The 53788-nt window shown below is 70.1% G+C and carries 65 protein-coding genes and 2 pseudogenes; 19 read left to right on the top strand and 48 right to left on the bottom strand.

Translation table 11 applies throughout. From position 1 onward, the window contains the following. Nucleotides 1-419: 419 nt before the first annotated feature. On the bottom strand, nt 420-617 hold the full coding sequence (locus AB0L89_RS38245) for a hypothetical protein (protein ID WP_365152064.1): 198 nt from the start codon (nt 615-617) through the stop codon (nt 420-422). Nucleotides 618-755: 138 nt separating this feature from the next. After that, the gene (mobF, locus tag AB0L89_RS38240) at nt 756-2663 is read right to left on the bottom strand and encodes a MobF family relaxase (RefSeq protein WP_365152062.1); all 1908 of its coding nucleotides are present in this window, start codon (nt 2661-2663) and stop codon (nt 756-758) included. A 382-nt stretch (nt 2664-3045) separates the two neighbouring features. Between mobF and AB0L89_RS38235 the strand changes: the two genes are divergently transcribed. Further along, entirely contained in the window at nt 3046-3339 is a 294-nt protein-coding gene (locus AB0L89_RS38235; protein ID WP_365152060.1) for a hypothetical protein, read from the top strand. 145 nt (nt 3340-3484) lie between these two features. Here AB0L89_RS38235 and AB0L89_RS38230 read toward each other — a convergent pair whose 3' ends face one another. The 33 genes from AB0L89_RS38230 to AB0L89_RS38070 all read right to left on the bottom strand — a co-directional run bounded on the left by AB0L89_RS38230 (nt 3485) and on the right by AB0L89_RS38070 (nt 24816). Then, a complete protein-coding gene (locus AB0L89_RS38230; RefSeq protein WP_365152058.1) occupies nt 3485-4015 on the bottom strand; it encodes a hypothetical protein in 531 nt (176 codons plus the stop codon). Beyond that, nucleotides 4012-4701: a hypothetical protein gene (locus AB0L89_RS38225; protein ID WP_365152056.1), complete on the bottom strand. Its 690-nt coding sequence runs from the start codon at nt 4699-4701 to the stop codon at nt 4012-4014. Before AB0L89_RS38225 ends, AB0L89_RS38230 begins: the two co-directional genes overlap by 4 nt. After that, nucleotides 4698-5222 (bottom strand): hypothetical protein, encoded by a 525-nt coding sequence (locus AB0L89_RS38220; protein WP_365152054.1) that lies wholly within the window; start codon nt 5220-5222, stop codon nt 4698-4700. Before AB0L89_RS38220 ends, AB0L89_RS38225 begins: the two co-directional genes overlap by 4 nt. A 91-nt stretch (nt 5223-5313) precedes the next feature. Continuing rightward, nucleotides 5314-5490: a hypothetical protein gene (locus AB0L89_RS38215; protein ID WP_365152052.1), complete on the bottom strand. Its 177-nt coding sequence runs from the start codon at nt 5488-5490 to the stop codon at nt 5314-5316. Nucleotides 5491-5495: 5 nt separating this feature from the next. After that, the gene (locus AB0L89_RS38210; protein ID WP_365152050.1) at nt 5496-5966 is read right to left on the bottom strand and encodes a hypothetical protein; all 471 of its coding nucleotides are present in this window, start codon (nt 5964-5966) and stop codon (nt 5496-5498) included. After that, nucleotides 5966-6769, bottom strand: a complete 804-nt coding sequence (locus tag AB0L89_RS38205; protein WP_365152048.1) for a histone-like nucleoid-structuring protein Lsr2 — start codon at nt 6767-6769, stop codon at nt 5966-5968. Before AB0L89_RS38205 ends, AB0L89_RS38210 begins: the two co-directional genes overlap by 1 nt. A gap of 11 nt (nt 6770-6780) precedes the next feature. Continuing rightward, nucleotides 6781-6954: a hypothetical protein gene (locus AB0L89_RS38200; RefSeq protein WP_365152046.1), complete on the bottom strand. Its 174-nt coding sequence runs from the start codon at nt 6952-6954 to the stop codon at nt 6781-6783. Between the two features lie 25 nt (nt 6955-6979). After that, nucleotides 6980-7243 (bottom strand): hypothetical protein, encoded by a 264-nt coding sequence (locus AB0L89_RS38195; RefSeq protein ID WP_365152045.1) that lies wholly within the window; start codon nt 7241-7243, stop codon nt 6980-6982. Then, nucleotides 7240-7680: a hypothetical protein gene (locus tag AB0L89_RS38190; RefSeq protein ID WP_365152043.1), complete on the bottom strand. Its 441-nt coding sequence runs from the start codon at nt 7678-7680 to the stop codon at nt 7240-7242. The genes AB0L89_RS38195 and AB0L89_RS38190 overlap by 4 nt, the downstream gene beginning before the upstream one ends. Further along, nucleotides 7677-8351, bottom strand: a complete 675-nt coding sequence (locus tag AB0L89_RS38185) for a GGDEF domain-containing protein (RefSeq protein WP_365152041.1) — start codon at nt 8349-8351, stop codon at nt 7677-7679. Before AB0L89_RS38185 ends, AB0L89_RS38190 begins: the two co-directional genes overlap by 4 nt. Nucleotides 8352-8441: 90 nt before the next feature. Next, nucleotides 8442-8747: a hypothetical protein gene (locus AB0L89_RS38180; protein WP_365152039.1), complete on the bottom strand. Its 306-nt coding sequence runs from the start codon at nt 8745-8747 to the stop codon at nt 8442-8444. A 222-nt stretch (nt 8748-8969) separates the two neighbouring features. Further along, nucleotides 8970-9950, bottom strand: a complete 981-nt coding sequence (locus AB0L89_RS38175; RefSeq protein WP_365152037.1) for an ATP-binding protein — start codon at nt 9948-9950, stop codon at nt 8970-8972. Next, entirely contained in the window at nt 9947-10297 is a 351-nt protein-coding gene (locus AB0L89_RS38170) for a hypothetical protein (protein WP_365152132.1), read from the bottom strand. The genes AB0L89_RS38175 and AB0L89_RS38170 overlap by 4 nt, the downstream gene beginning before the upstream one ends. Before the next feature lie 8 nt (nt 10298-10305). Then, on the bottom strand, nt 10306-10767 hold the full coding sequence (locus AB0L89_RS38165; RefSeq protein ID WP_365152035.1) for a Pycsar system effector family protein: 462 nt from the start codon (nt 10765-10767) through the stop codon (nt 10306-10308). A gap of 57 nt (nt 10768-10824) precedes the next feature. Further along, nucleotides 10825-11109: a hypothetical protein gene (locus AB0L89_RS38160; RefSeq protein ID WP_365152033.1), complete on the bottom strand. Its 285-nt coding sequence runs from the start codon at nt 11107-11109 to the stop codon at nt 10825-10827. Nucleotides 11110-11111: 2 nt separating this feature from the next. Further along, nucleotides 11112-11642, bottom strand: a complete 531-nt coding sequence (locus AB0L89_RS38155) for a hypothetical protein (RefSeq protein WP_365152031.1) — start codon at nt 11640-11642, stop codon at nt 11112-11114. Nucleotides 11643-11670: 28 nt separating this feature from the next. Beyond that, complete coding sequence (locus AB0L89_RS38150; protein WP_365152029.1) at nt 11671-12132, bottom strand: RRQRL motif-containing zinc-binding protein; 462 nt, start codon at nt 12130-12132, stop codon at nt 11671-11673. 199 nt (nt 12133-12331) lie between these two features. After that, a complete protein-coding gene (locus AB0L89_RS38145; RefSeq protein ID WP_365152027.1) occupies nt 12332-12565 on the bottom strand; it encodes a hypothetical protein in 234 nt (77 codons plus the stop codon). 120 nt (nt 12566-12685) lie between these two features. After that, complete coding sequence (locus AB0L89_RS38140) at nt 12686-13462, bottom strand: hypothetical protein (protein WP_365152025.1); 777 nt, start codon at nt 13460-13462, stop codon at nt 12686-12688. Nucleotides 13463-13651: 189 nt separating this feature from the next. Further along, the gene (locus tag AB0L89_RS38135) at nt 13652-14122 is read right to left on the bottom strand and encodes a hypothetical protein (protein ID WP_365152023.1); all 471 of its coding nucleotides are present in this window, start codon (nt 14120-14122) and stop codon (nt 13652-13654) included. Between the two features lie 112 nt (nt 14123-14234). Next, entirely contained in the window at nt 14235-14426 is a 192-nt protein-coding gene (locus AB0L89_RS38130; RefSeq protein WP_365152021.1) for a hypothetical protein, read from the bottom strand. 134 nt (nt 14427-14560) lie between these two features. Then, entirely contained in the window at nt 14561-15994 is a 1434-nt protein-coding gene (locus tag AB0L89_RS38125) for a DNA/RNA helicase domain-containing protein (protein WP_365152019.1), read from the bottom strand. Continuing rightward, nucleotides 15991-16848 carry a hypothetical protein gene (locus tag AB0L89_RS38120; RefSeq protein ID WP_365152017.1) on the bottom strand — a complete coding sequence of 286 codons (858 nt, stop codon included), beginning with the start codon at nt 16846-16848 and terminating at the stop codon, nt 15991-15993. The genes AB0L89_RS38125 and AB0L89_RS38120 overlap by 4 nt, the downstream gene beginning before the upstream one ends. A gap of 74 nt (nt 16849-16922) precedes the next feature. Next, a complete protein-coding gene (locus AB0L89_RS38115) occupies nt 16923-17495 on the bottom strand; it encodes a hypothetical protein (RefSeq protein WP_365152016.1) in 573 nt (190 codons plus the stop codon). Nucleotides 17496-17497: 2 nt separating this feature from the next. After that, the gene (locus tag AB0L89_RS38110) at nt 17498-19522 is read right to left on the bottom strand and encodes a hypothetical protein (RefSeq protein ID WP_365152014.1); all 2025 of its coding nucleotides are present in this window, start codon (nt 19520-19522) and stop codon (nt 17498-17500) included. Between the two features lie 121 nt (nt 19523-19643). Then, nucleotides 19644-19847 carry a hypothetical protein gene (locus AB0L89_RS38105; protein WP_365152012.1) on the bottom strand — a complete coding sequence of 68 codons (204 nt, stop codon included), beginning with the start codon at nt 19845-19847 and terminating at the stop codon, nt 19644-19646. After that, a complete protein-coding gene (locus AB0L89_RS38100) occupies nt 19847-20317 on the bottom strand; it encodes a hypothetical protein (RefSeq protein ID WP_365152010.1) in 471 nt (156 codons plus the stop codon). The genes AB0L89_RS38105 and AB0L89_RS38100 overlap by 1 nt, the downstream gene beginning before the upstream one ends. A gap of 164 nt (nt 20318-20481) precedes the next feature. Further along, nucleotides 20482-22614 carry a hypothetical protein gene (locus tag AB0L89_RS38095; RefSeq protein ID WP_365152008.1) on the bottom strand — a complete coding sequence of 711 codons (2133 nt, stop codon included), beginning with the start codon at nt 22612-22614 and terminating at the stop codon, nt 20482-20484. Nucleotides 22615-22759: 145 nt separating this feature from the next. After that, a complete protein-coding gene (locus tag AB0L89_RS38090; protein WP_365152006.1) occupies nt 22760-23131 on the bottom strand; it encodes a hypothetical protein in 372 nt (123 codons plus the stop codon). Between the two features lie 121 nt (nt 23132-23252). Beyond that, complete coding sequence (locus AB0L89_RS38085; protein WP_365152130.1) at nt 23253-23444, bottom strand: DUF5999 family protein; 192 nt, start codon at nt 23442-23444, stop codon at nt 23253-23255. 301 nt (nt 23445-23745) lie between these two features. Beyond that, nucleotides 23746-24006: a WhiB family transcriptional regulator gene (locus AB0L89_RS38080; RefSeq protein ID WP_365152004.1), complete on the bottom strand. Its 261-nt coding sequence runs from the start codon at nt 24004-24006 to the stop codon at nt 23746-23748. A 5-nt stretch (nt 24007-24011) separates the two neighbouring features. Next, a complete protein-coding gene (locus tag AB0L89_RS38075; RefSeq protein ID WP_365152002.1) occupies nt 24012-24137 on the bottom strand; it encodes a hypothetical protein in 126 nt (41 codons plus the stop codon). 109 nt (nt 24138-24246) lie between these two features. Continuing rightward, nucleotides 24247-24816 carry a hypothetical protein gene (locus AB0L89_RS38070; RefSeq protein ID WP_365152000.1) on the bottom strand — a complete coding sequence of 190 codons (570 nt, stop codon included), beginning with the start codon at nt 24814-24816 and terminating at the stop codon, nt 24247-24249. A gap of 336 nt (nt 24817-25152) precedes the next feature. On the opposite strand from AB0L89_RS38070, the gene AB0L89_RS38065 reads away from it, so the two are divergent. The 4 genes from AB0L89_RS38065 (at nt 25153) to AB0L89_RS38050 (ending at nt 28286) form a co-directional block, all read left to right on the top strand. Then, the gene (locus tag AB0L89_RS38065) at nt 25153-25911 is read left to right on the top strand and encodes a GntR family transcriptional regulator (RefSeq protein ID WP_365151998.1); all 759 of its coding nucleotides are present in this window, start codon (nt 25153-25155) and stop codon (nt 25909-25911) included. Then, complete coding sequence (locus AB0L89_RS38060; RefSeq protein ID WP_365151996.1) at nt 25908-26501, top strand: ATP-binding protein; 594 nt, start codon at nt 25908-25910, stop codon at nt 26499-26501. Before AB0L89_RS38065 ends, AB0L89_RS38060 begins: the two co-directional genes overlap by 4 nt. A gap of 181 nt (nt 26502-26682) precedes the next feature. Continuing rightward, entirely contained in the window at nt 26683-27720 is a 1038-nt protein-coding gene (locus tag AB0L89_RS38055; RefSeq protein ID WP_365151994.1) for an AAA family ATPase, read from the top strand. Beyond that, complete coding sequence (locus tag AB0L89_RS38050; protein WP_365151992.1) at nt 27717-28286, top strand: guanylate kinase; 570 nt, start codon at nt 27717-27719, stop codon at nt 28284-28286. Before AB0L89_RS38055 ends, AB0L89_RS38050 begins: the two co-directional genes overlap by 4 nt. A 7-nt stretch (nt 28287-28293) precedes the next feature. Here the strand turns inward: AB0L89_RS38050 and AB0L89_RS38045 are convergent, their stop codons facing one another. Together AB0L89_RS38045 and AB0L89_RS38040 are read right to left on the bottom strand one after the other, a co-directional pair. Next, nucleotides 28294-29133 carry a DUF1932 domain-containing protein gene (locus AB0L89_RS38045; RefSeq protein WP_365151990.1) on the bottom strand — a complete coding sequence of 280 codons (840 nt, stop codon included), beginning with the start codon at nt 29131-29133 and terminating at the stop codon, nt 28294-28296. Nucleotides 29134-29137: 4 nt separating this feature from the next. Then, nucleotides 29138-29785, bottom strand: a complete 648-nt coding sequence (locus AB0L89_RS38040) for an HAD family hydrolase (RefSeq protein WP_365151988.1) — start codon at nt 29783-29785, stop codon at nt 29138-29140. Nucleotides 29786-29899: 114 nt separating this feature from the next. On the opposite strand from AB0L89_RS38040, the gene AB0L89_RS38035 reads away from it, so the two are divergent. From AB0L89_RS38035 to AB0L89_RS38010, 6 genes and pseudogenes are all read left to right on the top strand, one after another. After that, nucleotides 29900-30196 carry a helix-turn-helix domain-containing protein gene (locus tag AB0L89_RS38035; RefSeq protein ID WP_365151986.1) on the top strand — a complete coding sequence of 99 codons (297 nt, stop codon included), beginning with the start codon at nt 29900-29902 and terminating at the stop codon, nt 30194-30196. Nucleotides 30197-30874: 678 nt separating this feature from the next. Further along, nucleotides 30875-33082 carry a hypothetical protein gene (locus tag AB0L89_RS38030; RefSeq protein WP_365151984.1) on the top strand — a complete coding sequence of 736 codons (2208 nt, stop codon included), beginning with the start codon at nt 30875-30877 and terminating at the stop codon, nt 33080-33082. A gap of 124 nt (nt 33083-33206) precedes the next feature. Continuing rightward, nucleotides 33207-33392: pseudogene (locus tag AB0L89_RS38025) on the top strand (DUF721 domain-containing protein); the annotation flags it as partial. 296 nt (nt 33393-33688) lie between these two features. Then, complete coding sequence (locus AB0L89_RS38020; protein ID WP_365151982.1) at nt 33689-34210, top strand: hypothetical protein; 522 nt, start codon at nt 33689-33691, stop codon at nt 34208-34210. Between the two features lie 47 nt (nt 34211-34257). Beyond that, nucleotides 34258-34452, top strand: coding sequence for a hypothetical protein (locus AB0L89_RS38015; RefSeq protein ID WP_365151980.1), 195 nt, complete (start codon nt 34258-34260; stop codon nt 34450-34452). Between the two features lie 250 nt (nt 34453-34702). Continuing rightward, nucleotides 34703-35869: a protein kinase gene (locus AB0L89_RS38010; protein WP_365151978.1), complete on the top strand. Its 1167-nt coding sequence runs from the start codon at nt 34703-34705 to the stop codon at nt 35867-35869. Between the two features lie 21 nt (nt 35870-35890). Here the strand turns inward: AB0L89_RS38010 and AB0L89_RS38005 are convergent, their stop codons facing one another. From AB0L89_RS38005 to AB0L89_RS37995, 3 genes are all read right to left on the bottom strand, one after another. Beyond that, entirely contained in the window at nt 35891-37171 is a 1281-nt protein-coding gene (locus tag AB0L89_RS38005) for a hypothetical protein (RefSeq protein ID WP_365151976.1), read from the bottom strand. 223 nt (nt 37172-37394) lie between these two features. Beyond that, nucleotides 37395-37736 (bottom strand): hypothetical protein, encoded by a 342-nt coding sequence (locus tag AB0L89_RS38000; protein ID WP_365151974.1) that lies wholly within the window; start codon nt 37734-37736, stop codon nt 37395-37397. A 291-nt stretch (nt 37737-38027) separates the two neighbouring features. Further along, nucleotides 38028-38150: a hypothetical protein gene (locus AB0L89_RS37995; RefSeq protein WP_365151972.1), complete on the bottom strand. Its 123-nt coding sequence runs from the start codon at nt 38148-38150 to the stop codon at nt 38028-38030. A gap of 424 nt (nt 38151-38574) precedes the next feature. Here AB0L89_RS37995 and AB0L89_RS37990 point away from each other — a divergent pair, with 424 nt between their 5' ends. Continuing rightward, on the top strand, nt 38575-38814 hold the full coding sequence (locus tag AB0L89_RS37990) for a hypothetical protein (protein WP_365151970.1): 240 nt from the start codon (nt 38575-38577) through the stop codon (nt 38812-38814). Nucleotides 38815-39029: 215 nt separating this feature from the next. Here the strand turns inward: AB0L89_RS37990 and AB0L89_RS37985 are convergent, their stop codons facing one another. Then, the gene (locus AB0L89_RS37985; RefSeq protein ID WP_365151968.1) at nt 39030-41732 is read right to left on the bottom strand and encodes an ATP/GTP-binding protein; all 2703 of its coding nucleotides are present in this window, start codon (nt 41730-41732) and stop codon (nt 39030-39032) included. A gap of 164 nt (nt 41733-41896) precedes the next feature. Between AB0L89_RS37985 and AB0L89_RS37980 the strand changes: the two genes are divergently transcribed. Next, nucleotides 41897-42199: a hypothetical protein gene (locus AB0L89_RS37980; RefSeq protein WP_365151967.1), complete on the top strand. Its 303-nt coding sequence runs from the start codon at nt 41897-41899 to the stop codon at nt 42197-42199. A gap of 6 nt (nt 42200-42205) precedes the next feature. On the opposite strand, the gene AB0L89_RS37975 is transcribed toward AB0L89_RS37980, so the two are convergent. Beyond that, entirely contained in the window at nt 42206-44056 is a 1851-nt protein-coding gene (locus tag AB0L89_RS37975; RefSeq protein ID WP_365151965.1) for a zeta toxin family protein, read from the bottom strand. Nucleotides 44057-44206: 150 nt separating this feature from the next. Here AB0L89_RS37975 and AB0L89_RS37970 point away from each other — a divergent pair, with 150 nt between their 5' ends. From AB0L89_RS37970 to AB0L89_RS37960, 3 genes are read left to right on the top strand one after another with little or no spacing between them, the layout of a single operon-like run. Further along, entirely contained in the window at nt 44207-46342 is a 2136-nt protein-coding gene (locus AB0L89_RS37970; RefSeq protein WP_365151963.1) for a helix-turn-helix transcriptional regulator, read from the top strand. 3 nt (nt 46343-46345) lie between these two features. Next, nucleotides 46346-46903 (top strand): XRE family transcriptional regulator, encoded by a 558-nt coding sequence (locus AB0L89_RS37965; protein WP_365151961.1) that lies wholly within the window; start codon nt 46346-46348, stop codon nt 46901-46903. A 15-nt stretch (nt 46904-46918) separates the two neighbouring features. Next, complete coding sequence (locus tag AB0L89_RS37960) at nt 46919-47305, top strand: hypothetical protein (protein ID WP_365151959.1); 387 nt, start codon at nt 46919-46921, stop codon at nt 47303-47305. A 96-nt stretch (nt 47306-47401) separates the two neighbouring features. Here the strand turns inward: AB0L89_RS37960 and AB0L89_RS37955 are convergent, their stop codons facing one another. Together AB0L89_RS37955 and AB0L89_RS37950 are read right to left on the bottom strand one after the other, a co-directional pair. Beyond that, nucleotides 47402-47899 carry a hypothetical protein gene (locus AB0L89_RS37955; RefSeq protein WP_365151957.1) on the bottom strand — a complete coding sequence of 166 codons (498 nt, stop codon included), beginning with the start codon at nt 47897-47899 and terminating at the stop codon, nt 47402-47404. Between the two features lie 11 nt (nt 47900-47910). Beyond that, nucleotides 47911-48504 carry a ParB/RepB/Spo0J family partition protein gene (locus AB0L89_RS37950; protein WP_365151955.1) on the bottom strand — a complete coding sequence of 198 codons (594 nt, stop codon included), beginning with the start codon at nt 48502-48504 and terminating at the stop codon, nt 47911-47913. 557 nt (nt 48505-49061) lie between these two features. On the opposite strand from AB0L89_RS37950, the gene AB0L89_RS37945 reads away from it, so the two are divergent. From AB0L89_RS37945 to AB0L89_RS37935, 3 genes are all read left to right on the top strand, one after another. Continuing rightward, entirely contained in the window at nt 49062-49295 is a 234-nt protein-coding gene (locus AB0L89_RS37945; protein WP_365151953.1) for a hypothetical protein, read from the top strand. Further along, nucleotides 49295-49471: a hypothetical protein gene (locus tag AB0L89_RS37940; RefSeq protein ID WP_365151951.1), complete on the top strand. Its 177-nt coding sequence runs from the start codon at nt 49295-49297 to the stop codon at nt 49469-49471. Before AB0L89_RS37945 ends, AB0L89_RS37940 begins: the two co-directional genes overlap by 1 nt. Nucleotides 49472-49676: 205 nt before the next feature. Next, the gene (locus AB0L89_RS37935) at nt 49677-49829 is read left to right on the top strand and encodes a hypothetical protein (protein WP_365151949.1); all 153 of its coding nucleotides are present in this window, start codon (nt 49677-49679) and stop codon (nt 49827-49829) included. A 1466-nt stretch (nt 49830-51295) separates the two neighbouring features. Here AB0L89_RS37935 and AB0L89_RS37930 read toward each other — a convergent pair. The 4 genes and pseudogenes from AB0L89_RS37930 to AB0L89_RS37915 form a co-directional block, all read right to left on the bottom strand. Further along, nucleotides 51296-51505 carry a hypothetical protein gene (locus AB0L89_RS37930; RefSeq protein ID WP_365151947.1) on the bottom strand — a complete coding sequence of 70 codons (210 nt, stop codon included), beginning with the start codon at nt 51503-51505 and terminating at the stop codon, nt 51296-51298. An 86-nt stretch (nt 51506-51591) separates the two neighbouring features. After that, nucleotides 51592-52515 carry a replication initiation protein gene (locus AB0L89_RS37925; RefSeq protein ID WP_365151945.1) on the bottom strand — a complete coding sequence of 308 codons (924 nt, stop codon included), beginning with the start codon at nt 52513-52515 and terminating at the stop codon, nt 51592-51594. A gap of 300 nt (nt 52516-52815) precedes the next feature. After that, a pseudogene (locus tag AB0L89_RS37920) lies at nt 52816-53146 on the bottom strand (DEAD/DEAH box helicase family protein); the annotation flags it as partial. A 273-nt stretch (nt 53147-53419) separates the two neighbouring features. Further along, nucleotides 53420-53788, bottom strand: a 369-nt coding sequence (locus tag AB0L89_RS37915; protein WP_365151943.1) for a hypothetical protein, incomplete at its 5' end; no start/stop codon positions are given.

Below are 53788 nucleotides of genomic sequence, written 5' to 3'. Positions count from 1 at the left end.
GGATTTGTATGCGGACCGGGGCCACCGTGTGAGGCCACCCCTTGGCCGCGGTCTGACGGCCACCGACAACAGGCTTCCAATTCCTCCTTGATTCCCCTTGCAGACCGAGTTTGTCCGTGACCGGAGTCACTCCCGGCCATGTGTTCCGAAGCGCGGTCTCTGTCCACAGGGCCGGACGCAAGCCGTAGGGCGATCGGCCAAGCGCACAAGGCAACTGGCCAGCGCACAGCAAGGAGCCGTCATGGAGACGACGTCGCCCAAGGTGTTCCAGCTCTCCCCGGAGTAGATCCTGCGGGCCGCCGACTATCTGGAGCTGGTCTGGTGGGAGCAGGGCAGCGAGGAGGGGAAGACCGTGCTGAGGGGTTCCATGCCGACGGCCCGGACATAGCGCGGCTGATCGGTGAGTTCGGTGCGCTAGCTCATCCCCGGCGACGGCCCCGCGCGGTGCGCCATGGGTTCGGCCGGTCGCCGGGGTACTGCCGTGAGCGGGAGCGGCGCCGGGCGGGTGACGGCGTCGGCGACGGGGACAGCGCCATGCGCAGCTGGGCGGCGTCGGCGAGCTGCTCCAGGCGCTCGCGCTGCTCCGGCGAAAGGTGCGGCGGGGGAGGGGCAGCCACGGGGGCCTCCGTGCTTGAGGGTCGATCGCCGGCACCCTCCCCGCTCCTGGGTGGCTTCGGGGGTGTGCGGTCGATCGCATCCCAGCGCCTGGCGCGGTGACTTCGTCGTCCGTCCCGCCGTACGGCCCGCACCGTGCTTCACGGCCGGAAGCCCTGACCTTGGCCCGGGTCGGGCTGCTGGCGCTGCTGCTCGTGCTCCTGGCGGTGCTGGTCGACCAGGCTGGCCGGGTCGCCGGCCGGGGCCTTTCGGTCCTCCATGGCGCGGCGGCGAGTGTCGGCGGCGCGGGTGAAAGCGGCGAGCCGGTCCAGGTTCTTTGGGGTGCGCAGCCACGTCGCCGGGTCGGTGGTGCGGCCCTCCAGGCACTCCTCGGGCATCGCGGCCTGCTGGTGGGACTGGACGGCGGCGGCTCGCTGCGCCGGGGCCTGGGCGGCGTCCTTGCCCGGGTGATCGACGGCGTGGGGAGCAGGCTCCGTCTCGCCCTCGAGGTCGCGGTGGTCGGCGGGTGCGGAAGAGGCCGAGGTCGTCGCCGCGTTGGCGGTGTCGGCTCGGATGCGGGCGTCGCGGATCGCGTTCTGCACGGCAAGGCTGGCGACCCTGGCCCGCTCGTAGCGGCTGGACTCTCGCGGCGGGGTGCCTTCGGCGGGAGCGATCCACCACCGGTGGGGCACCGGGAAGTCGGCGGTGTAGGTCATCCGGTCCGGCGCCAGCGCTTCCCGGCCGGGCTTCGTGACCGTGTGACGTCGGGAGTACCGGAGCAGGGCCCGATGGGCGATGTAGTCGTCAAGGCCGCGGGTGAACTCGCGGCCGCGCAGCGTCTCCAGCAGGTGCCGGCGCGCTTCGGCCAGGATATGGCGCCGGGAGAACGTCTCTCGCACGGTGGAGACCACCGCGGCGACGTCGACGGCGGCGAGCGCCACGTCCACGATGGGATCCACCCGCGCCCGGATCGCCGTTCCGGCTGCTCGGCACCTATCCAGGAGGCTGTCGATGAGCTGCTGGCCGAAGCGGAGGATAGCGGAAGCGCGCCACCACGCGAGCAACTGCGCGAGCGGCTTCGGCTTCTTCTTCGCAGGCCGGTTCTCCTGCGCCGCCCACCAGCCCAGTCCGTGACGGCCGCGCTCTGAGGGCAGGTGCCCGTGGTCCTTCACGTACTGGTCGGTGAGCACCTCCAGGGCGTCCTCAATGCGCTGGCGGCGGGACGCCGACCAGTGGATGAGGCCCTCGGGCACTCCGGCGACCTCCATGACCGGACGCAGGCCCGGCGTGACCTCGCGCGGCACGGTCGCCAGCCCCAGGGTCTCGCACACCTCGGTCGTCATCGCCAGGGTGTAGAGCGTCCCGGCGGCCACCACGTTCTGGTAGAGGCGGTAGGTGTCCAGAGCGCCCCAGACCGGCCCACCATCGGCGCCCAGGCGCTGAACGCGGTTGAGGACCAGGCAGTGCTCGTGCAGGAGCGGCAGCCCGTCGCGGTTGTCGCTGTGCCGGAAGGCGGCGACCACGAGCGCGGGCGTCTTCGCGCGGCCGCGGCCTGACGCCCACCGGGTCTCGGCAACCTCATCCTCCAGCCAGCGCAGCGCCGTGGCGACGGCCCGCTCGTGGGCCCGCTCGATGACCCGGCGCACGGTGGCGTCGCCCAGCGCCCACAGCACGACCAGCGACGCCTGCGGCCGGAAGGTGAAGTCCATGCCGAGCAGCGGAGTCTGCTTGCGCGCCTCGATCTCCTCGATCGGCTGTCCCAGCACCGTCAGCCGACGGGCCGTGGCCGCGTCGACGCCGTTGCCCAGGAGGTCGCGCTCGATGCGGTCGGCGTCCGGGTGCCGGCCTTCGCCGAACAGCAGCTCCAACTGGCGCCCGGACACCTCCGCACCCTTGGTGAGCCCCAAAGCACGCAGACCACGCCCAAGCCACCGTCCCGGCGGGAGGCCAGCCATCTCCTGGATGTCCTTCAGTGACTGGCCGACCGGGCGGCGGCCGTCGCCGAACGCGACTCCGCGTATGTAATACCGCCAGGCGTTACGCCTCTGGATCTTCGCGACACTCAGCATCGCCACAGCACACACCGGCTCTGACCTGTGATAAAGCACGATCCCGCAGGGCGGGAGACTTCACCAGAACTTCACCGCCGATCCCGCAGAGCGGGCGCTGGCGACTCCATCACGCCCGTCCTACAGACACCGTCTTCCGCCGCACGCCCCTCTACGGGGGCCATGCAAATGCTGCGCGCCCACCGCTACGTGTACCTCACGCGCCACAAAGAGCGACGACAAGCGACTCCGTCGTCAAGCCGCGCGCTTTTCCGTACTTCTCCTCCACCACCACGGCCGAGGACGTCCCAACCCGCACCACGTCACCGACTCCCTTCACTCCAAACGTGACCTCTCCCGCCCTCGGCAATACCGGGGGCTTCTTGCTGCCTGGAGGACCGACGTGCCGACCTACGAGACCTTGCCGCGCTTCACCGCCGACCTCCGCCGCCTCTCTCCCGAACAGCGCCGTCGCTTCCGCCAGGTCGTCAGCGCCTTCGTCGATGACCTCCGTACGGGCGGCCCGTTCCGCGTTGGTCTCCGCGTCAAGGGCGTTCAGCGCGCGCCCGGCGTCTTCGAGGTCGCCTGGGACGGCAACGGACGCGCCACCTGGTCCTACGGGTCAGAGGTAGTCAGCGGCGAGCCGCACATCGTGTGGCGACGGATCGGCACGCACTCGATCTTCACCGGCCCCTGAGCATCCGGTGCCGGACCTCCACACGGCACTTTCACGCGTGAAACCGATGAGGTCCGGCTGAGCCGAAGCAGGCCCGACTGGCCCTGAAACGCAAGAAGGCCCGGCTCTCCCGCGATCGCCGGCGGGGGAGCCGGGCCTTCGGCTGTCAGGCCGCCCAGGTCGCGGACGCACCTTGATCAGGGTCGGGGATGCTGGCGGCGGTCACCAGTGCGGCAGGGTGTCGCATGGCGGTTATCGGTACAACGCCGGGTTCGGTGGATGGTGCCCAGACCATGCGCCAGGTGTCATCCCACTCGCACCCGCAGCCGTGGTCCGGATGCGGGTGCCGTAAGAACACGCCGTACGTGAGCACGGCACGCGGGATGCGGGGGATCAGCACCGCCGGGTCGTCGCCGGGGTACAGGTGCAGGTTCCGCCAGTCGTGGACGCGGGCCATGTACGCGGTGGCGGCCTCAATGATGTCGACCCACTTCTGGTGACCGAGCACGAGGAATGCACTCGGGTACAGGTCATCCTCGGTGGGGCCGTCGATCCCGGTGATGTGGAGACCGCGGTGGGTGATGAAGCCGTTGTCGGCAGCATCGTCCGCGCAGGGTGACCAGAGCTGTTCGACGGGGTGCATGGTGCCGTCGTCGCCCTCGCTGGTCTCGATCTCGTACAGGGCATCGGTAGTCATGCGCGCACCCCCGCGACGGCGGCGTCCAGGAGCGCCGCGGCGTCGGCCTCATACGGGTTGGCGAACAGCTTGTGGTCGCTCACATCGAACGGCCCAAACCTCGCGGAGACGCGGTGGCCGGGCACGAGGGTGGTCTCCCGTCCCTCGAGCGCGGCGGTGAGCCGGTCGTAGTCCTGTTGGGCGTGCCGGGTCTGGGTGTACGGCCCGAGGCGCAGCAGGGTGTAGCCGTTGAGGCTGTCGTCGCGTTTGCGGGCCTCGATGTAGAGGGCGTAGTGCGCGGGGGCCATGCCGATGTCGTCGGGCAGGGACAGGTTCGCGGCGGCGTGGGTGAGCATCGCGTAGCCGGGCTGCCAGAGGCCAAGGATCGCGCTCGTCTCGCAGCGCAGCCAGCCGCGGTCGGTGTAGCCGAGCCGGCGGCCGTGGAGGTATCCCGCGGCGTACGGGGTGTCGGGGTGGACCAGGGCGACGGCGATCAGGTCGGGGCCGTGGTCGTCGCCGGGCCGGGTGTGCGCGCGTTCCAGGAACGGGCCGACCCTGACGGCGATGTCCTGGGCGTGGCCGGGCGTCCAGGGCTGCGGGTTGCGCATGGCGGTGAGCATCGCGCGGAACTGGTCGACGACGGCCTGGTCCTCGGGGGAGATGGCGCCGGGGGCGTGGCCGCAGCGGCGGAAGAAGGGGCGCTTCATCGGGTCGACTCCTCGGGGGTGGGGTGCGGGGTGGCCTTCGGCATGGCCGGGTTCAGGAAGCGGGCGGCGGTATCGACGAAGGTGTCGTGGGCGGCCTTCGCGGCCTCGCGGGCTGTGGTCAGTTCCTCGCTGGTGGCGTATGCGTTCCGCACCGCGTACGTCAGCGTGATCATGCGGTCGGCGGCGGTGCGCACGACCTGGTCCTCGATGAGGACGCGCAGCGCGACCAGCGGGCGCGTGACCGCGCTGCGGGTCATGTGGCTCTCGCCGCGCAGGGCTTCGATCCGCTGGGTGTCGGCGTTCTTGAGGACGGCGTCGCCGCGTGTCCAGAGCGCCCGGCGGTGGTCGCTTACGGCGCAGGCCAGCGCGGTGACGGCCTCCAGGCGGTCGCGGCGAATCGACTCGCCGTGGTTGACGCGCACGGACCGTTCGGCGGCGCGCTCCTGGAAGCGGCCGGTCACGATCGCGCCCAGCAGGGTGGCGACGATGGCGAGAACGGCGGGGCCAAGGGTGGATAACACGGAGGGAACCTCCTGGGTGTGCCGATGGCGGGTGGGAATGGGGGAGCGCCGCGCCCGGCCGGGAAGGTCGGGCGCGGCGCTCCGGGCGGCGCTACTGAGGGGTGGTGTCGGTGATCACAAGGAACTGGTCGCTGCCGAGGTCCATCACGACCTGGGCTTTGGTGCCCTGGGCGCGCTGGGCGGCGGCGTACTCTTCCGCCGGCCACGAGCCTCGGGGACTTCCGGCGGGGCAGCACTCCAGGACCGTGCGGGGCTGCGTGGTGCTCATGGCCATCACGCAGCCCCGCCGTTCATGCGCTCGTGGATCTCGATCAGCGTGCCGATGGTGTCGGGGCTTTCCGCTGTGCCGACCCACTGTCCGAGGGCGGTGAAGACCGGCACCTGGTCGCGGTCGGCGTCGAACACCACGACGTAGTCGCCGTACCGGTCAAGGACCATCTCCTTCAGGGCCCGCGCCGGCGCGGTGGCCAGCAGCTCCAGCGCGTCGACGGTGAGCCGGGCGGGATCCGCCTGGTTGTCGGGCTGGGTGAGGACGCCGGAGACGTGTAGCAGGTCGCCAGGCTGGATCTCGGTGAGCAGCACGTGCGCGATCCCGGGTTTGCTGGTGGTGCAGGACCAGATCACGTCGTCCACGACGTCGTCGGTGGGCGAGACGACCAGTTGGAACTGGGCGGTGCCCGGAGCGTCGCCGGGCGTGGGGATGGTGTCGAGGAAGCCGTCGACGGTGAGCGGCTTGGTCTCCATCAGCTCGCCTCCGCCAGGGTGTCGGTGCGGTGGGCGGCGTCGTACGCGTCCAGGACGGCCTTGGCCGGGTTGCCCCGTTCGGCAACCTGGTGGCCGTGGGCGCGCGCCCACGTCCGGATCGCCGCCAGTTCCTCCTTGCTCCGCTTGCCGCCCAGTGCGTGGGCAGGGGCCAAGGGGGTCGTGGCGGCCTGGTCCTCGGTGGCGACGCGGCCGCCGGACTTCACCTGGCGCAGCTGCGCCTGCGCGGCCTCGAGTTCCGCCTTGGCCTTGGCGACCCGCTCTTCTGCCTCCCGCTGGGCGGCGTCGGCGGCGCGGCGCTCGTTGAGGTCGCTGCGGACGCGAGCGGCCCTGTTGCGGAGGGCAGCGAGGGTGTGGGTCTGCGCCCACGCGAGCAGGGCCTCGATCCCGTCGGCGTTCCTCGTGCGGGCGGTCGTCTCCGGGGTGCTGGCGCCGTCCTCGGTGTCCGCTTCGGGGGCGGGCAGTCCGGCGTGCTGGAGGGCGGCGGCGAGTTCGCCCTCCGCCAGTCCGAGGGTGTCGCGGACGTGCTCGGGACTGTCGCCGTTGTGTTCGGTGGGCATCGTGTCTCCGGTCGGGGAGTGGTCGGCGGTGGTGAGGTGCGGGAGGAGGCGTACGAGGGCGTCTTCGTCGCAGGGCAGTCCGAGCGCGCCCAGCAGGTCAGCGAGGTCGTCCTTGTCGCGTGCGTGGTGGGCGACCACCAGGGAGGCGGCACTGTGCTGGTCGCTGCCGAGCGGGGTGAGTTCGAGGTCCTCGGCTGCGAGGGCCTCTTTCATGTCGGTGAACATGACCGGCCCTCCTACGCGGCCCTGGTGCGGGGCTTGCGCTGCGCGAGGTTCAGGAGCTCACGGTTGCGCTGCCTCTGGGCGTCGGTGAGTGGCCGGGCCTTCGCACCGCAGCGGTGCCAGAGCGGGGAGGCCGGCGGCTCGGGGTAGGCGAGGGCGTGGTCGACGTCGCGGTCGGTGCTGCTCATGGGGTCCTCCAGTTGGAGGTAGAGGTCAGGCGTGGTCGGCCGTTCCGCCGCCCTTGGGCGGGTCGGAGACGAACCGGGGCTCGCCGGGGTGCGCCGCGTTCCAGAGCTCCGCGCAGACCTTGTGCACGGGTTCGTTGACGTGGGACCTCAGCGGGGTGGTGGTGCCGCACAGCACGCACGGGGCGGGCGGGCCGAAGTGCGGCCCGTGGCGCCAAGTCAGGAGCTGGACCGGCACCACAGGCTGCTCCGGCGGCGGCACCGCGCGCAGATGGCGGCGCCGGGCGGTCACGGCCGGAAGGCGGGCAGCTGCTGGAAGACGCGCTCCAGCAGGTCCTGCGACGGCTTCCAGGGGACGACCTGTCCTCGTGCGGGGACGGGCAGGGGCAGCTCCTGGACGTCAGCGAGCACCAAGTGCCAGGCGCCCGGGTGCGCCCATTGCGAGCAGAGCGGCGCACCTTCGGCGTCCTGGTGGCAGTCGGTGATCCGGGCGACGCCGACGACCGCGCCGGTGACCAGCTGGCGGTTGCGGATCGTGCGGCCGATCAGCGGGACGCGCAGGGCGGGCTGGTCGATGGTCTTGCTCGTGTGCAGCAGCACCCAGCCGGTCCGCCACCGGCCGGGGCGGTTCTCCACCGTCTTGGCACCGGCGAGGATGCAGGCCGCGTACGGCTGCCGGATGCTGATGCTGCGGATCCAGTCGCCCTCGGGCAGAGTCGCGGTGCTCATGCGGCCCGCCCCCACGCGGCCGTGCCCGGACGCCCGGCCCGGCGGCCGTTGATGGACGGCACCTCGGTGTGCTCGGGCGAAGCGAGGGCGGCGCGGCCGGTGTGCTTGCTGTCGTACAGGGCGGCGTCGGCTGCCCGCTGCAACACGGTCAGGTCGCGGGTGCCGAGGATGCCGGTGGCCGCGGCGCCGACCGAGGCGGCGACGTCGACGGTCCGGCCGTCGTCCAGGACGACCGGCGTGTGCAGCCTCCGGACCAGCTGCCCGAGTCGCTGTTCCAGGCTCGCGGCGGGCACCTGGACGACGACGGCGAATTCATCGCCTCCGAGGCGGCCGACGGACGCGCGCGGGCCCGCCCACGCGGTGAGCCGGGCGGCGGTGGCGGTCAGTATGGCATCTCCGGCCGGGTGCCCGAAGTCGTCGTTCACGGCCTTGAAGTGGTCCTGGTCGACCATGAGCACGGCGAGGTCGTCGCGGCGGGCCAGGAGCCGGCGGGCGCGGGCGGTGTAGGAGTCGCGGCGCAGCAGGCCGGTCAGCGGATCGCGGCGGGTGGCGGCGAGCTGTCGGTGCAGTGAGACCGCGTGGACCGCCCAGCCGGTCAATGGCACGGCGGCGGTCGTCAGTAAGAGGGCGCGCTGGCCGATCCGGCCCTGAACGCGCATGAGGGACGACATACTTGGGTTCTCCGTCTCGTCTCGTACGGGATGGATGGGCCCGGGGCAGCCGACGAAGCCGCCAAGCAGAGCGGCTGTCCCGGGGCGGAGCTACAGCGCGAAGTCGCTGCGGGTGGTCCAGCTGACGGGGTTGTGCCAGAGGCCGGCCTTCGCGGCGGGCCACTCCATCTGCCAGCCGGGCCTCAGCCCGCGCGCTCCCCAGCTGTCCGGCTGCTTGCCGGGGATCTCGAGTCCGGCCGTGTGCGCGGCGAGGGCGGCGTCGTACACCTCATGTGCGCGGCGCAGGGCCGCGGCCGGGGAGTCGGCGACGCCGGTGAAGACGTGCACGCCCTTGCGGGCCGGGTTGGTGGTGTCGTGTATCGGGACGTCGACCTCATAGAACTCGGTGCGTGGCATGACGCCCATCTCCTCTCGGTGCCAGTGCTTGAGGGGCCACCGCGGCCGCCCCGGCCCCCGTCGAACACGGGGGTCGGGGCGGCGCGGAGAGCCCGTCAGGCAGCGACGGCGGGGGGGGGAGTCGAGGCCGGTGCCGCGCAGCGCCTTCCTGGGGTAACGGCGGGTGCCGGGTGAGCCCGGCGCCCTGTGGGGTGGGGTTGTTCGGCGTGGCGGCGGTACGCCTCACGCGCGGACCGCGTCCGCGTACTGCGCCTCCAGGTCGGCGCGGCCCTCGGGGTCGTCGTCCTGGAGGTCGTGGTCGTCGGCCTCCTGGTCGACGCCGTCGCCGTGGACGGTGCAGACGAGGTCCGGGTCGGTGTCCATGGCGCCGGTCAGCGCCCGGAACAGGCAGCTGACGCTGTAGGCCGGCGCCCACGCCTGCCCGTCGCACTCCGGGTCGAAGGGGCACGGCAGCAGGACGTCGAAGCCGAAGTCGCCCTCGCCGTCGACGTCCTCGCGCAGCGCGAGGGTGAGGTACTGATGTCCGAGGCGGATCTCCGCGACGCGGTCCCGGCCGGTCACCAGGTCCGAGCCCGGCCGCCACCGCCACAGCGGCAGGATCTCCGGGCCGAAGAAGCGGCGGGCCAGCCACAGGTCGCCCAGGCCCTCGCTGCCGTCGCGCCCGAGGTCGGCCTCCCGCACCTGGGAGAGCTGCTTCATGAAGGGCTCCAGGCGGTACAGGGCGTCGGCGAAGACCACCGTGTTGAAGCCTTCGGCCGCGAGCCGCTGGTGGGAGCGCACCATGGCCTGGTGCTGGGCGCGGACGGTGTCCTCGGGCACGCGCCGGTTGGCCGGCCGCGGGCCTTGGCGCTCCAGGCAGACCGGCAGCGGCGTGGCGACGATGACGGCGACGGTCGGCATGCCGTTCCGCTTGGCGGCCATCACCAGCTCCACCCGCACGGGCTGGTCCAGGTTGGTGGCGTCGATGACCGTGTTGAGCTTGCGGGCCATCCGGCGCTCCAGGATCAGCTTGAGGACGTCGGCGGCGTCGCCGGTGGCGTCCTGGTCGCCGGGGTCGTCGCTGACCGTGCCGCGCAGGGCGTCGAGGGAGAGGACCTGGGAGGCCGGCCAGGTGCGGGCCAGGGTCGACTTGCCCGCGCCGGAGGCGCCGATCAGCACGATCAGCCCGTTCTCGGGCAGGTCCGGGTAGAGCACCGAGGTCATTCGGGGTCTCCTTGCGGGTCGAGGGAGCGGGCAGCCCAGTTCAGGCGCTGCCCGGCGTTGTCGGTGAGCAGGGCGGCGGCCTCGTGCAGGGGGCAGGAGGCGTCACCGTCGCGGTCGGGCTCGATCTGCTCCGCCCGCCGCGCGGCGGCGGTGACCAGCTGCGCGAGGGCGGGGAGGAGGCCGCCGGGGTGGTCGACGTCCTCCTGGAGCTCGCGCAGGATCGCGGCGAGCTCGGGGGCGTCGACGTCGTCGGCGCTCAGGTCGTCCTCGATCTGTTGGAGGGCGAGCTGGATGATCCCGGCGGAGGCGCGGACGCGGTCGATGCGTGTGCGGGCCGGGGGTACCAAGGTCGCCGTCACAGCGCGGTGCCGGCGGCGGCCAGCGCGAGCAGGACCAGAGCGGTGAGGATGAGGTCGACCGCACGGCGCAGGTAGAGGAACTTGCGGACCGCGAGCACGGACAGGACCCGGATACGGGCGGCGCGGGGATCGCCCTGCATGCAGACGCGGATCGCCTCCTCATCGAGCTGTGCCCAGTACGGGAAGGAAGCCCGGTCGTCCCCGCGAAGCCGGGGCCGGACGACCAGGAGCAGCAGCACAGCGGCTGCGCCCAGGGCAAGGACGGCCGCCGTGCCGAACACCTTGGTCGGCAGGGGCAGGTCCTTGTCCGCAACGGACGCCAGGCCCGCGAGGACGGCGCCGGTGAAGGCGAGCAGTAAGGACGACTTGCCGTCCGTGCGGTTGATCTCGCTGGTGACCGAGGCGCAGGCGGCGTCCATGTTCTTGTCGATGCCGGGGGCGGGGACCGTGGAGGTCATGGGCGGTGCTTCTCCTTGTCGTTGCCGGGCGGGTCGTTCGTGGCCCGCCCGGTGGGATCAGACCGGCGGTTCGTCGGGCCAGGCGGGAACGGGCAGGAGCCGGATGCGTAGCTCGCGCCTCTCGGACCAGCAGCCGCACGCCTCCATCTCCGGGAACGGGCCGCTGGTCCACCAGCCGCCCGCGCCCCGGCAGTCGGGGCAGGAGCGGCGGGCGACGGGCGTGATGTGGATCCGGTGCCGGTCGGCGTACAGCTGCCAGCGGCCGGCCTCGAGGACGGCGGCGGCCGCGGCGACCGTGACGGGCACGGCGGCCGCGACCAGGGCGGCGGTTCGGGCGCGCACGGTCAGGGCCTGGCGAAGGGCAGGACGATGAAGCGGGCGCCCTGGCCGGAGCTGGTCGGCGTCGCGGTGAGGAAGCCGGGGTCGGACTGCGCGAGATCGGTCAGCAGCGCCTTGATCCAGTCGGTGGGGCGCTGGAGGTCGACCCGGATCGCGTTGAAGTCGGACAGGCGCACCGGATACGGGGCGGTGCTGTAGCGGCGGGCCCACAGCCGGGTGCAGATCATCTTCGCGGCCTCGGTGTCGGCGGGCCGGGCGGGGATGCCACGCGGTACCGCCCGGCAGACCGTGGCGTGCGCGTTGGCGGCTTGGGCGGCCTCCGGCTCCGTCATCACGTTGCCGGAGGCGTTGCGGTCCGCGCGGTGGGTGCAGCCCAGGCAGGCAGTGGCGTAGCGCGGGGTGCCCTGGCCGGTGTCGGCGGTGTAGACGAGCACGATCGCCCCCTCCAGCGACCGATAGCGCTGGGAGACGAGCGTGCCCTCCGGCGTCCAGGTCTCGGGCGCGAGAGCGAGGGCGGGGTGTGTGAACAGAGACACGGTGACTCTCCTTCGAGGGGTTCGTTGATCAGGCGGCCAGCCGGTGGCTGGCCGGGGCCGTGGACGCGACGTAGGTGTCGGGACTGGGCTCGTAGCCCTTGTCGCAGGGGTCGCAGCGGCCCTGGGTGCGCAGCGGGAGGCAGAAGTAGTAGCGCCTGTGGCACTCGGGACAGGTCGACCTCGCCGCCATCGCCCGGTCCAGCGCCCATTCCTGCGCGAGCGTCGACTTCCGCTTCGACCGGGCGAGGTTCACGTCGTACAGCCAGGCACGGGTGGGGTGGTTGCACGCCTGGTCGGGCCGGTAGGCGCAGTATTTGCAGCGCAGGACCGCGACCGGGCCGTGGCCACCGGGGCTCAGGCCCCGCTCGCGCAGCTGCCTGCGGGTGACCAGGCCCTCGGGGCAAGTGCGCCGGTCGAACTCTTCCAGGGCCGCGTCGCTGCGCGGCACCTTCTTGTTCTCGCGGCGGCGCTTCTTCCGGGGGCGGGGCATCACCGGTGCCAGGTGCCGGGGAGCCGGGCGGGACGCCGCGGGTAGCGGGGGCCAGGACGCTGCGGGCGGGGCCGGCCGATACGGCGGCGCGGTCGGGGAAGGAGCACGGGCTGTTCCTCCAGCGGGTCGGTGGCAGGGACGGCGGCACCCCACCGGCGATGGCTGTCCGGTGGGGCGCGTGGTGCGTGCAGGACGGGCGCTACGGCGTGCCGGTGCTGGCAGTGGTCGGCGAGGGGGTGGCCGCGGGGGTCTGGGGCGGGGTGGTGCTCTGGCCGTCCTCGTTGGTGTGGGAGCCGAGCACCATCGCGAGGACAACCGCGGCGCCCAGCACCAGGCGCAGCAGGAGCGGCATCTTCTTCTTGGCCGGGGCGGCAGGCTGCGCGGGTATGAACCAGCCCTGCACCGGCTGCTGGGTCTGGGGGTTCTGCGGCATGGCGGATCTCCTTGCGGATCGGCGTGAGGACAGAAGTGGTGGTGTGTGGCCGGACGGCCTGTCCGGTCCTCGCTCGTCGCCCCGGCGCGGTGAGCGAGGACCAGGCGGAGCGCCCGGAGGTCAGTCGCGGAAGGGGCGGTTGCTGTGCGAGGGCTGGTCAACAGGCGCGGCCGGGGCGGGCACGTAGACGTGGACGTGGGCCTCAGGCCGGACGGAGACCTTGGCCGGGCGCCCGGTGACATTGCGTCGGCGCAGGGTCAGGCCGCGCATCGCGAACGCGGAGAGGAACGTCCAGGCGAGGACGGTGAGTCCGGTCGCGACGGGGCGGCTGGTGTCCGGGGTGGTCGTCCAGACCATCCAGACCGTTGCCGCGCCGTGTGCCGCCCACAGGGCGCGCACACCGTTGTTCCGGGAGAGGAAGCCGAGGACCAGGCCGACGATGCCGGTGAGCAGCCACAGCGTGTAGACGGTGGAGGCCGCGACCGGGAGGCCGGCGGCGTGCTGCGCGATATACGTGCGCACCGGCTGGTCGACGACGGCGAACACGCCGCTGGAGGTGTCGACGCCGACCTGCACCTTGGGCACGGCGGTGAGCAGTTGGTGCAGCGCCTGGCCGACGACTTCGCCGGCGGCCTGGGCCATCAGCACGACGAAGGACACTCCGGCCGTCATCAGGACGACACGGATCCAGGGGGCCATGTGCCGGAGTCCGGTGTCGGGGGCGCTGAGCACGTCTTCCCACATGTTGTGCAGGACGCCGTTCTCTTCCCACGCGGTGTTCCACCAGGCGCGCGCCGCGGCGAACCGCTCCTTCTTGGGTGGCGCCTTCGGGAAGGGCGCGGGGAGGTAGCTGGGCTCCTGGCGGTTCTGGCCGCGGGTGTTGTCGTTGGACTGCACGGGGCAACTCCGAGGGTGTTGGTGGGGTGGGCGCGGAGCATGCGAGTGGGCCGCGCGGTGAGCGGCGGGCCTGGTGGCAACGGCTGCGACGGGATCGGCTGCGACTGGCCGCAGGGCCGGATGGCCTGTCCCGCATCCGAGGCCCGGCTTGTGTGGCGGGTGCCGGATGCGAGGCAGAGCGTCCGGAGTTCAGCGGACGTCGTTGCGGGTGCGGGAGAACATCCCGCGCTGGTTGCTGGTGTTGTTGATCTGCGTGTTCTGGGTGACCGAGCCCTCGTACACGTTCTTGGTGACCGCGCTGCGCACCCTGCTGATCGCGACGCCGATCGCGGTGGCGACCATCGCGGCGCCCGCGAAGGGGAGGGTCACCGTCAGCACGCCGTAGAGCGTGACGGAGGCCAGGCCCTTAAGGACCAGCCAGGCCCCGCATCCAATGCCGGTGACCCCGGCGCCGACGCCGATGGAGGAGACCGCGATCCCGGCCGCCCATTCGGGCACGATCCGGTGGTCCTCCTGTTTCACGGGCGGGGCGTCGCCGTAGGCGGGCAGCGGCCTGTCGTCGCGGAACGACGTCGGGAAGTGCCGCACGACGGGCACTTCGGGGCGGAAGCTCTCTTCGATGATCCGCTGGGCCTCAGCCTTGGCTTCGGTGTCGGTCATGGGGCGGGTGATGCGATCGGCGTCCACGGTGTTCTCCATCCGGGCAGGTGCGGGGCGCCCTCCCGGCCGTGATGACCGGGAGGGCGCAGAGGGGCGGGGGGAGCGGGGCGGTTCAGCCGATGCTGCTGAGCATTTCGGCGATGCTGCTGATGCCGTTGGTGATGGCGGGGGCGATGCCGGTGGAAGCGAGGGTGAAGCCGAACAGGGCGGCGGCGAGTGCGGGCCCGATACGCAGGTAGCCGGTGCGGATGAGGATCAGCACGGTGATTCCGGCGAGGACGACCAGGGAGACGGTCAGCGCCACGGTGGGGAACTCCTTCGAGAAGGTCGGCGTCGGTGATGGTGATGCGGGCGCGCCCTCCCGGCCGTGGCGGCGGGGAGGGCGCAGAGGGTGAGACAGCAAGGACGCGCCGGGGTCGGTCCTGGGGCACTGGCAGGTCACATGACCAGGCTGATCAGGCCGGAAGCGTCCTTCGGGGCGATCTTGTCCTCGCCGCGCAGGGTGCTGATCGTGGTGCGCACGGATCCGCGCTTGGCGTCCTTTCCGCCGTCCTCATCGAGGGCCGCGAGAAGGTCCGTCTCAGACAGGGGGCCGGACTCGAGTGCCGAGAGGATCCGCTCCTTGAGCGTCCTGGGCATCGGCGGCAGCGATTCGGACTCGCCTTCGTCGCCCTCGCCGTGCTGCAGGTCGTCGCCGTCCTCTGCCGCCGCCTGGCCGCCCTTGCCGTCCTTGGGCGGCGGGAAGATCAGTGTCAGCGGCTCGCCCGGCGGGGCGCCGGCACCGTAGAGCTGGCGGATCACCGGGTCGTACCCCTCGTGCGGTGAGAGCGAGCCGACCAGGAAGAAGCGCGCCATCGACGTCGGCCGGGCCGACGTCAGGTGGTAGCACATGCCCTGGCTGTTTGGCTTCTCCTTGCTGCGGTCGACGGGTGTTCCCCATCGCTGGATGCGACGGGCGCGCCCGAGGATCTTCGGGATGGGCTGCAGGTTTTCACCGGCCGGCAGCAGGCCGTCGCCCACGAGCGAGGCCATCATTTGTGAGGACCAGCGCAGGAGGATGACTTCGCCTTCCTTCAGCATCGCGCGCAGGGTGTCGCTGCCACCGAGCTCGTCAAGGTGCCCGGCCTGCGCGGCGAGCACAATGCCGATGCCGACACTGCGCCCGGTCCGGCCGATCTCCTTGATCAGCCGGGCCGCTTCCGCCCGGAATGGGCTGCCCTTCTCCAGGAGGCGATTGGCTTCGTCGATGACGACGTACTCGAGCGGGTCCGGGTTGTTGATCAGGAAGCCGGAGCGGCCCATGTCGGCGTAGCGCTTGAACCGAGCTTCGGCCTTGGCGACGGCGGCCCGCAGCAGGCCCATCGCTTCCTTGAGCGTGCGCACGTGTGTGGCGACGTTGCCCTTCGCCTCAGGGACAGACTGCCCGCCCTTGAGGTCGGCGAGGTGCACGACGATCCCGTTGCGCTTGCACGCGGCCAGGAATGCCTGCAGGGCGCGGGACTTACCGGCACCGGTCGTGCCGAAAATGATGATGCGCTGCGCGTTGCCGGTCTCGGGGTCGTGCACCCGCATCCGCAGCGGCTCGCCGTCGTAGTACGAGCCGATGCGGATACAGCCGTTCTCATCCATCTCGAGGTCTTCGAGGGTGATCGCGCGCATCTTCGCGAGCGGGTTCACGGGGAAGACGCGGACGACGGCCTGGCGGCCCCGCCCCTGCTCGAAGATCACGCGCGAGGGGTCGTCGACCTCCAGGAGGTCGCACAGGGCGTCATGGTCAGCGCCCTTCACGCCGCCCGGCCTGGTGCGCAGCATGTACTCGCGCATCACCTGCTTTTCCTCGACGTGCTTCTTCGCGAGGGCGGCCGGTGTCATGGGGTGAGCTCCTCGCTCATGTCGTACTCGTTGATCTCGGTGAGGGTCACGCCGGGCAGCGCGGACCGGCCGATCTCCGCCCACACGTCCGCGTCGGGCGCCGGGTCCTCCTCGGGCTTGGGGCCGATCAGCAGCATCGCGAATCCGGCTCCGTACCCGGGGATCGCCTGTACCTCCAGCAGCTGCTCGGGCACGTTCATCAGGGCCGACAAGCGCTTGATCTTGATGTCGGGCACGGGCTCGCCCTGCTCGATCGCACCGAGCGCGACGGCGACGCGGCGCCCATCCTCGATCCCCCGCACACCGATCACGCGCGTGCCCTCAGCGACACCGTCCTTCTTCGCCGCGTTCAGGGCCCACCACCGGCCCGCCGGATCGTCGGGGATCACGACGGCGACCTCGGCTTCGACACCCGTGCCGTCCTGGTCGTCCTCGGTGTCGTCGGTCTCGAGGACGGGCTCGGGCCACTTCGCGACGCGCTTGGCGAGCCGTCCGGGGCGCAGCCACCACACTCCGGACGTCCACACCAGGGCGACGCCGCCCTCCACCAGACGGCCCGGGAGGCTGTCCCACACCAGCTCCACAGCCAAGTTGGAGGCCAGGACGCTGTGGGGGAGCAGGTAGAGCGTGTAGGTGATCGGCTTCTTCATCGGGTGGGCGAGCCGCAGGCGCGGCGACAGGAACGCCCCGCCCAGACCCGCCGCGACGGTGGTGAGGATCGCCGGCACGGTGGCGGTGTCGGTGAACAGCCCTGTCGCCATGGCGCTGCCGCCGATGAGGGTCGCCAGGCGGCCGATACCGCTGGTCACCGCCGATCCGGCCTGGCGGGGGGAGGGAAGGGGCAGGCGCGGCATCGCCAGCGCTCCTTTCAGGGATGCGTAAGGCGCCGCCCCAGCGAGGGGGCGGCGCCTTACGGAGGGGGGCGGGGTCAGCGGTTGCTGTACCACTCACGTTCGGCGACGTCGTACGGGCCTGCCTGCATGGCCTCGTTGACGTCGCCGTAGTCGCTTTCGTGGTCGCGAGCGGCGTTGTCGAACTCCGTCGCCATCTCGGCCGCCTCGGCCGAGAGTGCGTCGGCGAGCTCAAGAGATCCGCGCATCGTGGCGGCCGCGTCATGGTGCGCCGCGGTGACCGAGTCGTCGACGGCCAGGGACGCGGCGACGTCGGCGAGTCCGTCGACGGATGTTGCGCAGTCCTCGACGTAGGAGTACGCGCCGTTCACGGCCTGCGAGAGCCCGCGCATCGCGATCGCGGCAACACTCAGGCGGGAGATGACGAGCATGAAGGTCAGGGCGTCCGCGATCACGTCGACGATCCGACCGCCGTGCAGCGGTTCGAGCTCGGCGCCCTCGGCCGGCGCATCCGTACCGTCACCCGGCTCGGGCAGGTCCGGTGCATCTGAGGCCTCGACCTCGGCAGCAGTTTGCACGTTGGTCGGTTCGATCACATGCGCGTCTTCACCGGCGACATCCATCGGCGGGGACGTGTCGATTTCGCTCATGGTCAACTCCCGCTCCGGTCGTGGTACTCCCGCTCGGCCGGTGCCACGTGCCCGGCTTCCTTCACCCGGTCGGCACGCAGCTTGTCCGCCTCGACGGCGGTGTCACGCGCCGTCAGGATCGCCTCGGACGCCCGCGGCAGGGAATCACGCAGCGCCTCGGCCTTGTCCTGCACGCTGCCGGCGCGCTCCATCAGGCGGATGCACCACTGCGTCAGGACGCCGGGCACCTTCTTCTCGACGCACATCGCGTACAGGGACTCCAGCCCGGCGGCCAGGCCTTCGCACTTCGCGGCGACGAGGTTCATGTGATCGACGCCCTGGAGGATCTGGTCGCCCATCTCTTCGTCGGACTCGATCAGGTCGTACACGGTCAGGTCGGCATCGGCGAACTGCGTGTCGTCGACCTCCCCTGGCTCAACTGCTGTTCCCATGACGATCGGGCTCTCTTTCGGGACGGACCGGGTCGGCGTGCGCTCGCCGGAGGTGCCGGGCGGCAGGCCCTTACGGCCCGCGGTGATGCCTGCGGGGCGTCGACGCCGGGGACGGGTCGGCTCGCGCTCGATGGTCACCGAGTACGAGGAATCCCACCCGGGCGGGGGCTTCAGCCAGTCGCCATCTCCGCCGGGCATCGACCCGGAGTCGGTGCTGCGTTTCTTCTTGCGCTGGCGGCGGCTACGGACCTTGGGCCCCGATGTGCTCCCCTTCTTCTTCCGGCGCCAGTTGCGGGGCGTCTTCTTTCGGGGTGCCTTCGGCTGCTTCTTCGTCTTCGCTCCGTCCTTCGAGCTGTCAGCCTTCGGCTTCTTCTTCGTGAGGTCGACCTTCTCGTCGTCCTTGCTCGCCCCGGTGCCACCGGACTTCGGCTTCTTGGTCAGGTCGACTTTCTCGTCGGGTTTCCCCTTGCTCTTGTCGGCCTTCGGGTCCTTCCTGGTGTCGGCCTTGCCGTCCCCGGTCTTCTTGGGGTCCTTCGCGCCGGTGTCTGCCTTCTTGCGCTCGAGCTTCGCCTTCTGCCGCTCCGCCCTGCGCTTGCGCCGCGCGGCCGCATCGGCGGCCGCTTCCTTCCTAGCCGCCGCGCGGTCGGCGAGTTCGGCCTTGCGTTGGTCGGCTGCCGCCTGCCGTTTCGCCTTGGCTTCGTCGTTCTTGCGCTGCTGCCGGCCGGTCGCGAGGGTGCCCAGCGTGCCCGGGGACTTCTTCGTCCCGCCCGTCGAGCCCTTGCCTGCCCCTGAGGCACCGCCGCTGGCTGCGCCCTTGGAGCCCTTGCCCGACGTACCCGATCCGGCTGCCCCTTTGCGGCCGTCGGACGATGCACCCGATCCGGCCCCCTTGCGGGCGCCGGACGACGAGCCGCCGGCAGTTCCGCTCTTGGCTCCCTTCGGTCCCGTCCCGCGGGAGCCCGCCCCGTCCAGGGCCCTCTTCGGGCCCGTTCCGCGTGAGTTGGCGCCGGTCGAGCCGTTCGCCGAACTGCCCCGGCCGGAGGCTTTCGCCGGGGGCTTCTGCTGGCCGAAGGTGCCACGTCCCGATCCGCCGGCGGCACCCGCGCCGCCGGGCCGGCCGCCGCCCTTTCCGGTCGCGCTGCGCCCGAACTCCGGGCCAGACGGCACGCCTTTCTTCGCGGCCTTCTCGGCGTTGGCGATCTTCTGTTTGTCGGCCGCCTCGCGGGCCTGGTCGGCGACGGCGTCATGGTGCTCGCGCCGCGCCTTGAGGTAGTTCGCCACCGACCATGTGCCGCGCAGCGCCGCGACCGCGATGGCGGCCATCGTGACCATGGCCATGGAGGCCGTCGCGCGGGCGGGTGTTCCGGTTCCGCTTGCGGCGTCGGCGACCATCTGTGGGGCGATGCCGTCGGGGTCGTCCTCGCTGGATTCGTCCTCGTCCTCGGAGCTCGAGAAGGGCAGGAAGAAGTCGGGCGGCGGGGCCAGGTCACCGGGCTCCGGCGGGGGCGGAACCTCGTCGTCGGTGTCGCCGCCGGGGGGCGACAGGCTGAACATGGGGAGCGTGATGACGTCCGCGCCCCGACCGTCGTCGGTCATCTTTTGGTCCTCACTTGACGTAACCGCCTGCCTCGCGTACGCGCGCGCGTAACGCGCACGTGTGGCGACAGCCGAGGCGGCCGGATTCCTTGATTTGAACGTTGATTTTGAACGCGGAGAGTTACGAGCCGAAGCCCGCCTCTTTCAGGTACTTGCCGAGTTGGTCGGCCAGTGCCGCCCACATCGGATCGTCGGCGGGGAGGTGCGCGCGGGCCGCGTCGACGAGCACGACGACCTGGTCGCGAGGTGTGGCCGCCCCGTTGATCCGGGGCGACCACAGCTCGAAGGTGAGGCGCTTCGACCGCGCGGGATCCTTGCCCGGCATCACGCGCCCTTGTTGAGGTGCGCGAAGAACGGGTGCGGGTCCTGCGCGGGTTCCGCTTTCGGCTCGGGTGCCTCGATCTGCTGCTGCCCGCCGCCCGCCTTCAGCTCCTTGAGCCGCTGCCTCTCGGCTGCCTTCTCGGCCCGCTTCTCGGGCAGTTCCTCAAAGGAGCGCTTGTAGCGCGCGCTGTACGCGGTGAGCTGGACGATCACGTCCTCGAGGTCCGCGACGACCTTCGCGAGCGGCCGGACCGTGTGCTTAGCCCGCAGCTTCGCCTGAAACGGCAGGTCACCGGGGAGCTTGTCGGTCTCCTTCAGGTCGGCCTCGATCTCTGCGAGCAGGGCCTTCGACTCCGCGAGCAGGGGGGCGAGGTACTGCCTGCGCTGCTCGATGAACACGCGGCGCTTCTCGGGGCCTTCCGCGAGCAAGTCGGGCGTCCACACTCCCTTGCGCGGCTGCTTCTCGTCGCTCATCAGGGGTTTCTCCTTGGTCGGGTTGTGCAATCGGGTCGGCACCGATCCGGGCCGGGGGCGTTCCCGCTCGGGGCGGGAACGGTCGATCGGCCTGCCGGCCGTGGCCGTTACCGGTCCGCGCTCGGAGGAGCGCGGACCGGTGGCGACCATGAGCGGCAGGTGGATCAGGTCAGGTACTTCTCCGCGTCCGACGGACGCAGCAGACCGGCTTCCTTGAGCAGGCGCACCGCCCGGTCCTGGTTGACCCGGAGCTGGGTGCGCACGCGCGAGACGTTGACGAAGCCGTCGTCCTCGCGCGGCAGCTCGCGTACGGCGGGCAGCAGTTCGGCGTCCGTACGAGCCGGGGTGGCCGTACTGGTACGCCCGGTGCTGTCCGTGCCGCCGGTACGCGGGTGGCCGTTGGCCGTACTGGTACGCGTCCCGCCGTCGTACACCGCCGCGCTGGTACGGCCGGAGTGCTCCGTACTAGTACGACCGGCCCCGGAAGAGGTGGCCTGTACGCCGCTTGTACGGCCGCTGTACGCGCTGTTCAGGGCCGTATTCGCCCCTGCCGAGACGGTGGCGTGCGCGCCGTTGCGTACAGGCTCCGTACGAGCCGCGCCGGGGACCGTACCAGCGGGGGGCGTACTAGCCGCTGCGCCGTACGAGCCCGTACCGGCAGGGCTGGTACGCGCGTGCTGTGTACCAGTCGCGCCGTCCGTACGAGCGGCCGTACTGGTACGCCCGTCCTTACCGGGCGCGGTGTCCGTACCACCATGGCCGTCCGTACCGGCGTCGTGCATCAGGGAGTGGACGCGCCAGATGACGGCCACGAAGATCAGCACGACGAAGGTGGTCAGCGGCCACGGCGCCGACTCGCCCGGCTTGACGATGTGCGCCTGCTCGGACAGGTGGTAGATCACGTTCGCCGACGCCATCAGCGTCAGCGCCGCCGGGATGTCCCGCTTGGCGCGGAACGCCGTCACGCAGTACACGTCCAGCGACACCGGCAGCAGCGGAGCGACGTAGGCGTTGATCCCGACCATGCGGGCCAGCTCGTACTCGCCGGAGGCGGCCAGTCCGACGCCGGCGGCCAGCGCGATCCACGGCGCGGTCTTCCACGCCTTGCGGCCGAGCCGCTGGTGCCAGCCCCGGAACTTGGAGTTGGCCTTCTTGGCCTCCCGGGCCTCTTCCAGCATCCGGCGGGCGCTGGCCTCAGCAGCCTTCGCGCGCTCGATGGTGCCCTTGGCCTTCTTCTCCGCCTCGCTGGTGATGCGGTCGGCCTCCTTCTGCGCTGTCTCCCGCAGCTGGGCGGCGAAGGTCGTCGCCTCGCGGCGGAGCCGCTCGCGCTGGTCCTCGCATGCCTTGCGCAGGCTGGCGAGGTCGGCGTCCAAGGCGGCGCGCTTCTCGGCTGCCTCCTTGTCGAACGCCTCGCCCATCGCGCGCAGCTGCTCGCGCAGTTCGGCGCGGGCCTTCTCCGCCTCAGCATGAGCGTCGGCGACGGCCGTCTCCGCCTCGCGCCGGCGGGAGTCGGCGGCGGCGACGGCGTCGGTGTAGAGCTTCTCGCCCTCGGCCCGGCGGGCGTCGTAGGCGGCGGCCGCCGTCGTGGCCAGGCCGGTGATGCGCTCGTGGGCCTGGTCGACTTCGCGCTGGGCTGCGGCCCGCAGCTGGTCGGCCTGCTCCTGGGCGTGGGCGAGAATCCCCGCGGCCTCCGCGCGGCGGGCCGTGACCAGTTCACCGATCTCCGCCAGGTCGGCCTCCGCCAGGCGGCGCATCTCGGTGACCTGTGTGCGGGCCAACTCGTGGTCGGCGGACGCCTGTTCGGTCAGCTCGGAAACCTGGGCACGCGCCCCCTTCAGAAGGCAGCCGGCGCGGTCGCGGGCCTCAGACAGAAGCCGGTCGGCCTCGCCGCGCGCGGCCTCCACCCTCTCCTTGGCCTCCGTGCGCTGGGCGGTGGCTGCCCGGTCGGCCGTCTCGGTGATGCCCTCGGCACGCGTGCGTGCCTCGGACAGCATCTGCACGACTTCCTCATGCGCGGCGGCGACAGTGCGCGCGGCCTGGCCTTCGGCCTCCGTCTGGAGGGCGGCGGCTTCCTCACGGGCGAGGTCGACGATGTCGGCGGCCCGGTCCCGCAAATCTGAAGTGCCGTCGACAGCGTCGACCATGCGGGGTTCGGCCTCGGGGCGCACCACGGTGTCGGTGGCCTCGGGCTCGGGCTCGGTGGAAACGGCCGCCGACTTCGCCGCCTTGGCGCGCGCGCCGCGGGGCTTCGGGGCCGCCGCGGTCTGACGCCGACGGCGGGGGGTCTTGGTAGCCACGGGGGTGTCCTCTCTTCCGGGCGCCTCCGTGCAGAAGCGGCACCGTGGGTCGGTGGCGGTCGGTAGGGTCGTGACCAGGCCCTCCGGAGCCCCGGCAGCGCTAATGCCGGGGGTCCGGAGGACCGTTCTGCCGAAGAGCAGGTGGTCAGCGCGGGGCGGGTAGGGCGGCGACGTCCTGCGCAAGGTGCTTGCGCAGCCAGGCGACGGCGGCCGGCGTCATCGCCCCGGTGTCCGGCTCGCTCAGCGGCGCGGTGTCGATGTCGTGCATCGCGTCGGTCGGCGGAAGCAGCCGCATGTAGTCGGGGTCGATCCCGGCGCGGTGGCGGTTCTCGCTCAGCTCCACCACGTCGTAGAGGAGCTTGCCGTTGTGGATGTTCGTCCAGGACCGGTCCACCCGGCCGACGAAGGTGTGGCCGCTCTTGCCGAGCCAGAACTTCTCGACGTCGCGGAACAGAACGATGTCGCCCTGGGTGTAGGTGGCCTTCGGGCGAGTGGACTGCTTCTCGGGCTGGGTCACGTGCCCTCCTCATTCGCGTGCACCGGCGCGAGGCCGGCGGGTCCGGACTGCCCGGCTCCCTGTTACCGCCCGACCCGGCCGCCAGAGGTTCCGCGGGCGGTGCGGGCGGCTCGGGCAGCCGTCAGGCCAGGGCCGCGACGGGACGGTGCGGGGCGACGACACGGCCGTCGGGGAGCAGCTCGCCGGTATCCTCGAACAGCAGTACGGAGTTACACAGGAGGCTCCAGCCCTGTTCCGGGTGGGCGGCCACGACCTGGGCGGCCTCGCGGTCCGGGCTGTCGGCCGTCGGGCACTTCGGGGTGTGCGTGCACAGCGAGTCCGGCAGCCGGGTGGTGCCGGTGGTCGTCGTGGTGTCGAGCTGGGTGTTGCTACGCATGGGCTCTCCTACGAGGGAAGCCCGAGATGGTCTCCCGGGCTGGAGGCGTGCGAAAGGCCGGCCGCCCGTCTGGCGGGCGGCCGGCCTGGTCGAACCGCGCGGTGCGGGAGAGAAGTTGAGGTTCCGACCCGCCTCGCGGTCAGCAGTACAGGGGCTCAGCCGCGGGAACGCCGACCGAAGTCGTGGTCGGCGTTGGTCCTGCGGACGTCGTCCTCCAGGCGCTTCTGGTCGGTGTCCGTCATCCCGCCACCGCCTTCCGCGCCCGGCGGCGGGCGGCGCGGCGCTTCAGCGAGCGCCGGTCGTCCTCGGACAGGCCGCCCCACACGCCCTCGTTCTGGCCGGACTCCAGCGCCCACTGCAGGCAGTGCTCGATGACCGGGCAGCGGCGGCAGACCGCCTTGGCTTCCGCGATCTGCAGGAGCGCCGGGCCGGTATTGCCGATCGGGAAGAACAGCTCGGGGTCTTCTTCGCGGCAGACCGCGTTGTGTCGCCAGTCCATCCCGATCACTTGCCCTGCCGGGCGCGGCGCAGGGCCTCGTCCATGATCGGGTCGGAGTCGCCGTCGTTCCGTGCGATGCTGGTGGGCATCAGGTCTCCAATCGGGTCCTGGACAGCCCCGGAGGGTCTCAAGTCACCGGGGCTGTCGTGCTGTTCAGGCTGTCCGTCTCGTACGAGCAGCCGCGGCCCCGGCCTCCCCGATCGCTCGGGATGGCCGGGGCCGTGGCGGTTCGTGCGGGGTTCAGCGCGCGGGCCGCTGGGGGTGGAGCGTGTCCAGCGGAACCGCGGGGGCCTCCGTGGGGGCGTCACCGGCGGGGATCGCCCGACGGTTCTTGTCGGCGTCGGCCACGCGAGACAGCACCGCGTTCCAGTCGGCCAGGCGCCCGGCCGGCGTGCGCTCGGCACGAGCTCGCAGGGCCCGGTCGGTCTGCGGGCTGAACGCCTTGGGCAGCACCGTGGTGGCCTGGCGGCTGGAGGTCTCCTTGACCGCGTCGGTCAGGGCCTGGCGCCACTCGGGGATCGTCATGTCGAACTCGACACGGCGATTGCTGCTCCGGCAGTGGATCGCGGCGGCGACGCCGGCCTTGCCGGTGTGGTGCGGGACCAGCTTCTGAACCTTGCCCTGCATGCCGGTGATCGGCACCCAGGTCCCGCAGTCCTCGCAGACCAGGACAGCCTTGAGCGGGTCGCGGAGGTCGATGTGCGAGGGCAGGAGCCTGGAGAGCTTGAGGACGGGGAGCTTGCTGACCCGCTTCGTGCGGGTCCGGCGGGGGCGTTCCTTGGCAGTGGGCATCGCGGCGGTGATGGACATGCGGGATCTCCTCATGTGCGAAGGGGAGGGGGGATGCGTCGCGGTGCTCTCTCCGCCCGCCAGGCCGCGCGGGAGGTCCCGGCGTCCTGACGGACGGACAGCGCATAGCGCTGCGACGTGCAGTAGAGAGTCGAGAAACCCGGGGGATTTGGTGTTGCCATCGACCCCGGCCCCCTCATGCGAGGCGGACGACTTCCTACGTGTCTTGCGGTGGTGCTCACTCGGTGCTCCCAGAGGATCACCGAGGCCTTACATACCTCAGGTTGCATCAGGCACCCTCATGTGTCAAGCGGTATAGTGAGGCATCCAGAGGTAATTCGAAGGAGGCGAAGGCATATGTCAGGGCCACCCCGAGCCGACAACCGGCCGCCGTACGCGCGCATCGCGGGCCACTATCGCGACCTGATCAGCTCTGGGGAGCTCTCGCCTGGCGACCTCCTGCCCAGCATCAAGGCGCTGGCGACCCAGTGGGAGGTCAGCACAGCCACCGCCGACCGGGCCATGCGCCTGCTGCGCGAAGAGAAGCTCGTGCAGGGCATCCCGGGTGTCGGCACCGAGGTGATGGAACGCCCTACCTCGCTGTCCTCCGGGGCCGAGCGCCACGACCGCAGCAGCAAGACGCAGTCGTCGTGGGGCGTCGGCGAGAAGTCGTCCGGCCACACGGCCGGAATAGTCGAAGCTCCCGAAGACGTCGCTGACGTGCTGGGCATTTCGCCTGGTGACGACGTGATTCGTCGTAGCCGTGTCTACCGGGACGGTCATGGCATCGTCTCCCACTCCACGTCATGGATCCCGGCGGAGTTCGCCCAGGTCGTACCCGAGTTGGCGCGGAGCGAGCGACTCAAGGGCGGGTTGTCGCTCGACTTGATCGCTCGCGCTACCGGGCGGCATGTCGTAAAGCGCGTGGATGAGGAGACGGCCCGCATCGCGACGGAACGCGACCTCGAGCTCCTGGAGCTCGAGGCCAACACCGTCGCGGCGATCCTTGTGCTGACCGCCCGCTTCCTAGACGCCGACGGCGAGCTGCTGGAGTACGGCGTGGACTTGGGCGCTCCAGGCCGCACCCGTCGCACGACGTCAGAGGTGCAGCGGTGACCGCGTACAACGCCGCCGCTTTGTCCGGCCGACCAGGCCCCGCGCCTCGCGCGATCCTCATGTCCGGACTCCAGGGCTCCGGCAAGACAACCCTCGCCCGCGCCCTGGAAGAGGCCGGCTTCCGGCGCCTGTGCCCTGATGAGGAGATGTTCCGCCGCTACGGCCACTACGGCAGGGACTTCCCCCGCGGGCAGTTCAGAGTTCGGGAGGCACCTGTACTCAAGGACATCGCCCTTGAGCTCCAGGAGCTCCTGACGGCCGGACACGAAGTCGTGGTCGACCACGGCTTCTGGACTCCAGAAGAGCGGGGCCAGTGGGCAGCGACCGTGATGGAGGCCGGCGGCGAGCCTGTCCTCGTCTACTTGCCGGTGCCGCATGAGGTGCGCTGGGACCGAATCCGGAAGCGCAACGAGCAGTCGCTGGTCGACGCGAACAGCATCGAGTTCAGCGAGGAAGATCTGCTCAGGCACGCTGGCCGCTTCTGTCCGCCGTCTGACGATGAGCCGCACATCGTGTACGACGGTCACCCTGAGAACTTGCTGGCCGTGCTCCGCCGTGCGTGTCCCTCCATGGATGGCGGCCCGCATTGACCTCTACCTCCCACTCGCCCCACCAGGCGCTTGCTGACTTCCTTGTGGGGGCCATCACACTCGTGGGAGCCGGATCTCAACATCACAGCGCCTTGTCGAAGCTCATGCGCATCGGACTTCACGGGTTTTCAACATCCACGTACACATGGGATTTGACGGCTGCGGCCTAGGCTCACGGGCCATGACGACGACCGAGGGGACCAGGGTGGGGAAGCATCGAGCGGGCTGGCGTCCGGACAAACTGCGCGAGCAGCGCGAGGCTCACGGGCTGACCCTGGAGACGGCCGGTGAGCGCCTTCGTCAGGTGGCTGAGCAGGCCAGACTCAAGGGCATCCCTGCCGCGAATCCGCAGACTCTCTGGCAGCACGAGCAGGGCGAGGTCTATCCCGGGCCCCACTACCGCCGTGCTTACTGCCTCCTCTACCGAGCCACTGAACCCGACTTGGGATTCCGCGCCGCCCTGCCCGGTGAGGAGACGTCCTTCAAGCTCACGCCGATGGAAGACCGCCTTAATGGATCGCACGTTTTGGCTGTTGAGCGCGCTATTCATCGCATCGCGCCGGGCTCCGACGAGGCCGATCACTTCGACTTGCAGCAAAGAATCATCGACGCGTGGAAGCGTCGGCACACGGGCGGCGACCCGCACCGCCCCGTGCTCATCCTGGTCGGTGGCTTCGCAGGAAGCGGTAAGACCGAGCTCGCCCGTTTCTTCGTTCAGCTCACCGGCTGGCCGCTGCTCGACAAGGACCCGCTCACCCGCCCGCTCGTGGAGCGCCTCCTGGTCGCGCTGGGCGGCGACGCGAACGACCGGCACACCGACCTCTACCGCGAGCAGGTCCGGCCGGTGGAATACGACTGCCTGATGCAGTCGGCCATGGCCAACATCAAGTGCGGCATCTCCACCGTGCTCACCGCACCGTTCATTGCCGAGATGACTGACCCGGACTGGATGCAGCGCCTGGCCAACCGCGCGGGCTCGATGGGGGTCGACGTCTTCCCGGTGTGGGTGCGCTGCGACGAAGACTCGATGCGCGAGTACATCGGATTCCGCTCAGCGGCCCGGGACGCGTGGAAGCTCCAGCGGTGGGACGAGTACATGGCCACGATCGACCTCGACCTGCGCCCGGCGGTGCCGCACCTGGTCGTCGACAACCGGCTGGGGACTGCGGTGACGCTCGCGGACCAGGCCCGGCAGGCGATGGGGGCAATGTACGCATGACGGAGAAGCAAGGCGTGATCCTTTACGGCCCGCCGGCCTCGGGCAAGGACACCGTCACCACCGCGCTCAGCGAACTCGATTCCAAGTACAAGCAGTTCGCGCGGCTCAAGGTTGGAACGGGCAAGTCCGCCGGCTATCGGATGGGCACAGCGGAGCAGCTGGAGGAGTTGGAGGCCGCGGACGACGTCGTCTACGCGAACGCCCGATACGGCAACACGTACGCAATCGACCGGCCCGGCGTCGACGCCGCGTTCGCGGCCGGGGTGCCCGTGGTGCACCTCGGACAGGTCGACGGCATCCGAGCGCTGGTCGACGGCTACCCGGCCGACTGGTCGCTGGTACTGCTGTGGTGCCCGCGCGAGGTGACCGAACAGCGGTCGGCGGGGCGCGGCGACAGCGACACCGCGGCGCGACTGGCGGCGTGGGACGCGACCCACGAGGACCTGGACATGCACCCGGGTGTGGCCTGGGACCTGACCATCGACACCACGGAGGCGTCCCCACAGGACGCGGCGCGGCTCATCGACCAGCTGCTGGCGCAGCGGGCAGGAGCGGCGACGGCATGAACGTTGGCTATGGCTGGGCGAGTTGGTCCAGGGCGTCAGTGAGTGTGAGCTCGCTGTCGTCCTTGGCGTCGTTCCACCGTGCCAGCGTGGACGCGGCCGCGCGCAGCATCTCCGGCGGGAGGCCGGCGGCCGCGAGGGTGTCGGCGGCTTCCTCCAGTTCCGGGCCCCAGCGCCAGGCGCGCGCGGCGGTTTTGGCGACGTACTGGGGCTCGGCGAGGTACGAGTCGGTGCGCTTCGACGCGACCTCGATGAGCTCTTGGTCGACGCCATACTCGCGCGCCATGCCGACCGCGAGAGCCACCAGCACTCGGCTCGTCTTCTGGAACGCGGCGTACGACAGCTTCAGCGCGGACGCCTGCCCCACCTTCGTACCCAGTACCACCGTCCGGACGGCGGTACCTGCGAACAGCGCTTCGATGCGCTCGGTCTCGCCGACCGGGCCGGACAAGTACAAGGTCGGTGTCTTGCCGCCGACCGGCGGAGAGCCAACCACGCCGCCGTCCACGACGGTCGCGGCCGGTTCGAGCAGCGCGGCGATCCGCTGTGCCCGCTCGGGATTGATGGCGTTCGCCTCCACATACACCCCGGCGAAGCGGTGCGTGACGACGTCGCGGGCCAGTTCCTCGGCAGCCGCTGGCGGGCAGAGGCTGATGACGATGTCGCTGCGGTCCAGCAGCTCGGCCAGCTCGGCCACCGGTGTCAGGCCGAACCGGGCGGCGCGCGCCGCAGACGCGGCGCTGCGCCCCGTCTCGCACCAGAGAACCTCGGCCGCATTGGTTGCGGCGCAGGCAGCGACGGCGGCGCCCATGCTGCCGGGGTGGAGGATGCCAACGGTCGGCTGGTCCACGGTGCTACTCCGTCTCGTTGAGCAGGATGGTGATGGCGTCGGTCACGTCGTCGACAACGTGGTTCGCGGCAGGAAGTCCGTTGGGCCAGGGGCGGCCGCGCAGCCAGATGGTGCGCAGGCCAGCCTGGTGGCCACCGCCGACGTCTCCGGCCGGGTTGTCGCCGACCATCCAGCCGCCGTTCGCGAGGCTCACGCCGCAGCGGGAGGCTGCGAGTTGGAAGAGGCGCAAGTCCGGCTTGCGGATCTCCAGGTCGCCCGAGGCCGCGACACCGTCGACCAAGTTGGCGAGGCCGGTCCCGGCGAGTTTGGCACGTTGGATGTCGCTGGCCCCGTTGGTGATGACGCCGATCGTCCATGCGGCCGCGCGCAGGCGTGCCAGGCCCTCGAGGACCTCGGGGCGGCAGGTGACGGCGGCCGCCATGAGGCCGACATACTCCTGCCACAGCTGCGCGGCGGGCACCGCCAGGTCGAAGGCTTCCCGAAGCCGGGTGAAGGCGGCAGCGTTCGCGCGGTCGGCCAGCTCGATGCGCAGCCACTGTTCGGCGTCCGGGGTGAGGGAGCGCGTCTGGCACAGGCGGGTAAGGGCGTCGCTGAGCGCCGCCTGGCGGTCGGCCAGCGTGCCATCCAGATCGAAGAGAACGAGGCGGGACACGAGCACGGACCCTATCGGGCGCCGAACGTACGGCAGTTCGTGGCAGTGACGGCTCCCTTTAAGGGATCGCATCATGTATCTTTCAGGGAACCATCGATCTTGAAAGGCTGCGCCGTGACCGACCCGGACCGCTTGAAGCGGGTCGACGCCCTGTTGGACGACGTCCTGCCGCCGCCAGCTGTGCGCGCGAAGCTACGCCTCGCGGCTGGCCTCACGCAGCAGGAGGTCGCGGAGGCCGTGGGCGTGAAGCGACTTGCCGTAGCCCGTTGGGAGCTGGGGCAGACCCACCCTCGACGTCCGCACCGCGCTGTCTACATGCACCTACTCAATCGGCTCGCGGAGCGGTATCCCGAAGCAGCGAAGCCGGATGAGGGCATGCCGACGCCGGTCTCCGAAAGGGGATCGGGATGACCTAGTGGCCATCGGCCGCGCGCGCCTAGAGGCGGACTACCAATCCGCTGGCCTCGCGCGGCCCGTCTACCGACCGGCTTACCACCGCGTCGGCTGCTCAGGTCCCGGTTTCCGCCGGTCCTGAGCTGCGGCTTACCGAGCCGCTCTACCCAAATCGGCCCCTTACCAGGGCCAGCGCACCACCGGCCGCTTACCACGGCCACCACAGCCGCAGAACCGTCCGCCCTGGTCGGCCGCGGGCCCCCACCACAGGGGCTTCGCGATTCACCAGGTCCGAGAAGAGAGGAGAAATCTCCCCCCACCCGATCGGTGCCCGCCCGCTTCTCACGAAGGGGGCGGCACCTGATACATCCACGCATCCGGTTCGGCCAGGCCCGAGGGCTCTGGTCGGTCCAGCTATATGGAGAGCAGGTCGTTCCTCATAGTGCCTGAGAGTGGTGTCCCCTGTCAGCTTGGCCCTGCCCGATTCACCACGGTTCGGACTCGGCGAGTTTCCCTCGTGACGGGATCTGGTTCCTATTTGAGACCTTATGTGCAGGAAGAGGGTCTTCCTGCAAGAAGCTACGAGAGCGGGGCTTTCGGTGGGCGCGACTACCGGGCTCTGTCCACAGGCTCGGTCCCGCAGGATCGCGGGATGCTCAGCTTCTGCACGCCGCCCGTCGTCATCCGAGGTGCCCGATGAGCGCCGCGGCGACGACGGCCGCACCCTTGGACCGCAGCCTGTGGGACGGGATGCACGACTCCGTCGCCGCCGTCCCGGTCGGGCGCTCACAGCGTCGGCTGCGGTCGGTTCCGGCACAGGCCGGTCCGGTTGTGCCACTGGAACTGGGCAACCCACTGCAGCTGTCGAAGTCGATGCGGGCCCGCCTGCTCGCCGCTGTGCGCGCGCTGGTGACGTCTCCGACGCTGGCTGGTGCGTCGGACGTCGCGCGGCTGGCGTCGGTGGTGCTGACGGCGAAGTCGGATGTGCGCAAGGACTACCAGGCGTCGATCTGGGCGGAGGAGCTCGGTCGGTGGCTGGGGGTGTCGCAGTCGACGGTGGCGCACACGGTGCTGCCCGAGCTGCGCGCAGCGGGGTTCCTCGGGTCGAACGTCGCGACGAACGCGCTCGGGTGGGCGACGGGCCTGGAGTGCTGGGTGATCCCGATGTACCGGGCGCAGCAGGCCGGCGATCGCCGCAGCGCCCTGGCGCTGTCGCGCTCCGAGCTGGCGGTGCTGCTGCGCCTGTGCGAGGTTCTGTTCGGTCCGGGGTGGGCGCCGAAGGACAAGCCGGCGGTCCCGGCTGGGCTGCTCGCCTCTCGTACGGGGCGGGGGGCGGCGACGGACCGGCTCGGGCTGCTGCTGATGGTGCTGACGACGGGGTCGGCGGGCTGGCTGCAGCTGTGCCCGGGATCGGTGGACACCGAGCGCGGGCGCCCGGCGGCGACGGTGGCACGGCTGCTGGGCTGCACGGCGGCGGCCGGAGCGAAGGTCCTCAAGCGCCTCCAGGAGCACGGCGTCGCCGACGTCGTACGCCAGGAGACCGCCTCGGGTCTGCACGCGAAGTCACGGGTACGCCTAGTGCCGCTCGCCACGGCCCACGGCGTGGCCGTGCGGGAGGCCCACCGCGCGGCGAAGGCCGCGTTTTCAGACCTCGCCGTTACTGCATCCGGAGATCTTGAGTCCGGCGCGACGACCGAGACCCCTGTGATTACTGAGATCGAGGGCACCGATCCGGACGGGATGGCTGGACCAGCAGACCTCGCCGCAACTGCACAGCCCCACGCTCTCCACGCTTCTGTGGTTACTCCTGGGGGTTCTCTTGCGCTTGATGGTGGCTTTTCCGGCGAAGCAGGTGGGGCGTGCGGTGGTACCCCGGACCGCGCGTGCGTGCGCGAGGACGGCGGCCCGCTGCGCGGGGAACAGCGGAAGAAGTCCCCGGTCAGCGAAGGCATCAACGGCGGCCGCGGGCCGGTGGACGGCGCCATGGTGCGGGTCGTGGACGGTGCTCAGGGCAGGCAGCAACGGGGGAGGGTGCCTCTGCCGCCGGACGATCTGCGGGCCGTCCTGGCGCCGGTCGACCTGGTCTGGGCGCGCCTGGAGCGTCGGGGTGCCCGGACGGTGGTGGAGGCCACCGTCCGCAGCGAGCTGAAGCGCGTGGTCGGGTTCGCCGGCCGAGTTGATGGGCCGCAGATCCTCGCCGACCGGCTCGCCCGGCGCCTGGAGGAGCAGATGCGGCTGGCCGGGCCGATCGCGGATCCGGTGGGCTGGCTGATCGGCCGGGCCCTGCCGCAGCGCCAGCTGTGTGCGGAGCCCCGGTGTGACGAGGGTGTTCTGCTTGGCTCCGGCCGGGACTGTCCCCGGTGCGAGGACCGGCAGGCCGACCGCCGCGACCAGCGCCGTGCGGTCGCGGCCCGGGTCGCCGTCGCGATGCCCGGTGCCTCGGAGGCGGAGCGGCGTGCGGCCACTGAGCAGCAGCTGCACCAGGACGTGACGGCCAGGGCGTGGGCGAAAGCGCGCGAGTGGGACCAGTACCGGGCGAGGAAGGCCGCCGCAGCTCAGGCCCGTGCCGAAGCCGCGGCCGCGCAGTCCGAGGCGGAGGTCCCGGCCACGCCGGTGGCCCCGGCCGTGCTGCCCGCACCGCGCCCGGCCGCCGTCGCCCCGGCGCCGGAGCCGATCATCGTCGACGAGGACCAGGAGCTGGTCCTCGAGGACCTCACGCGCGACCAGGTCCTGGACTGGCGCACCCGCGCCGCCGCCGACCACCAGATCGTGTTCGACCACATCGCCCGGCACGGCGAGCACTCCGCGCAGCGCCTGTTCACCAGGGCATTCGTCGCGACCGTGCAGCGCCTTTCCGGTCTCGGGCACCTGGACCTCGGCTTCACCCCGTGGGGGCAGGCATGACGGCCGACGAGGTGTCGGGCGTCGACCTGGCCCGGGTCGCGCTGCGGTCTGCGATGGAAGCTGCGCGCAAGTCCTGTCGCCCGGCACCTTGGCGGCGCCCGAGCCGGCCGACCCTGAACCGGGGCCCGAGGCCGCGCCCACGGGGCCGGTAAAGACGCGGGAGACCGCCTCGGACGGCTACCGCCGCGCGCTCGCCGCGCACCAGGCGGCGGCCCCGCCACCGCGGGCGGACCCAGCCATCGCACAGGCGGTGGAGCGGCAGGACCGTGCGATGCGCGAGCTCTGCCGCCGCGCGTTCCCCGAGCCGGAGACGACACGGCGAAATCGGCGGCAACTTCCTCTGTTGTCCTGCACAGGTGGATCCCTTCCCGATTCGTCGCACCGGAAATCTCAATGGCGCGACTCTAACCACGGGCAGCCGATCGCCATCACACTCCCAAAAGGGCCTTTGAATACCGACAGCAGGACCAAAGTCCCGTTTCATTTACAGAGAATTCACACCCTTACTGTCCGGCATTGACTGGAGGTAGAGGGCATGCTTACATCCATTTATTCCCAATGGGGGTCCGGCTGCGTGCAGCCGCCTATCACCTTGAGGGATTACGCATGGACTCGCGAAAGGGAGAATTGGCAATGCGAAAGCGTGGAGCGGTAATCGCCCTTGCGTGCGGGGGAAGCTTAATTGCGGCATCCCCGGTAGCTAATGCCGGATTCGGCAAGAAGCTGACCAGCGGCCCTGGGGCAGCAAAGATCGTGCAGCGGTTCGACAATATGAACTGGGCCGACAATACGGCTTTGCGGGAAGGGAACGCGCGATTCGGCCGCCAGCATATCGCTAAAGGTGGAAGCACTGGAAACAAGTCCAACCATGAACTGACGGCCACCGCCAAGGCGCTCTGGGTCAAGGCAATGAACAACGTCCAGAAAGGGAGCTGGGTGGAGGTGTACAAGGGGGGAACTAAGTCCACTTACAAGTATAAACTAAAGGATGGCACCAAGCGCACCATGTGCGTACTCAATGAAAGCAAGGACTTTATTTACGGCGGAAAGAACTACGGCCCCAAGGGGATAATCACCGCCTACTGGGTCAAGGGCCATGTCGGCCCCATCGGATGCAGCAAGGGGTAGCTTGGTTACATTGGATGACGTAGCCAGCAAACAGGGAGATCTGATCCATGGATTGGGTAGTTGGTGACCGTGTGGCGGCCGCTGTGGAAACAGACCATCCGGAAGACCCGATTGGGGAAGTCGTGATGATTACAGCAGACGGTGGCATCGTCGTAAATTTCCCGCAGGCAGGAGCCGAGATCTATGGGCCGGACGAACTTGTTGCCGCCCCCGCCAACGGTGATGAGCCAGGAAGTAACTAAAGGGGTCGGATACTTGCAGCCAGTCCAAAGGTAGGACCTACAACAGCGCCATCTAATGCTCATGGCACCTGGCATCCTGCACATCGGCCCACCAGTTCAACTGGTGGGCCGATGTGCAGGGCCTGGGAGTCGGCCGTACTGCGGACCGCGGTCTGAGCCAACTGGCCGATCAGTTCCCCCTGTTACTGGTTGTTGTCCCGGCGTAGCGTGACGGGTACACGTCTGGTCATCGTGTACCGAAGGGGGAGTCGTGCAGGCAGGGACCGTGCTGGACGGCCGCTACCGGCTGATCACACCGATCGGGGCGGGCGGGTTCGGGCAGGTCTGGAAGGCGCACGACCCGAGGGTCGACCGCCTGGTGGCGGTCAAAGTCCTCGTCAGCGACGGCAGCGCGGACCACGACCGGCAGGTGGCCCGGTTCGCCCGCGAGGCCGCGGTCGCCGGCGGCCTGTCCCATCCGCACATCGTCACCGTGCACGACTTCGGCTCCGCGATGCACCACGGCCGTCCGTACGCCTACCTGGTGATGCAACTGCTGCCCGGCAAGTCCCTCAGCGCCGCCCTGGAAGCCGTCGGCCCCATGCCCCTGTCGACGGCCCTGTACGCGGCGGGCTGTGTCGCCGACGCTCTGGGCGCCGCGCACGAGGCGGGCCTGACCCACCGGGACATCAAGCCGTCCAACATCATGGTCCGGAACAACGGCGCGGCGACGGTCGTGGACTTCGGCATCACCAAGGGGAGCGACGCGCGGCACGACATCACCACCACCAGCGTCCTGATCGGCACCCCGGCCTACATGGCCCCCGAAGCGCTGTCCGGCACCTTCGACCACCGCTCCGACCTGTACTCGCTCGGCTGCGTGCTCTTCGAGATGGTCACCGGCCGCCGCCCCTTCACCGGCACGTCCTGGCATCTGATCAACCAGCACCTCAATGAGCCGCCCGCCCCGCTGCGCACCCTGCGCCCGGACGCTCCTGTGGAACTGGAGCAGCTGGTCAGCTGGCTCCTGACCAAGGACCCCGCCCAGCGGCCGGGCAGCGCCGATGAGGTCTATGACCTCCTCGAAGAGATCAACGACTGCCACTTCGGCGACGCCCCAGCGCCTAGCCGCGGGGCAGACATCACGTCCGAAGTCCGGCTCTCCCCGAGCGAAGCCACCGACGGTGCGGTCATCCCCATGCGCATGACCGCCCGCGAGACCTGCCCCGACTGCGCCACCACAGGAGACGAGACGAAGGTGCTGGACTGCTCCACCTGCAGAGGAGAGGGCAGGGTCGTCTCGAAACGACACACCTACAAGGTCCGCGTCCCCGCCGGCGTCAAGAACGGGCAGAAGATCCGGCTCAGGAAGCTCGGCGCGCCGGGAAAGCACGGCGGAGCGCCCGGAGACCTGTACGTCACCGTGCACGTCACCTGATCTGCTCGGCTGCGTACGAGGTCAGCGGCGGCGGCCGAAGGGCCACCAGCTCCGCCGCGTCCGGTGGCGGGGAGGGGCGGCCGGTAGGGGCGGTGCCGAGGGCCGCGGCGGAAGCGGAGGTGTCGTAGGCGCCGACGGTGTGGGATCAGGAAGTGGTGCCGCATCCGGCCCGCCCGGGGCGGGCGATGCTGGCGGCGCTGGTTCGGGCGAGGCCGAAGTCACTGGCGCCGGTGTTGCTGGCGGGGCTGGAGGCTGGGCAGCCGGTGGCGGTGTGGCAGGCGTGGACGGCCCGGTGGAGCGCGGCACCTTGGGGGAGAGGCGGGTCGCTCGTCCCGGTCCGGGCTTGCGTGCGGCGGCCGACCGGGCCTGCCGGAGGGTGCGCTGGGCGAGCGAGAGCGGTGTCGGGCAGGCAGGCGGGCTGCTGTGTCCGGTGGCGTCGTCGTAGGACCAGTGGGCGAGCTGCCAGTGTTCTTCGGCGAACATCTGCAGCTCAGGTCTGCCCGTGCGTGGTGTCCAGACCTTCCAGTTGCCAACGGCCATGACGAAGGCGCCGGCCGCGAGCGGGGCGAGGAGGCTGGCGTGCTCGGACCGGATGCGTACGGTGAAGCCGCTCCCGTCGGCGAGCCGCAGAACCGGCCGGCCCTGGCTGTCGTTCTCGGCATCGGTAATGCGGCCGTAGACGGCCACTGGGTGCGGGGGCTTGAGCCCACGGGTCAGGCGCGCATACAGGCGGGCCTGGTCAGCGGGCGCGGGGCCGTGGCAGAACTCGCCCCAGTCCACCGCCGACTTCTCGCCGGGGCGGCGTACCTTGAACTGGGCGACCACGTCGGTGTCGTAGTCGTGTTTTTGCAGGAAGCGGGCGATGCGGACGGCGCTGTTGATGAGAGGGGGCAGCAGGGGGCGCACCGTGGAGACGTTCACGCCGAACTGGTCGGTGGCCTCGGCAGGATCAGCGTCGATGACGGGGGTGGTGGCGCCGATCTGGTCCAGGTCGTCGGGCAGGACCAGGTGCAGTTCGTCGCCTTCGATGACGGCCACGCCCTGAGAGCCGTGCGCGATCTTCTGCAGCACTTCGACGGGGTTGAGAGGGCACACGTCCTCGTGCTGCCGGTCGCGGGCGAGCCGGAACAGCGGACCGCGGGGAGCACGGCCCACGGTAGTGCGCTGGGATACCACCGGTGTCATGCAGAACGCGCAGATCAGGGGAGCCTTCTTCTGGCGCCACCAGGGTTCGCCGTCGATCTCGTGCGCGAAGACCTTGCCGCCGATTGTGCCGTTCTGGAACAGGCGCGCCTTGTCCACCGCCCCACCCCCCTTGATCCACAGGGGTTCAGGGGATCACGAATGTGGGGTGTGGGGAAGACGGGCCAAGGCCAACGAAATAGGTGGAGACCTCCGCACAGGCCGCTCCCTCCCCGTCGTTTCCCGTCAGGTCAGCGCAGCCGTCCGAGGTGGATCACGCTGACGCGGATCTGTTGTACGTGACGTGCTCATCGGTGGATGAACGGCATAGTCGCCCCGGCGGCTACTGCTTGTCACCGGCAGCGTGGAAGCGGGCTAGCTCCTCATCGTGCCGCGTCATCTTTTCACTGATGGCCTGCGCGTACGCGCTGATCGCTGCCTGCTCGGGGGTCGGCGTCGGGGGGAACTTTCTCTCCAGCTCTCTGACCGCCAGTGCGCGCCGCACGCCATTCTGGTCCTTAAGCGTGTCGCTGATTGCTTGGGCTTCGACGATTCCGAAGTCAACGCCTGTCTCTCTAGCCACCGACATTGCGGTGAGGTAGATCGAAAGTTCCATGGTGCGAGCCAGCGCGCGTTTTGCGATCTGGCCTTCCTCAGCCTTGCTATAGCTCGGGGTCGGGCTCACTGAGTGATCCGTTTCTGTTGCTTGTCTCGACAGGCCGGGGCAGGACGGCGTAACGCCCGTCACAAGGTATGGATCAGGGCTTGCGGGTGAGGACGTCGCCGATGCGCGAGGCATCAGGGAAGTCAGTGCTGGTCACTCTCAACTCAACGAGGCCGGCAGCAGGAAGATCCGGGAGTCCCCCAGAGAAGGCTTCTCAACGAACATCCGCAGTTCGGGCCGTCCCCGGCTCGGTTGATGAGAGGGGGGGCGGCGGACCCAAGCGACGCCCCTCTGTCTGGCTGGACGCTGGTATCAGGACGGCCAGGACAGTGCTGTCAGCAGGACGACGCCGGTCACGAGGACGAGGGCGGTCAGCGCGGGCCGGCGGGTGCGGCCTGGCCCTGCACTGACCGCGATCACGGCGATGATGGCCACGGAGACCAGGAGCCACACGGCAAGCCAGGCCGTCAGGGCTGGGGATGCGCCCGCAGTCCGGCATGCCCAGGTGGCTGTGCGGCCCAGCACCAGGCAGGTCGCCCCGGTCAGCAGTGCCCAGATGGCGCGGGCGGCCCGTTTCGCACGGGGGTCGGTGCCATCGAAGTCGCGGTGCAGGCGGGACCAGAGCCCGAACCCGCGGCGGTGCAGCTAGGAAGTCACCAGCCCAGTGTGCCGACCCGCCGTCTCGGAAGGGGCGCAGTTCCCTGAACCGCCAGGCCCCCCGGTGCGGGCTTCGGCCGGAGTGATCCGGCAGTCCACCGAGCCCGTTGCTCCTTGATGGCCGGCGAGGTCGTGGGACTGCGGGGGACGATACCGTGGTGTCCTCATATCTTCGGTTTCTTGATCGAGCAGGAGTGCCCGCGTGCCTGAGGACCCCATCGCCCACAGCGAGCTCGCTGCTCTGACCCGGCGCTTTGAAGAGGTCGCGGAGAAGCACGATCGTGAGTTCGGGATCATCAAGTCCGACCTCACCGCGGTGCGTCTCCAGGTCGGCAATCTGGATCAGAAGGTCGAGGCGCTGAGCAGCAAGATCGACCAGAATCAGGCACAGATCATCGAGCTGCTCACCCAGCTTGTGGGCCGGCACCCAGACGCCAGCTGACTTCCCGGGCCCAGTTCCGGGGCTCGGCGTGTAGGAAAAGGACGGCCTCGACCAGACATCTGGTCGAGGCCGCTCGCGCGTCCGTGGTCAGTCTTCCGCGCCTGCTGGGGCATGTGGTTGCCGGCATGGTCGGTCAGCCGACGAGCCGCCGTGCCTTGCCCGGCGTGGGAGCACAACGCCCTTGCCGCCCCACTCGCCAAGGCGCCGACGGACGGTCAGTGCAGATGTGTACGGCGGTCCAGGACCAGGGTGTGCCAGCGGCTGCGGACGGTGTCAGGGTCGTCGATCCAGTGGACGGTGGGCCGGGGCGGGTGGGGGAGGTTGCCCATGGCGGCGGCGATGTCGGTGAAGTAGGCGAAGTCGCCGCCCGCGGTTAGTTCGTGCAGCTGGTCGAGGGTGGCAGTCAGGTTCTGGTGGTCGTCGCGGATGGCGTGGTGGAAGGCGAGGGCGAGTTCCAGGAATCCGGTGAGCCAGGGCAGTCCGGCCACCGTGATCTCGGTACGCAGTACGTGGGCGCGGTCGGGAACGTCGTGGTGGGTGCCGGCGTCGCGGATGAGGGCGGCGACGTGGGCGAGGAGGGTGGTGGCGCGCTGGTCGAGTCCGTCGAGGAGCTGGCGGGCGAGGTCGAGTTCGTCGCTGGCGCGGGCGGGGTCGGTGAAGGCGTGCACGAGGGCCAGGCGGGTCTGCGCGATGGCACGTTCGCCTGCGGCGTTGTGGTCTTCGGCTTCGGTGCGTGCGGCTTCGAAGGCGGCGATGGCGCGGTCGTGGGCGCCGTGGGGCCACCATATGTCGCCTTCGACGCGGTGGTGGCGGCCCTTCCAGCCCAGCGTGGGGACGGTGGCCAGGGCGGTGGGGAAGTCTCCGCCGATGCGGGCCAGGTTGGCCAGGCCGCGGTGGGCGCGGGCAGCGTACCGGCCGCCGCGGTCGGCGACGTGGCGCATGCCGTTGCGGGAGGCGTCGGTGCGGCCGAGGTCCTTGTGGGCTTTGGCCCGGTAGTACAGGGCCATTTCGACAAGGTCGCCGGGCAGCAGACCGCTGTCGAGGACCGTGGTGAGGCGGTCGGCGGTGTGTGCGCGGTGTTCGCGCTGGCGGCGCGCGATGGCGGTCAGGAGTTCGGCCATGGCGTCGGCGGGCGTGTCCAGGCCTGCCGACGGGCCGCTGTCGCCCGGGGTGCTGGGGGGTGGGGCGAGGGGTTCCCAGACGGAGTCGTCGGTGTAGGCGAAGGCGGCGTCGGTGAGCCAGCCGAGGTCGGTGAGGCGGTGGTCGCGGGCCAGGCGCAGGCCTTGGCGCAGGCAGGCCACGAGCAGCAGGCGGTTCGGTGTGAGGGCGGCGGCGTTGGACCACTGGTCGCCGAGGGCGGCGAGCGCCCGCTGGGCGGCCTGGTGCCAGTCGGCGGGCGTCCAGTGGTCTGCGGTGTGGTCGCCGGCGGCGCGCAGGGCGGAGCGGATCGCGCCGTGGAGGTGGTAGGGCCACAGTGCGTAGGGGTTGTGGGTGACGAGCGGCCGTTCCGTCAGGCGGCGGGCGGTGGCCTGGTGGGTGAGGCCGGCGGCGCGCGTGGCCAGGTCGAGGTCGAAGGCGTCCAGCAGGGAGGCGGAGCGCAGCACGTGGCGTTCGTCGCCGGTCAGGTCGGACAGGGTGCGGGCGATGAGCGCGGGGAAGGTGCAGGCGAAGTCGTCGGTGCTGGGGGTGCGGCCGGTGCGGCGGATCTCCAGGAAGCGGGCGACGGCCAGGTCCAGGTGGAGGGGCAGGCCGTGGGAGCGTTCCGTGATGACGGCGCGGATGTCGGCGCCGATCAGGGGCTGGCCGTCCTGGGTGAGGCGGCGGGCGAGGTAGTCGTCGCAGTCCTCGGGGGAGAAGTCGCCCATCAGATGCTGACGGGCGCCGTTGTGCCCGCCATCCCGCGGCAGTGGCACCCCCGGGACGGCGGCGGGGGCGGGGGCGGCCAGTTGGGGCCAGGCTGTGGGGCCGGTCCAGTCGAGCTGGCCGTGCAGGGCCGGGTCGGCCCAGGGCAGCCGGCTGCGCCCGCTGATGACGAAGAACGCGTTCGGCAGGAGCCAGACGACGCGCTGCAGCAGGCGCTCCAGGTCGCGGTGCCGGTCGCCGGTGTCCTCGAAGGTGTCGAGCAGGATCACCGGGACGACGCGCTTCTTTACCGGAAGGCGGTCGATGTCCCAGGCCAGCAGGTGCGGGTAGAAGCTCAGCGCCTCCAGGTCGCAGGGCGCCTCCAGCAGAGCAACGGTCCGGGCGCAGCCCGCCAGCGCCTGCGCACGCTCACGGCGTTCGCGCAGCGCCTGGACGAGCGCCGTGGCGACCTGCCCGGCGGCGGAGCCCACCAGGCCGGGCAGCGCCAGAGCAGCGGCGACCTCGCCCACCGCACCTTGCATCTGCTGCGGCAGCAGGGAGGCGACGCGGCCCTTCAGTCCCGTGCGGCGCATGTACGCCTCCAGCGGCTCACCGGGGTGGGCCTGCTCCCAGTACTGGCGCAGCGCCACATCGAAGGAGGGCAGCGGGCGGCCGATCGCCTCGGCGAGCGCGAGGCGGATGGTGAGGATGACGTGTTCGAAGTCCGAGCCGGTTGATGCCGAGCGGGCCAGGTCGATGCGTATGGGCAGGATCCGCTCGCCCGCCCAGGCCGGGCGGCCCCACTGGGCCGGTCGCTGCTCGGCGCTGCCGAGGGCGGCCTCGAGTTTGCGCAGCAGCGTGGACTTGCCGACGCCGCCCACACCGTGAAAGACGATCAGGTTGGTGCGGGGGGTCTCCAGGTCCTCGACGTCGAAGCCGGGGTCCGTGAGGCGCGCCAGGTGCTCATCGAGCGCGGAGGCAACCAGGTCCCACTGGAGGTGGCGGTTGGTGAAGGCCTCGTCGACGTCGAAGGCCGCGGGGTCGTTGGAGCTGAACAGCGCACGCAGATCGGCCATCGGCCACGGTCCCCCCATCGATGATCACCTGCCGTCAATCTACGCCGGGCGGCCCCCTGTGGCGGTACTGCGGTGTACAGGCGGCCGATACCGGCGAGAGGTGGACTGGGTCTCAGCCACGACAATGATCCCTTTGCTGCTTTCGACCGTTCAAGGTGGTTTTCGTGCACGATCCCGGATCCTCATCGTCGTCCCCCATCCCGCAGCCTGATGGCCAGGCCTCTGCCGAGGACGTCGCGGCCGCCGCTGAAGCGGTGGACCAGGTGCTCGCCTGGTACAGCCGGCAGATCCTCATCGAGCGCCGCTCCAGCGCGCCGGATCCGCGACGCCTGGAGCAGCTGATGGCACAGCGGCAAGTCTGTGGGGAGGACCGCGATCGGCTGGACGAGGCCGGTCCCCAGGAGGTGGCGCGCCTCGCCGCGCACTACACCGCCCGTCTGCAGGAGCTGCAGTCCACCGAGCCGTAGGCCCTGCTACGACACTGCCCGCCATGGCGCGCCCGGGTCCGCTCCTGGCCGGGGAAGCGGCAGCCCGGCCGCGGCACCAGCTGGGGAGAGCCGGGGCTGCTGGAGGTGCAGGGGCATCAGCGGCCGCGCCGTCTGGGAGATCTGGACGAGTTCGTCGCGGTACTGCGGCATCGCGGCGCGCAGCCGGCGCTGCGCAGCCAGGAACCGCGCGGCCTCCTGGGAGGTGTAGGGCCGGGACTGTTCCACCAGCAGGGCGTGGGCGGCGCCGCACGGGCGCCGCCAACGGCCTTGTCCGGTCTGCTCGTTGCGGTAGACGGCGCTGGCGTCCCGGCGCATCACCATGACCGAGTCCGCCACCTGCTCCTGCTCGGCGGCCGCCACTGCCTCGGCGAGTGCGTCAAAGCGCAGGTCGTGCCCGGCCGCGGTGGTGAACCGGCCGGGCCTGCTGCCGCCTTGGCTGACCGCGGCGTAGCGCAGCGCGGTGCCCTGGCGGGAGTCGGCCGCGCGCACGCCCAGCACCACCAGCTCGACGCGGTATCCCGCCTGCCGGTACAGGGTCGCGGCGGCGGTGAACTCGGCGGCGCTGGCCGGGGCGATCTCGATGACCACGTCCCCGCGCCGCTCGCGCACGTACGCCTCAGCCTGCGCCTGCCAGGCGCGGTAGTCCGCGCTGATGCGGGCGCTGGCGGTGCGCGGTTCCTCATGTAGCAGCTGCAGATAATCCGGGTGCGCCGCCTTGAAGTCGTCGCCGCTGATCCGCGTCGGCCTGCCGCGCAGGGTCCGGCGGAGCAGCGGGGTCAAGCCGGTCTTTCCGCAGCCGGGCTGCCCCATGACGTAGACGGCGATCGGCCGTTGTTGGGGTGTGATGCGGGACAGGGACGGCACGATCAGGTTGTCGAAGATCCACCGGTGTTCGTCTGCGGAGAGCCGGTGGTAGTCGACGCCGGGCGCCTGTCGGCGTACCTGCGCGGTCCGCCGGACCGGTTCAGCAAGGGCCGCGGCGCGCTCGGCATCCCGCCGCACGGCCAGCGACCAGTCCTCCGGGAGCCGCGCATCGTGGGCGCGCCGGTCGGCGTCGGCGAGCTGGCGGCGAAAGAGGCCGGTCTCCCGGGCACTCCATGGGCGCGAGCGCTCGGTGAGCACCGCCTGGGCGGCCTTGGCCGGGTGGCGCCACTGCCCGCGGTCGAGTTCGTTGCTGTAGACGACCTCGGCCACGGCGTCGGGGGCGCGCCGCACGACCACGACCTTGTCGGCCAGGCGCTCGGCCTCGATGACGGTGAGCGTGTCGACCAGGGCGGCCGCGCAGGCGTCGTGGTTGTCCCAGGCGACGTAGCGGGCCCGGCCTTCGGCAGCCAGCCGCAGATACCGGTCCAGCACCCCCAGTTGGCTGACCGCTTCGGGTACGGCCAGGGCCACGACCTCGACGCGGTAGCCGTCCCGCCGGTAGGCGGCAGCAGAAGCCTGGAACGCTTTGGGGGCAGGCAACGGTGTCTCCACCACGGCGTCGTACCGGCGCGCCCGCACTCGGTCCTCTGCCTCGGCCTGCCAGCGGTAGGTCTCGGGCCGCACCCGTACCCCGGCCGTGCGCACGTCCTGGTCGAGAAAGGCCAGATAGCGGGGGTGAACGGCCTTGTACGCGTCACGGTCCACCCGTACCGCTCCGCCCCGCCGGTTCAGTGCCGTATGCACCAGGTCGATCACGAGCGTCTTGCCGCTGCCGGCCTGCCCGGCGACGAAGACGACCACGGGCTGTTCCTGAGGGACTGCGCCCTTGGCCAAAATCGGCAGGATCTGCGAGGCCAGAACCTCCTCACACTGCGCCTGGCTCAGCACGACCCCGGCCTCCGCCTCCGCCATCGCAACCCTTCAAACTCGTCCGTCTCAACCGTCACGCGCCACCGTACACCATTACCCGAATGGGTTAAAAGCAAGGATAAATACAGACTGAACCTAGGGGGTAAATTCAGGGCTAAGGGCTGCTAGGGTTCGGGGTGGAGGTACAGACACATGGCATCCGAGGAAGAGCTGTTCGCGAACGTGGACGCCCTGCTGGAGGAGGAGCCGCAGCTGCCACCCCCGGCAGAACGCGCCCGACTCCGTGAGGCCGCTGGCATCACCCAGGCCCGCCTCGCACAGGCCCTGCGCTCGACGACACAAACCGTCAAGAACTGGGAGAACGGCCGCTCCGAGCCCAAGCCTCCGCGACTGGAGGCCTACCAGCGACTGCTGAACGGCTGGGCCGCGAAGTTCCCCCCGCACACAACCGCCAGCGCATCCGCCGCGCCCCGGCCGACCACGGCCGCCGCGCCCACCCCGGCCATGCCTAAGACGTTCACCGCCCCGGCCACCTCTGAGCAGCCGGAGGCGGCTGCGCCGCAGGCTCCCGTCCAGGCCGCCCCTGAGTCCTCCGCTCGGTCAGCTCGTCCGGCCGCGCGCCCGGCGTCGTCCCGGCGTCCGGCGGCGAAGAAGGCCGCCGCGCCCGCCGTCGATCCGCGGTTCCCCCACGGCCCGCTCGCCGTCCTCGATGGCGACGGCTCTGCGTACGGCGTCAACGGCCTGGTGCTCGACTGCCCCGCGGCCACGGTGGTGGAGCTGGTGGAGTGGACGCTGCGCGAGTCCGGCCTCGGTGCGCCGAAGCTGCACCGCCATGGCAAGGACGCCGACCCGCTGATCGTCCTCACGCAGTCCGCGGCCGCGAAGCTCGGGCTGCCCGAGCGCCTTGAGGACCGGCGCGGCCTGCGCCTGCCGGAGGACCACCTGGTCGTCAAGCAGGTGTTGAAGGCGAAGTGGCAGCTCACGCAGCGCGGTTTCGGCCCGTGGTCGCGGATCTACCGCAAGGCGCAGGGCCGCGAGCGGCAGTGCGTGCAGCTGGCGATCCTGCCGTGGGACGCGCTCGACTCCCGTTCCTGGCCCGGCGTCGCTCAGATGGAGCCGGCCGATGTCGCCCGCGTCCTGGGCATGTACGCGCAGCGGGTCATCACGCCGCGCGGCGGCACGGCGGTCAACGGTCTGGAGCTGATGACCGCGCTGCGCCCGCCGACCCGGCCGGTGCGCGATGAGGCGACCGGCAACTGGGTCTCCGGGCACAACCCCGGCTCGCTGGGCACGGAGCCGATGGACCCGGCACCGCCGGAGGGACAGCCTGAGCACCCCGCGATCTACCACTCCGGGTGGAAGGGAAGCTTCCTGCACGAGGAGGCGTACCAGTGGGTGCGGGACGTGGACACGCTCACCGATGAGGAGTGCCTGCTCCCCTTCGCGGTGGGCCTGGACCTGAACACGGCGTTCCTCGCCGCCGCCGCGAGGCTGACGGTCGGCCTGTCGGAGCCGGTGCACTTCGTGAACCCGCCGTTCAACCCGAAGATCCCGGGCTCATGGCTGGTGGACCTGTCCGGCATCGAGCTGGACCCGCGCGTGCCCTCGCCGTTCACGCCGACCGGCGAGCGTCCGACGGGCCCGGCCTGGTACCAGACGCACTCCGTCGCCTATGCCCAGGAGCTCGGCTACAACGTCGCCCCGATCGAGGCGTACCTGCGCAAGGAGACAGGCGCGTACCTGGACCCGTGGCACGACCGGCTCAAGACCGCCTACGTCGACACCCTCGCCGACCTCGGCGTCACCAAGGACCTCACCGACGTGGAGTTTCTGGCGGCGATGGAGCGACACAAGGACGTCGACCCGGCGATGGCCGCCGTGCTGGCCGCGATCAAGGGCACGGTGAAGGGCGGCATCGGGAAGCTGTTCGAGAACCCTCAGGGCAAGAACTACAAGGAGGGCGAGCCGTGGCCGGCCATGATGCGGCCGACCTGGCGCCCGGACATCCGCGCCGCCGTCATCTCCAAGGCCCGCGTCAACATGCACCGCAAGCTGCTGAACATGTCCCGGATGACCGGGCTGTTCCCGCTCGCCGTGCTCTCCGACTGCGTCGTCTACCCGAGCCCCGGCCCCAGCCCGCTGGATTTCCTCCCGTACGCGGCCTCGGGGAAACCGCAGCCCGGCGGGTTCCGCCTCGGGCTCACGCCCGGCCTGGCGAAGCTGGAGGGCGTCCAGCCGATGCTGTGGGCGGTGGAGCTGATGGAGAAGGGCCTCAACCCGGCCCGCCACATCAAGGGCGGCGACGCCGTCCTGGACGAAGGGGAGTAGCCAGTGGGGGAGATCGACGACGCGATCGAGCGGGCCGACCGCGAGGCGTTCACCAAGGACCCGCCCAAGACGTTGAAGGGTCAGATCGGGTTCCTGCTCAAGCAGTTCGGCAGCGCGAAGGCCGTCGCACAGGAGCTCGGGGTCACCGCCGACTCCGTGAACCGCTACCGACGCGGCGCCCGCAAGCACGCCCGCGCCGACGTCGCCGCCAAGATTGATGACGCCGTGCGGCAGCGGTGGCAGCCGCTGGTGCGCAAGCGCCGACAGAAGCAGGCCGCCACCACGGGCGGTATCACCGTGGAGACCAGGGCCCGGTTCGGCTACACCGCACCGGTCGGCACGACCGACGACGGCCGGTTCCGCAGGCTCACCGTGCACCTCCCCCCGGAGTACGCACAGCGCCTCTTCGACGCCCGCGACGCGGGGGCCAGCGACCAGCAGATGCGCGGAATCATCGCCGAAGGATTTAAAGAAGTGTATTTCCAGGACGGCGGCGGGCGCGCTATGGGACTGTCGGACGTGGAAATCAACGACATCGACTACCTCGATCTGGATTACTGACTAGGAGCGAAAAGCGTGCCCACCGAAAATCCGCCTATCGACCGCGACAAGAGCCACCTAACCGCCGTGGACGAAGAGGCCGTGCGCCTGGCCGACGTCCTGGAGGACCACCCGGGCACCAGCGACGTCACCGACACCGACACTCGCGGCGACATCGTCTTCACCGCGGCCGGGGGCTCCTGGGTGCTCGACTTTCAGGCCGGCCCCGACGGCGAGGTCTTCCAGAACCCGAGTGGTGCCCCGGCCCCGGCCGACGATCCCGCCGCCGTGCTGCGCGACGTCGTCGTCCCCGCGCTCCTGGCCCACTCCGCCTACCGGGCAGCCACCGCCGACGGCGACACTCTCACGGTCCTCCTGGCCGCCGGCCGCCACTACGTCCTGGCCCTCACCCCGGCCGCCTGACCCGGTCGGCACACCACGGGCTGATGGGCCCCGGCATCGCAACTGCCGGGGTCAGGGCGTTTCCAATCGTAGCGATGCCCGCATCCAGCGAAGTAGTTACCAGCGCCCGCGGGCGCGGTCGGCACCGAGCTGGACCTCGCGCAGGCACTCCCGGCAGCTCGGCGGGCCCTTCGCCCGCCGGCCTTCGCTCGCCGACCACCTGAAGTCGCACAGCGCTCTGAGCAGGTCCGAGGAGTCGTCGTCGGTGGCGTGGGAGCCGTAGCCCGGGACGTTCCACGTGGTCGCCGTCCCGCCGTCGTACGGGGCGCCCTCGGGCCATTCGTAGACGTCCTCGGTGGTGGTGCAGCGCAGCCGGAGGTCGGGGCCTTCCCAACGAGGGCCCTGCCGGGCTGCGGTGCCGGCCTCGACGGCATCGGCCAAGCGCTCGAAGGACAGGTCATAGTCGTCCATGTGGGCCCAGCTGCCCGGCTCCTGCGTGCGGACCAGCGAGCGGAACTCCAGCAGCAAACGCTCCAGGTCGTGCCGCCCGATTCGGACGGTGTCGCTCTCCGGGTCGTAGCCGTACGGGTTCTCGGCACCGGCCTCCTTGGTCATCGCGCTTCTCCTCATTCGCTTACGGTGCCGAGGACGGGAGCCTGGCGGCTGCGGCGAGTGGTGACCATCTGCCGGGCCTCCACGATGCCGAGGGTGTTGTCTTCGAGAGCCGCCTGCTGATCAGGCGTCAGTTTCAGAAGCGCAAGGCGCTGGGAGGCCGTCGCCGGGCTCCAGCCCAGGTTTCGGGCGAAGGCGTTCTGGCTTTGTGTCTGTCCCGGCGCGTTGAGCGCGGCATGGAACAGCTGTGCCTCATCCAGCGGCCCCAGGTGATCGTCGTGACCATGTCTGCGCAGTACGAAGGCGGCGATGGAGTCAGGAGGCATGCAGCGGACCCATACGGGGACGTGGGACAGTCCGAGGGCTCGCGCGGCCTCCAGCCAGTGGTACTCGCTGATCGCCACGTAGGAGAAGCGCCGCGGGACAGAGTTGGTCTGGCGCGGCAGCCTCTGCAGGTAGTCGTCGCGGGAGACCACCGTGATGGGGTGTTCCACCCCGTACTTGGCCAGAGACTCCATGAGCCGCGCTGCCTTAGCCGGGTTGTGGCGGGGACGCTCAGGCCACGAGATCACCCCGGATACGGGCTGTTCTTCGATCAGGATCGTCACTCCGTGATCAACGACCAGGCGCTGCCTCCTGGCTTAGGCCATCTGGGTCTACCTCTCGACGTTGCTGGCCTCCGCGCCGGGCGGCGAGCCTGTGAGGCTGTGAGCCTCACACCCTGTTTCCCCAGGTAGACGTGCTGAATTGTGAAGTTGTGAGGCGGAGCTCGCGCCGGCGCTTCCGTACGCCCTGGTGCCGCCCGCTGGCCCGGAGGACGATGGAGTCGTGGGCGAGCACGACGAGGACGACGAGGACCAGGAGCACGGCGCCGAACCTGGCACTTCTCAGCCTGATCGCTGATCAAGAGCCCCCGAGGCGGTATGCCGGGTCAGCGCACTCGGGCCGCGGCTCCTACGTCGTGCCAGGGCCCTGCTGAGCAACTTGCCCGGCAGACTGGTCCAACTGCTGCCTTCCCGCACTGGACGGGCCCGCCCCGGGGCCGAGACCTTCCTCCCGTGTCAGGCGTGCTACCTCCTCCAGGACGGCAAGGGGAAGGAGCCACGGCCCTCATCTGCCCAGCGCTACTGTGGAGACACCGTCACACGACGCCCAGGAGCCTGCTATGAGCGACCATGAGCAGCAGTCGGCAGCTGACCGCCAGTCAGTTACAGCCGTAGGCGCCGACGCGCTCCGCGCCTACGCAACCCGAACGTGTACCAGCGCCAACGAACTAGCCGCCTTTCTCGAGGACATTGCCGACAATGGTCTGCCTGCTCCCGAAAGGACCACGCCGTGGCAGGTCGTCCGCGACCGCCGCCTCGCCGAAATTGCCGCGCAGCGCGGGCATGTTGCCTGATGGGGAAACACTCCGGACGACGCGCCGAGATCGGTTTCGCCGACAGCGCCATCGAACAGATCAATAAACTCACCGAAGCCGAGATCCATGCCCTCGACCGCACCTTGGCTGCTCTCTCCGTTGACCCGACGATGGGCGAGCTGAACACCGGATCCGACCCCGACGTAGAGGACTAGAGGCAACCCTGCCATGCCTCAAAATGTTGAGAATTCTGGCCTGAGTGAAGTCGTGCGGGAGTGGTCGAGGAATTGGGGAGAGGTGACTCCTCGAGATATCCTTTGGGTGCGCACAACGCGAGATCAAGCGATGAGGCTACTTTACGATGATGTAGGTTCCACCGAGGAGGCTATCTACTTAGTCACACTCCGCGGTGATTTCAGCATGCTGGTTGACACCGGAAAGTCGCTGCACGGCGTGTGGGCTGCACTCTTCATTGATGCGCGCGAGATGCGAGTGCGCACCTTCACGGTGCGCCCTGAGGAGTTTATTCCGGAATTCGAACTTTCCGGACTGGGGGAGGTTGGTAGGATTTGACGTAATGGGCGGCTGCGGCAAGCTGCCGCAGCCGCCCATTAAGCTAGGGGCACATAGCTATGAGCCCGACAGCCACTACGGACGGGTACTGCAGTCTTTCAGGAATGCTCTTCGTGTTTCCGGGGCTGATGCAGGTGTGATATCCCGTCTTGTTGAGGTTCTCCCAAAGCCATACTTGCCTGTTACAGTTGATGTCATTCATGAAGCGGATCGGCCAGGTGGGGAACTTCCAGTCATGGGCGTTGTCGCACGGAAAGTGTCCGTTGACGCGATAGCCGGCGGGATCCTCGTACGAGGTGGCGCGATTCATCTGGTCTTCCTCTCCCGCATTTGCGTTCGATACCGGGAGGGCTAATGCCGCAGACACGGCAAGGGTGACGCTCAGAATGCGCGATCTTCGCATGTTCCCTCCAGTTTGTCGCGGTCATGCCATAATCTGAATTTGAAGCTGAACCGGAAAGCCTGGTATCAGCCATTCCGACCGCAGGCAGTTGAATAGTTCTATATGAGCTCGTGACCAGCGCAAACTAGGGAAAAGTGGTCTCCGTGACCGAGCGGGTGCTGCTGACATAGGAGCAAGTGCGCGCCTGCGAGCCGCCCACGACCGAGGGCAAGGCGCCCCGCGGTGGCGGACCTTCGCTGACCGCTACGGCTTCGGCCCGCCCCGCGCAGTGGGAAGTGGGGGCTCTGGAGCCGACCGAACTCCAGCGCCTGGTCCTCGATGCCGTCGCGCCGCACGTCGACCGCGATGTCCTCGCCCGGCAAGCCGCCCGCGAGGAAGACCAACGCCGAGGCCTTGGCCGCCTTCCTGGAGGGCTGGGAGACGGCGGGGTGGGGGCTCTGTCGTAGCGCTGGCTTGTGATGTGTCGTTGCAGTGTCACTACGGAGATGTCATCACTGCGCCAGCATCAGTTCTCTACGTGAGTACCGCAGGGCCCTGGCCGGGACGGTGCTGTAGCCGCTTCTCCTGGCGCTGCTGCACGGATGCTGCTCGTGCTCCGGTGGTGGTTGTCGGGTACAGCACGGCCTTGTTCGGGGTTGTGATGTGCCGGTTTGGTGTCAGTGGGTGGGTGTCAGTGACGGCACGTCAGAACCTGGGTGTCGTCGCTGGTGGGGTGTTGAGGAAGGGCGGGGTCACTGCCGTGGGGCGGTTTCTGTAGCGGTGCGGCTGTCATAGAGCGGTACACCCCACCTTGTTCGGGGTGCAGCGCAGCATTTGCATGGGTGTCAAGCATCGCTGCAGTGTCACTGCGGGGATGTCATTGCTGAGCCAGTGTCAGTTCTCCATTTGGGTGCTCTGACCTGCGTTGAGGGAAATATCTTGATGGTGGTTGGTGACATCTGCTGGTGACGGTGTGTGGCATTTCTGCTGGACAGGTCGATGGCACTTCTCATACGTCGAGGTTCGTACCTGCTACTGATCGACACAGGTAGCCCCGCTGATCGGAGCGCTCTACCCAACCGGGCTATGCGTCCCCTGTACCGGCAGAGGCGTAGCGGGTGAGGTCGACGCCGGCTGAGCGGGCTTCCTTGAGCCGGATGGACACCAGGCCGGTGGAAACATTCAGCTCGCGCGCAATCTCGTAGCCCTTCAGTCCCTGCCGGTGCAGCTCGACGATCTGGTCGCGACGCTGTCGGGAGCGGCCCTCGTACACCGCGCGTTCCTCGGCAACCATGCGCAGCACCGTCCGCGGGGACACTCCGAACCGGTCTGCAAGCTCACGGGCTGTCGCGGTGCGGCGCTCTCGCCTGGGCTCCTGTGTCATGACTTCCCCCTCATGTAGTCGAGCATGGCTGCGGTGCGCTCGTCCCGGCGTGCAGCGCGTACCTTGCCCGAAGCCTTCCCGCCCTTCGCACCGCCCTTCTTGCCGCGAGCGGACTGGATGGCGACGAAGGTGGCCTCGTAGACGGCCGCGCCGTCCTTCCACATCCGCGATCGTGTCGTGATCCAGCGGTGGATGCTGTTGGCGATCGCACGGGCCTCCACGGCCGGCAACGGCTCCGTGAACTCGGCGTTGCGGGTGTGTACTTCCGCGTGGATGGCGGTGTGCAGGGTGTCGGGGCTGCCGAAGTGGTGGCGGACCTCGCGATAGGCCCAGGTCCGTGCCGTCTCGAAGATCGAGCAATTACGGCCCAGGCCCGTGATGTTGGTGCGGAACCGCTTGGTCTCCCGCCAGCGCGCTGGCGGCATACGGTCGCTCAGCACCTCTTCCAGCCCGCCCAGCGTGTGGAGACCGCCGTGGAGCCACTCGGTGCTCCAGTCCGTGTGCAGCGGGTTCTTCGTCATCAGCCCCGAGTACGCCGCATCGCCGTCCAGTGCCCGGCGCAGCCCCTCGGTGACGGCGGCGGCGTAGGCCAGGGGCTTGCGCCGGGCGTACTCGGTCCGCGTCACCGCCTCCGAGAGAGCCCACACCGCATGAGCATGCCCGTTCACCGGGTTCTCCACGACCGCGTTCGGCAACGGATGTGACCCCACCGACGACACCGCCCGCAGCACCGCATCCGAGTGGTCCACATCCACCACCAGCAGATTGCTCAGCGCCGACGGGTTCGCCTCCACATAGCGACGCGTCATCGCCACCGGCCGCCGCTCCCGCCGGATCCCCTCCTGCAGGCGATTCGTCGCGTACGGCCGCAACGGCAGCCACAACTCGTCCCACTGTCCCGCAGGCAACTCCACACTCATGCGCTGATCATCCCGGACAAGCCTAGCGGGGAGGGCACAGACACGCCGCAGTATTCAAAGTAAGTCACGAAGACCAAGTCAGATGGTTCCTGTCCCTGCGCTACTACCACTCCACCCGTACTCCCGGCAGGGAACTTTAAAGTGCGCCACGAAGACCAAGTCAGATGGTTGGGGCCCCCGGCAGTGCTCGCAGGTCTGGCAGCTACCACCAGCTACAACGCACGGCCCCCTGCGGTAGGAGCACGGGTTCAAAGTCAGCCAGAAGCCCAGCAAGACGGTTGCCCGGAGCCGAGCTCCTACCGCAGGGACGATGCTCCGGTCGCCCATCGCCGCCCATGCCTTCCCCCAACGACCTCGATGTACGGTCCGCCTCATCGACCACCAGTTCGGGGTCATTGAGCGGTGAGCACACGGCGACCGCCGGCCCTTTACGCCCGGCTGCGGTCCATGCCCTGGACGAGGGCACGAGTCGCCGTGCCGACGCCGCCGCGATGATGGTCTTTCCCGTGCCGCACGCGGCGTGCACCTGCCCGCGCAGACCATTGACGGGAATGCCACCCGGCGGGATATCGAGACCCCGCACAATGGCAGCCACAGCCTCAGCCTGGTGCTCACGCAATTTCACGGCCATTCCCGTGTTCTTCTTTTCGCGGAATGCGGCGCGTATTGAAAATTAGAGTCCGCGAAGCTCGCGGCGCTGGGGTGGTGTCGCCTGGGCCCAAACACTACACAGCTGCAAACCGTGATGCATCATGCTTGCGCCAACTCGCCCCACAGGGTGATAGATGACTCGATCCCACTCCCGCGCGACCGGTTTTCCTGTATGCTGGCAGGGCATCAGTGCGCGCAGGTAGGCGCTTGATCACGCTGGGGAGGGGGTTCGGGTGGAGCGCAGCGGAGCCCGTCACTGCGGCGCCTTGACGCGCTGCCAGTCCGATGGTTGGCCACTCTCGTGACGGTGGTGGTGGCTGGGATTCCCAAGCCCTACACAGGCCCGCGCGTGATGCACCTCTCCTTGCTGCCAGCCCCGGCGGCCGCGCTTGCGCGGGTGCCCACAATTCGCGCTTGCGCGAATTGCCCTGCCTTTTGAATTCCGCTTGCGGAATTCCATTCCGGCGCTTGCGCCGGAATCCGAATTGCGCTTGCGCAATTCGCGCTCTATGCCCCGGCTTGCCGGGGCACGTGGATCCTCAACCTCGTGCTCAGCGGGCTCTTCCTGCTGCTCTTCGCCTTCGCGATGGTCTTCCCCGAGATCCGCCAGTACGCGCAGAAC

The sequence above is a fragment of the Streptomyces sp. NPDC052114 genome (assembly GCF_040680155.1).
Classification (GTDB): domain Bacteria; phylum Actinomycetota; class Actinomycetes; order Streptomycetales; family Streptomycetaceae; genus Streptomyces.
The sequence above is the reverse complement of the archived record's forward strand: the minus strand, read 5'-3'. Positions and strand labels throughout refer to the sequence as shown.

What these genes read in the sequence shown, in the direction of transcription:
- AB0L89_RS38230 (WP_365152058.1), bottom strand. Translation starts at nt 4,015, where the DNA reads ATGACTACCGATGCCCTGTACGAGATCGAGACCAGCGAGGGCGACGAC.
- AB0L89_RS38200 (WP_365152046.1), bottom strand. Translation starts at nt 6,954, where the DNA reads ATGAGCAGCACCGACCGCGACGTCGACCACGCCCTCGCCTACCCCGAG.
- AB0L89_RS38115 (WP_365152016.1), bottom strand. Translation starts at nt 17,495, where the DNA reads ATGAGCGAAATCGACACGTCCCCGCCGATGGATGTCGCCGGTGAAGAC.
- AB0L89_RS38030 (WP_365151984.1), top strand. Translation starts at nt 30,875, where the DNA reads ATGAGCGCCGCGGCGACGACGGCCGCACCCTTGGACCGCAGCCTGTGG.
- AB0L89_RS37925 (WP_365151945.1), bottom strand. Translation starts at nt 52,515, where the DNA reads ATGAGTGTGGAGTTGCCTGCGGGACAGTGGGACGAGTTGTGGCTGCCG.
- AB0L89_RS38175 (WP_365152037.1), bottom strand. Translation starts at nt 9,950, where the DNA reads ATGACCTCGGTGCTCTACCCGGACCTGCCCGAGAACGGGCTGATCGTG.
- AB0L89_RS38080 (WP_365152004.1), bottom strand. Translation starts at nt 24,006, where the DNA reads ATGGACTGGCGACACAACGCGGTCTGCCGCGAAGAAGACCCCGAGCTG.
- AB0L89_RS37940 (WP_365151951.1), top strand. Translation starts at nt 49,295, where the DNA reads ATGGGGAAACACTCCGGACGACGCGCCGAGATCGGTTTCGCCGACAGC.
- AB0L89_RS38205 (WP_365152048.1), bottom strand. Translation starts at nt 6,769, where the DNA reads ATGTTCACCGACATGAAAGAGGCCCTCGCAGCCGAGGACCTCGAACTC.
- AB0L89_RS38065 (WP_365151998.1), top strand. Translation starts at nt 25,153, where the DNA reads ATGTCAGGGCCACCCCGAGCCGACAACCGGCCGCCGTACGCGCGCATC.
- AB0L89_RS38190 (WP_365152043.1), bottom strand. Translation starts at nt 7,680, where the DNA reads ATGAGCACCGCGACTCTGCCCGAGGGCGACTGGATCCGCAGCATCAGC.
- AB0L89_RS38120 (WP_365152017.1), bottom strand. Translation starts at nt 16,848, where the DNA reads ATGCCGCGCCTGCCCCTTCCCTCCCCCCGCCAGGCCGGATCGGCGGTG.
- AB0L89_RS38070 (WP_365152000.1), bottom strand. Translation starts at nt 24,816, where the DNA reads ATGTCCATCACCGCCGCGATGCCCACTGCCAAGGAACGCCCCCGCCGG.
- AB0L89_RS38225 (WP_365152056.1), bottom strand. Translation starts at nt 4,701, where the DNA reads ATGAAGCGCCCCTTCTTCCGCCGCTGCGGCCACGCCCCCGGCGCCATC.
- AB0L89_RS38105 (WP_365152012.1), bottom strand. Translation starts at nt 19,847, where the DNA reads ATGCCGGGCAAGGATCCCGCGCGGTCGAAGCGCCTCACCTTCGAGCTG.
- mobF (WP_365152062.1), bottom strand. Translation starts at nt 2,663, where the DNA reads ATGCTGAGTGTCGCGAAGATCCAGAGGCGTAACGCCTGGCGGTATTAC.
- AB0L89_RS38165 (WP_365152035.1), bottom strand. Translation starts at nt 10,767, where the DNA reads ATGACCTCCACGGTCCCCGCCCCCGGCATCGACAAGAACATGGACGCC.
- AB0L89_RS38055 (WP_365151994.1), top strand. Translation starts at nt 26,683, where the DNA reads ATGACGACGACCGAGGGGACCAGGGTGGGGAAGCATCGAGCGGGCTGG.
- AB0L89_RS38210 (WP_365152050.1), bottom strand. Translation starts at nt 5,966, where the DNA reads ATGGAGACCAAGCCGCTCACCGTCGACGGCTTCCTCGACACCATCCCC.
- AB0L89_RS38125 (WP_365152019.1), bottom strand. Translation starts at nt 15,994, where the DNA reads ATGACACCGGCCGCCCTCGCGAAGAAGCACGTCGAGGAAAAGCAGGTG.
- AB0L89_RS38015 (WP_365151980.1), top strand. Translation starts at nt 34,258, where the DNA reads ATGGATTGGGTAGTTGGTGACCGTGTGGCGGCCGCTGTGGAAACAGAC.
- AB0L89_RS38150 (WP_365152029.1), bottom strand. Translation starts at nt 12,132, where the DNA reads ATGCCCCGCCCCCGGAAGAAGCGCCGCCGCGAGAACAAGAAGGTGCCG.
- AB0L89_RS38215 (WP_365152052.1), bottom strand. Translation starts at nt 5,490, where the DNA reads ATGAGCACCACGCAGCCCCGCACGGTCCTGGAGTGCTGCCCCGCCGGA.
- AB0L89_RS37975 (WP_365151965.1), bottom strand. Translation starts at nt 44,056, where the DNA reads ATGGCGGAGGCGGAGGCCGGGGTCGTGCTGAGCCAGGCGCAGTGTGAG.
- AB0L89_RS38020 (WP_365151982.1), top strand. Translation starts at nt 33,689, where the DNA reads ATGGACTCGCGAAAGGGAGAATTGGCAATGCGAAAGCGTGGAGCGGTA.
- AB0L89_RS37955 (WP_365151957.1), bottom strand. Translation starts at nt 47,899, where the DNA reads ATGACCAAGGAGGCCGGTGCCGAGAACCCGTACGGCTACGACCCGGAG.
- AB0L89_RS37985 (WP_365151968.1), bottom strand. Translation starts at nt 41,732, where the DNA reads ATGGCCGATCTGCGTGCGCTGTTCAGCTCCAACGACCCCGCGGCCTTC.
- AB0L89_RS37970 (WP_365151963.1), top strand. Translation starts at nt 44,207, where the DNA reads ATGGCATCCGAGGAAGAGCTGTTCGCGAACGTGGACGCCCTGCTGGAG.
- AB0L89_RS38135 (WP_365152023.1), bottom strand. Translation starts at nt 14,122, where the DNA reads ATGACCGACACCGAAGCCAAGGCTGAGGCCCAGCGGATCATCGAAGAG.
- AB0L89_RS37945 (WP_365151953.1), top strand. Translation starts at nt 49,062, where the DNA reads ATGAGCGACCATGAGCAGCAGTCGGCAGCTGACCGCCAGTCAGTTACA.
- AB0L89_RS37930 (WP_365151947.1), bottom strand. Translation starts at nt 51,505, where the DNA reads ATGGTTGCCGAGGAACGCGCGGTGTACGAGGGCCGCTCCCGACAGCGT.
- AB0L89_RS37935 (WP_365151949.1), top strand. Translation starts at nt 49,677, where the DNA reads ATGCTGGTTGACACCGGAAAGTCGCTGCACGGCGTGTGGGCTGCACTC.
- AB0L89_RS38050 (WP_365151992.1), top strand. Translation starts at nt 27,717, where the DNA reads ATGACGGAGAAGCAAGGCGTGATCCTTTACGGCCCGCCGGCCTCGGGC.
- AB0L89_RS38100 (WP_365152010.1), bottom strand. Translation starts at nt 20,317, where the DNA reads ATGAGCGACGAGAAGCAGCCGCGCAAGGGAGTGTGGACGCCCGACTTG.
- AB0L89_RS38110 (WP_365152014.1), bottom strand. Translation starts at nt 19,522, where the DNA reads ATGACCGACGACGGTCGGGGCGCGGACGTCATCACGCTCCCCATGTTC.
- AB0L89_RS38185 (WP_365152041.1), bottom strand. Translation starts at nt 8,351, where the DNA reads ATGTCGTCCCTCATGCGCGTTCAGGGCCGGATCGGCCAGCGCGCCCTC.
- AB0L89_RS38145 (WP_365152027.1), bottom strand. Translation starts at nt 12,565, where the DNA reads ATGCCGCAGAACCCCCAGACCCAGCAGCCGGTGCAGGGCTGGTTCATA.
- AB0L89_RS38180 (WP_365152039.1), bottom strand. Translation starts at nt 8,747, where the DNA reads ATGCCACGCACCGAGTTCTATGAGGTCGACGTCCCGATACACGACACC.